General features: G+C 33.5%; 43 protein-coding genes and 1 pseudogene (1 of these 44 only partly in view). 29 read left to right on the forward strand and 15 right to left on the reverse strand.

Translation table 11 applies throughout. The features are described from left to right. Positions 1-159 precede the first annotated feature (159 nt). Positions 160-3,000, reverse strand: coding sequence for a T9SS type A sorting domain-containing protein (locus tag M9897_06860; GenBank protein ID MCO5268596.1), 2,841 nt, complete (start codon positions 2,998-3,000; stop codon positions 160-162). Positions 3,001-3,277: 277 nt separating this feature from the next. Here M9897_06860 and M9897_06865 point away from each other — a divergent pair, with 277 nt between their 5' ends. The 6 genes from M9897_06865 (at position 3,278) to M9897_06890 (ending at position 10,387) form a co-directional block, all read left to right on the forward strand. Next, entirely contained in the window at positions 3,278-5,077 is a 1,800-nt protein-coding gene (locus tag M9897_06865; GenBank protein ID MCO5268597.1) for a LuxR C-terminal-related transcriptional regulator, read from the forward strand. 110 nt (positions 5,078-5,187) lie between these two features. Further along, the gene (mnmE, locus tag M9897_06870; protein MCO5268598.1) at positions 5,188-6,546 is read left to right on the forward strand and encodes a tRNA uridine-5-carboxymethylaminomethyl(34) synthesis GTPase MnmE; all 1,359 of its coding nucleotides are present in this window, start codon (positions 5,188-5,190) and stop codon (positions 6,544-6,546) included. Between the two features lie 123 nt (positions 6,547-6,669). After that, on the forward strand, positions 6,670-7,074 hold the full coding sequence (locus M9897_06875; GenBank protein MCO5268599.1) for a hypothetical protein: 405 nt from the start codon (positions 6,670-6,672) through the stop codon (positions 7,072-7,074). A 118-nt stretch (positions 7,075-7,192) separates the two neighbouring features. Continuing rightward, positions 7,193-7,564 carry a response regulator gene (locus M9897_06880; protein MCO5268600.1) on the forward strand — a complete coding sequence of 124 codons (372 nt, stop codon included), beginning with the start codon at positions 7,193-7,195 and terminating at the stop codon, positions 7,562-7,564. 3 nt (positions 7,565-7,567) lie between these two features. After that, positions 7,568-8,947, forward strand: coding sequence for a sigma-54 dependent transcriptional regulator (locus M9897_06885; GenBank protein ID MCO5268601.1), 1,380 nt, complete (start codon positions 7,568-7,570; stop codon positions 8,945-8,947). A 9-nt stretch (positions 8,948-8,956) separates the two neighbouring features. Beyond that, positions 8,957-10,387: an ATP-binding protein gene (locus tag M9897_06890; GenBank protein MCO5268602.1), complete on the forward strand. Its 1,431-nt coding sequence runs from the start codon at positions 8,957-8,959 to the stop codon at positions 10,385-10,387. A 3-nt stretch (positions 10,388-10,390) separates the two neighbouring features. Here M9897_06890 and M9897_06895 read toward each other — a convergent pair whose 3' ends face one another. Next, positions 10,391-11,863, reverse strand: coding sequence for a hypothetical protein (locus M9897_06895; protein ID MCO5268603.1), 1,473 nt, complete (start codon positions 11,861-11,863; stop codon positions 10,391-10,393). Positions 11,864-12,051: 188 nt separating this feature from the next. Between M9897_06895 and M9897_06900 the strand changes: the two genes are divergently transcribed. Continuing rightward, positions 12,052-12,696 (forward strand): protein-L-isoaspartate(D-aspartate) O-methyltransferase, encoded by a 645-nt coding sequence (locus tag M9897_06900; protein ID MCO5268604.1) that lies wholly within the window; start codon positions 12,052-12,054, stop codon positions 12,694-12,696. Between the two features lie 245 nt (positions 12,697-12,941). On the opposite strand, the gene M9897_06905 is transcribed toward M9897_06900, so the two are convergent. The 3 genes from M9897_06905 to M9897_06915 all read right to left on the reverse strand — a co-directional run bounded on the left by M9897_06905 (position 12,942) and on the right by M9897_06915 (position 19,065). After that, the gene (locus M9897_06905; protein MCO5268605.1) at positions 12,942-15,125 is read right to left on the reverse strand and encodes an endonuclease; all 2,184 of its coding nucleotides are present in this window, start codon (positions 15,123-15,125) and stop codon (positions 12,942-12,944) included. A gap of 15 nt (positions 15,126-15,140) precedes the next feature. Continuing rightward, positions 15,141-17,891 (reverse strand): TonB-dependent receptor, encoded by a 2,751-nt coding sequence (locus M9897_06910; GenBank protein MCO5268606.1) that lies wholly within the window; start codon positions 17,889-17,891, stop codon positions 15,141-15,143. Between the two features lie 124 nt (positions 17,892-18,015). Beyond that, complete coding sequence (locus M9897_06915) at positions 18,016-19,065, reverse strand: T9SS type A sorting domain-containing protein (GenBank protein ID MCO5268607.1); 1,050 nt, start codon at positions 19,063-19,065, stop codon at positions 18,016-18,018. 173 nt (positions 19,066-19,238) lie between these two features. Between M9897_06915 and M9897_06920 the strand changes: the two genes are divergently transcribed. From M9897_06920 to M9897_06940, 5 genes are all read left to right on the forward strand, one after another. Beyond that, positions 19,239-21,437 (forward strand): S9 family peptidase, encoded by a 2,199-nt coding sequence (locus M9897_06920; protein MCO5268608.1) that lies wholly within the window; start codon positions 19,239-19,241, stop codon positions 21,435-21,437. Positions 21,438-21,615: 178 nt separating this feature from the next. Beyond that, a complete protein-coding gene (locus tag M9897_06925; protein ID MCO5268609.1) occupies positions 21,616-22,854 on the forward strand; it encodes an IS4 family transposase in 1,239 nt (412 codons plus the stop codon). 206 nt (positions 22,855-23,060) lie between these two features. Continuing rightward, on the forward strand, positions 23,061-24,347 hold the full coding sequence (locus M9897_06930; protein MCO5268610.1) for a citrate synthase: 1,287 nt from the start codon (positions 23,061-23,063) through the stop codon (positions 24,345-24,347). A gap of 65 nt (positions 24,348-24,412) precedes the next feature. Beyond that, positions 24,413-25,264: an MBL fold metallo-hydrolase gene (locus M9897_06935; protein ID MCO5268611.1), complete on the forward strand. Its 852-nt coding sequence runs from the start codon at positions 24,413-24,415 to the stop codon at positions 25,262-25,264. Positions 25,265-25,687: 423 nt separating this feature from the next. After that, entirely contained in the window at positions 25,688-25,873 is a 186-nt protein-coding gene (locus M9897_06940; protein ID MCO5268612.1) for a hypothetical protein, read from the forward strand. Positions 25,874-25,996: 123 nt separating this feature from the next. Here the strand turns inward: M9897_06940 and M9897_06945 are convergent, their stop codons facing one another. After that, a complete protein-coding gene (locus M9897_06945; GenBank protein MCO5268613.1) occupies positions 25,997-26,950 on the reverse strand; it encodes an acetyl-CoA carboxylase carboxyltransferase subunit alpha in 954 nt (317 codons plus the stop codon). Between the two features lie 254 nt (positions 26,951-27,204). Next, positions 27,205-29,457, reverse strand: a complete 2,253-nt coding sequence (locus M9897_06950) for a T9SS type A sorting domain-containing protein (GenBank protein MCO5268614.1) — start codon at positions 29,455-29,457, stop codon at positions 27,205-27,207. A gap of 406 nt (positions 29,458-29,863) precedes the next feature. Here M9897_06950 and M9897_06955 point away from each other — a divergent pair, with 406 nt between their 5' ends. From M9897_06955 to M9897_06980, 6 genes and pseudogenes are all read left to right on the forward strand, one after another. Next, complete coding sequence (locus tag M9897_06955; protein ID MCO5268615.1) at positions 29,864-30,100, forward strand: hypothetical protein; 237 nt, start codon at positions 29,864-29,866, stop codon at positions 30,098-30,100. Positions 30,101-30,135: 35 nt separating this feature from the next. After that, positions 30,136-30,474, forward strand: coding sequence for a hypothetical protein (locus M9897_06960; protein MCO5268616.1), 339 nt, complete (start codon positions 30,136-30,138; stop codon positions 30,472-30,474). 17 nt (positions 30,475-30,491) lie between these two features. Further along, positions 30,492-30,830: a hypothetical protein gene (locus M9897_06965; protein MCO5268617.1), complete on the forward strand. Its 339-nt coding sequence runs from the start codon at positions 30,492-30,494 to the stop codon at positions 30,828-30,830. A gap of 106 nt (positions 30,831-30,936) precedes the next feature. Further along, complete coding sequence (locus M9897_06970) at positions 30,937-31,563, forward strand: Bro-N domain-containing protein (GenBank protein ID MCO5268618.1); 627 nt, start codon at positions 30,937-30,939, stop codon at positions 31,561-31,563. Continuing rightward, positions 31,548-32,369, forward strand: coding sequence for a hypothetical protein (locus M9897_06975; GenBank protein MCO5268619.1), 822 nt, complete (start codon positions 31,548-31,550; stop codon positions 32,367-32,369). Before M9897_06970 ends, M9897_06975 begins: the two co-directional genes overlap by 16 nt. Positions 32,370-32,526: 157 nt before the next feature. Next, positions 32,527-32,784 (forward strand): annotated as a pseudogene (locus M9897_06980) (IS1 family transposase). 103 nt (positions 32,785-32,887) lie between these two features. Here the strand turns inward: M9897_06980 and M9897_06985 are convergent. Continuing rightward, positions 32,888-34,516 (reverse strand): amidohydrolase, encoded by a 1,629-nt coding sequence (locus tag M9897_06985; GenBank protein ID MCO5268620.1) that lies wholly within the window; start codon positions 34,514-34,516, stop codon positions 32,888-32,890. A gap of 152 nt (positions 34,517-34,668) precedes the next feature. Here M9897_06985 and M9897_06990 point away from each other — a divergent pair, with 152 nt between their 5' ends. Continuing rightward, entirely contained in the window at positions 34,669-35,655 is a 987-nt protein-coding gene (locus M9897_06990; GenBank protein ID MCO5268621.1) for a glycosyltransferase family 9 protein, read from the forward strand. Positions 35,656-35,826: 171 nt separating this feature from the next. Here M9897_06990 and M9897_06995 read toward each other — a convergent pair whose 3' ends face one another. Beyond that, entirely contained in the window at positions 35,827-36,876 is a 1,050-nt protein-coding gene (locus M9897_06995) for a DUF4421 domain-containing protein (GenBank protein ID MCO5268622.1), read from the reverse strand. A gap of 93 nt (positions 36,877-36,969) precedes the next feature. Between M9897_06995 and M9897_07000 the strand changes: the two genes are divergently transcribed. The 5 genes from M9897_07000 (at position 36,970) to M9897_07020 (ending at position 42,885) form a co-directional block, all read left to right on the forward strand. Beyond that, positions 36,970-37,740, forward strand: a complete 771-nt coding sequence (locus M9897_07000; GenBank protein MCO5268623.1) for a class I SAM-dependent methyltransferase — start codon at positions 36,970-36,972, stop codon at positions 37,738-37,740. Positions 37,741-37,902: 162 nt separating this feature from the next. Continuing rightward, positions 37,903-40,362 (forward strand): endopeptidase La, encoded by a 2,460-nt coding sequence (gene lon / locus M9897_07005; protein MCO5268624.1) that lies wholly within the window; start codon positions 37,903-37,905, stop codon positions 40,360-40,362. A 96-nt stretch (positions 40,363-40,458) separates the two neighbouring features. After that, positions 40,459-40,974: a DUF4494 domain-containing protein gene (locus M9897_07010; protein ID MCO5268625.1), complete on the forward strand. Its 516-nt coding sequence runs from the start codon at positions 40,459-40,461 to the stop codon at positions 40,972-40,974. Positions 40,975-40,976: 2 nt separating this feature from the next. Beyond that, complete coding sequence (gene pdxH, locus M9897_07015) at positions 40,977-41,636, forward strand: pyridoxamine 5'-phosphate oxidase (protein MCO5268626.1); 660 nt, start codon at positions 40,977-40,979, stop codon at positions 41,634-41,636. A 16-nt stretch (positions 41,637-41,652) separates the two neighbouring features. Then, positions 41,653-42,885 (forward strand): insulinase family protein, encoded by a 1,233-nt coding sequence (locus M9897_07020; GenBank protein MCO5268627.1) that lies wholly within the window; start codon positions 41,653-41,655, stop codon positions 42,883-42,885. Here the strand turns inward: M9897_07020 and M9897_07025 are convergent. Next, positions 42,882-44,360: a potassium/proton antiporter gene (locus tag M9897_07025; protein MCO5268628.1), complete on the reverse strand. Its 1,479-nt coding sequence runs from the start codon at positions 44,358-44,360 to the stop codon at positions 42,882-42,884. The genes M9897_07020 and M9897_07025 overlap by 4 nt on opposite strands. Positions 44,361-44,454: 94 nt before the next feature. Between M9897_07025 and M9897_07030 the strand changes: the two genes are divergently transcribed. Continuing rightward, positions 44,455-44,685, forward strand: a complete 231-nt coding sequence (locus tag M9897_07030) for a hypothetical protein (protein ID MCO5268629.1) — start codon at positions 44,455-44,457, stop codon at positions 44,683-44,685. A 22-nt stretch (positions 44,686-44,707) separates the two neighbouring features. Here M9897_07030 and M9897_07035 read toward each other — a convergent pair whose 3' ends face one another. The 4 genes from M9897_07035 to M9897_07050 form a co-directional block, all read right to left on the reverse strand. Beyond that, positions 44,708-45,940: a bifunctional 3,4-dihydroxy-2-butanone-4-phosphate synthase/GTP cyclohydrolase II gene (locus M9897_07035; protein ID MCO5268630.1), complete on the reverse strand. Its 1,233-nt coding sequence runs from the start codon at positions 45,938-45,940 to the stop codon at positions 44,708-44,710. A gap of 111 nt (positions 45,941-46,051) precedes the next feature. Next, on the reverse strand, positions 46,052-47,227 hold the full coding sequence (locus M9897_07040; protein ID MCO5268631.1) for a glycosyltransferase: 1,176 nt from the start codon (positions 47,225-47,227) through the stop codon (positions 46,052-46,054). After that, positions 47,205-48,377, reverse strand: coding sequence for a glycosyltransferase family 4 protein (locus M9897_07045; GenBank protein ID MCO5268632.1), 1,173 nt, complete (start codon positions 48,375-48,377; stop codon positions 47,205-47,207). The genes M9897_07040 and M9897_07045 overlap by 23 nt, the downstream gene beginning before the upstream one ends. Beyond that, positions 48,370-49,878: an LptF/LptG family permease gene (locus M9897_07050; protein ID MCO5268633.1), complete on the reverse strand. Its 1,509-nt coding sequence runs from the start codon at positions 49,876-49,878 to the stop codon at positions 48,370-48,372. The genes M9897_07045 and M9897_07050 overlap by 8 nt, the downstream gene beginning before the upstream one ends. 131 nt (positions 49,879-50,009) lie before the next feature. On the opposite strand from M9897_07050, the gene M9897_07055 reads away from it, so the two are divergent. After that, on the forward strand, positions 50,010-52,250 hold the full coding sequence (locus M9897_07055) for a hypothetical protein (protein MCO5268634.1): 2,241 nt from the start codon (positions 50,010-50,012) through the stop codon (positions 52,248-52,250). A 3-nt stretch (positions 52,251-52,253) separates the two neighbouring features. Here M9897_07055 and M9897_07060 read toward each other — a convergent pair whose 3' ends face one another. Continuing rightward, positions 52,254-53,675 (reverse strand): AAA family ATPase, encoded by a 1,422-nt coding sequence (locus tag M9897_07060; GenBank protein MCO5268635.1) that lies wholly within the window; start codon positions 53,673-53,675, stop codon positions 52,254-52,256. A gap of 74 nt (positions 53,676-53,749) precedes the next feature. On the opposite strand from M9897_07060, the gene M9897_07065 reads away from it, so the two are divergent. From M9897_07065 to M9897_07075, 3 genes are all read left to right on the forward strand, one after another. Continuing rightward, entirely contained in the window at positions 53,750-56,059 is a 2,310-nt protein-coding gene (locus tag M9897_07065; protein MCO5268636.1) for a discoidin domain-containing protein, read from the forward strand. Between the two features lie 117 nt (positions 56,060-56,176). Then, positions 56,177-57,073 (forward strand): hypothetical protein, encoded by an 897-nt coding sequence (locus tag M9897_07070; protein MCO5268637.1) that lies wholly within the window; start codon positions 56,177-56,179, stop codon positions 57,071-57,073. A 9-nt stretch (positions 57,074-57,082) separates the two neighbouring features. Beyond that, positions 57,083-57,671, forward strand: partial view of a DUF3822 family protein gene (locus M9897_07075; protein MCO5268638.1) — the 5' portion only. Its footprint extends 176 nt past the window's final position; only the first 589 of its 765 coding nucleotides appear in the window; it begins with the start codon at positions 57,083-57,085; the stop codon falls past the right edge of the window.

Genomic DNA, 57,671 nt, shown 5'->3' on the forward strand with positions numbered 1-57,671 from the left:
TTTTTCGCAGAAAAATTATATCGAGGACTGACACCATAATTTACATTTTATTCTTAATGCACAACGAGTTATATGTATTATTTATCTATCTATTCTACCATTAGTATAAACAAAAAAAAAAGAGCGTCTTTCAACGCTCCCATCACACTACTTACTATATTATAGTTTAATTAACTTAAGTGGTTTGAATTTGTGGTTTCCTTTTAAAAACACAGTGTAAACACTAGCATTTAATTTTTGAATGTCAATTTCATATTGATTATTCCCAGATATTATTTCTATTTCTTTTGAGAATACAATTCTTCCATTATCGTCCATTATAACTAACTGCGCGTTTTCATCTTCTAAAGCAAGTATATTAATGGTTGTTTTATCTGTAGCTGGAATAGGATAAACACTCCAAGAAGAAGTATTGTTACAAGTGGTAGAAATAGGTCCATATGTATCTCTAGAACCGTTAAAATCAACAGATTCTAATCGATAATAAGTTAGATTTCCTATTTTCTTATCTATATATTGGTAGGATTGTGTTTGGATAGAATTTCCTGCTGCATTTATTGAAGTAAGATAATCCCAAGTATATCCATCACGGGAAGAATATATTTCATAATGACTAACATTACTTTCTGTTTGTGTTATCCATGTTAGCGTAACATCTTCATCACAAGACGCTGAAAATGAAGTTAATTCTATGGGTAGGGGAGAACCTCCGTTTTTACCGTGGAAGGTCCATTCGGAGAAACTCGTAGTAGTAAAATATGCATAATTAAGGGTTGTTCCAATCCCTGCAGCATTCTTAATAATAGCTGGACTTAACGTGTATGCGCTTGATAAAAGACCACTACCAGATTGATTTACTACGATTTCTGATCCAGCGCTACAATTATCAAGAGGTGTGTTATTTTCGTTTGGCCCATCGTAACGAGTTGCTACAATGTCATTAAGATTTAATACATCATCTAAGCTGTTTTGAGGGGTTAAGTTTAAAGGCAATCCATTCCCTCCACTTCTGTTCTTTAAGTCGGTATATTCTTCTTGCGTAAAAGGGAAATGAATATCCATATTTCCCGATCCCGAGATGCCTGCTGTACCTGGAGTTACAGTAAAATTTCTACTCATATAAGCAGTTCGGTATCCTTCATAATTTGTGTTACACGCATACATAGTTCCATCTCCGTTTCCTGGTACGGAATTAAAAGTTGCTAGGTAAGAAGTCATTGTCACCCAACCTTGTCTGTTGTGAGGATTAATAGAACCAATATAATGTCCATTCACATCATCATAGAAGTGTATAGGGGTATTTCCTTTAATAAAACAAGTGGCAGATTCTCCATTTCCGGATACTCTATCTGTTTTTACGGGCATACTGACAGTAATAGTTGCTGTGTCAGCACACATTTCATATTTTCCTATCAATTGATATGTAGTTGGTCCATTAGGAGCAACAGTTGGAGTTAATGTGTTAGCCCCACTTACAATCCCGTTTCCTGTCCAGGTGTATGTCATAGCACCAGATCCTGAGCTGTTATTAGCACCATTTAATTGTAATTGGAGTCCATGACAAAGACTGGTGTTTGGACCTGCGTCAATGTCTAAAGTTATATTAACAGGTAAAATAGAAACAACTAATGAATTTGGATTTCCTGAGGCATGTAATCGTAGTTCAATAGTAGAATTTTGATCTAAATAAATACATTTAGTAATCCAATCTCCACCTGTACTATTCCATGAATTATTAGAACCATTGTATTCTAAAGGAAAAGTAACATGTTGATCGTTAATGAAAATATAAGAATCATCATCCCAACTATCAAAATAAATACTGTAATTACCTGGAGGGAATCCCTTACGTTTTTGGATTACTGTGTACTGTCCAGAACCATTAAAATTATTATCATTTTCAACCCATAGACTATTATCAATCCCAACATTGCTACATCCTCTCCAACTGGTGCTGTAGTAATCAAATCCGTTGTAAAATGGAGTTGTTTTTTCAGGTGAATACCATTCATCCCATGCTATTTTAGTGTTAATCCCGTAATTATTGATTGCATCTAATTTATGCGTGTAAAAACCTTTGTAATTTGCAAAAGTTGTGTTTAAATTCTTATACTGCGTATGTGTGTATTCAGATTGAAATGCATAAGCTATCCATTCATCTTGTCCAAACGGATAAGCGCTTGTTGAGCCTGTAACTTGAATTACATCTGAATAGGCAGTTTGTCCAGAATTTGAGCAATATACTTTTAATCGGAAGTATTTATCCAAAGTAACACTAGAAGAATATGTGTAAGGATTAGTTGTAGCGCCACTTACGTTTGTCCAACCACTGGTTCCATCATTTGAGACTTCCCATTGACAAGTCGTTCCTATAGCAAGAGGAGTATCAGTCTTTAAGATAAATCCCGAATTAGTATTACATAAAACAATAGGAGAGGCAACATTACCAGGATTAGGAGTTCCTGAGCATGGTGTTGGATTTATGATATTTACCGTATAATCTTCCGTCTGCCCCCATCCATCAATAGTACAAGGTTTGTCATCGTAATAGTCATCAGTACTAGCATTGTATTGCCAGAGTACACGCATACGGTGATTTCCTATAAATGATGGATTATTAGGAATGCTTATATTAAAAGTGAATGTTCCACTTGATGGTTGCGTTAATCTTCCAACTAACTCGCTATTATCAAAGATGTTATTATTGTTAAAATCTATCCAAATAGCAGCAGTATGTTTGCCACCTCCTTGTCCTTGTACAACAATGGTGTAATTCGTGTTTATGTTTAAATCAGGGACAGTATATCCCGTTGTATTATCATAATAGCTAACTGTATTTGATCTGGTGGATGTATTGTCTAGCGTTTCTAAATTCACACGCTCAATAAGGTCTACTTTAAGAACTGATCCACCATGAACAGGACGATTAGGCTGACAATATTGGCCAAATAAATCAGCACTTGTTAAAATAAGCACAAGTAGTATGAGTATGTATTTCATAACATAGTTATTTTGAAACAAAAGTATGGTGTTTTTTACTTGATTTTCTTATCTATGAATACGCTATATTTGTATGTAGTCCTTTTTTTTAATGTTAAAAAATAAATGTCTTATAAATATCTGATAATAAATTAATTATATGTTTTATTTTAATGTATAAATCATTATTGTAGTCCATGTAGTAGGCATTATGTAGTCCTATGCGTAATAATTTTTCAAATTCATATAGACTTAATTTTTAATTTGTTACATTTGATATTAAATTATAAGAAATACTATGAATTTTAAATACCTTTCTTTATTCTTTTTGCTACATCTTGTTTTTATTTTCCATCTATTTGGGCAAGAAGCCAAGTTGAATAGTTCAACTATAAATTGGCAGCAGATAGAAAAACTTATGATAGACCAAAAGGTGGATGAGGTAAAAGCTGAGTTTAGTATTCATGCGAACAATTTAAAAAGAAACCACCAAGATTCTTTGTTAATATCTCGGATTTTAGTGGTGACAAATTATCTTCAGGATCAAAATGAATATGCCGAACGTATTAGATGGTATCAATATGCAATTGATTCTTTAGATGAGAACAAGAATGTTCAATTGTTCTTAATACGTCGTAAATATGCAGATATTTATGCGACTATTGATGAGTATGAAAATGCTATTAAACTTTTCAAAAAGAATTTTCAATTGTTAACTAGAGTAGGATTTAAAGATGCTCAATCGTTAGAAGCTTCCTTTATTGCTAAAATGTATTTGAAGGCAAATGAACATGCAAAGGCAGAAGAGTATTATCTAAAATCATTAGATATAGCTGAAAAAAATAACATTGGATTTTATACCAATTTAGGTTATAATAACGCAGGGTATTTCTACACCCAAATTGATGATAAAGAAAAGGCTGAGTCCTATTATTTATTAGGATTAAAGCGTTTGCTCAATAAAGATACTCTAGATACTTCAGAGAAGAATCATTTGTATCTATTACTAGGGAATTTGGGTTCTTTGTATCTTCAAAATAATGTAAAACAAGATACGGCTATTCAGATGCTACAGGCTGATTTATGGTTTAATATCAATTATGGTAATGTTTTATTGGGAATTGGTGCCAGTGTGGAACTAGTTGATTATTATATTAAAAAGAATTGGTTTAAAGAAGCAGAAATTTTATTAAATAAAGTATTGAACCATGAGCGGATTATAGAATATAAAGAGATGGAAGAGCCTGAGATGGTGCGTTTCTACCGCCAATTGTTTGTGGTGTATCAAAATTTAGGTGATAAAGAAAAGGCATTTTTCTATTTTCAACACTATGAGAAATTAAGTGAAAATTATATAAAGAAGAAAGATGTTATCCGTTCCGGTATTGAGAAAAGTTTGTTGAGTAATGTGCTTTCAGGACAATTAGCTATGAGTAAACAGCAATTGGAAATTATGAATACCAAAAACAAGTATTTAACATTGCAAAAGAGGCATACAAATCAATTTTTTATTATGGTAATTATTACTATGCTTATAATTTCATTATTGATTGTTTTGAATAGCAGAAAAAGATTATTACTATCTAAAATTAAAAAAGAATTAGCTGAAAATAACTTGAGAATGGAGCGACTCAAAAATGAAACTAACCAAGTGGAAATTCAAAATAAAAATAAAAACTTGACTGATTTTGCGATTAACATTTCACATCAACAGGATGTGATTAGAGATGTCAAAACACAGCTTATAGATATCAAGGGGAATGAACAAACTACAGAAGAATTAAAACTTCAAATAAGAACGCTTATAAATTTCATTAACAGCAATTTACGTGTTGATAATCAACGTAAGGATATGCATAATAATATTGAAAATATAAATCATCAATTTCTTACAATTTTATCCGAAAAACACCCTGAATTAACAGAGTTAGATAAGTATATTTGTGGACTTATTCGTCTCGGATTATCCAATAAAGATATTGCCAATTTAAGAAATGTGACCTACAAAGCGGTTCGGATTTCTCGCTACAGAATTCGGAAAAAACTGAATATTGAAGAGGATGAAGATTTGACACAATTTCTAAAAAATATTGGATAATAATCTATTTTCCGTAGGACTACATGTGTGTTATTCAATAGGCCTACATTGTTCAATCAAAAATGATTCGTATTTTTGCAAACCAAATTGGATGAGAAGGAATGGAAATATTGAACGATAAAGATACAATCTGTGCTTTAGCAACTGCAAATGGAGTTGGCGCAATTGCAATGATACGTGTGTCAGGTGAAAAAGCTTTTGAAATTACTTCTCGTATCTTTTCTAAAGATCTGACAGACCAATCTTCACATTTAGCTCACTTTGGGACAATCAGAGATCAGTCAGGAGCAGTGGTGGATGAAGTATTAGTTACTGTATTTCATCAAGGTAAGAGTTTTACAGGTGAAGATACTACCGAAATAACTTGTCATGGTTCGAGTTATATTAAGCAACAAATTATCCGCTTATTGTTAGAAAACGGCTGTCGTATGGCAAACCCTGGGGAATATACCATGCGTGCCTATTTTAATGGTCGCCTAGATCTGTCTCAAGCAGAGGCTATTGCTGATTTAATTGCTTCAGATTCTAAAAAGAGCCACGAAATCGCTATGAATCAAATGCGTGGTGGATATTCGGATCATATTCAGCATTTACGTCAACGCTTATTGGATTTTGTTTCCTTGATTGAATTGGAATTAGATTTTGGAGAAGAAGATGTAGAGTTTGCCGATAGAAAGCAGTTGAAAGAACTTATTGATGAATTAAAAGGTCGCCTTCAGCAATTAGTAGATTCTTTTGCTTATGGGAATGCTATCAAGAATGGTGTGAATACGGTGATTGCAGGTCGCCCAAATGCTGGAAAATCCACCTTGTTAAATGCTTTACTTAATGAGGAACGCGCAATTGTTTCCAATATTCCAGGAACTACTCGAGATACAATTGAAGAGCGCTTAACCATAGATGGTGTAGTATTTAATTTTATTGATACGGCTGGAATTCGAGAAGCTACTGATGAAATAGAGAAAATAGGTGTAGAACGTGCTTTATCGGAAGTGAAAAAATCAAATATTTTACTCTATGTGTTTGATGCAAATGAACTAAGCAAGGAAGATGTAGAAGTTGATCTACAAAAATTGGAGAGAGAAGGCTTATTTATTATTTTATTAGCCAATAAGACAGAGAATTCTTCAAATAACTTTAATTTATATAGTACTAAATATCCCGTTTTATCCATTTCTGCTAAACAACATGTAGGTATAGAGTCATTAAAGACCGAACTCTCTAAATGTGTAGAATCTTTATCTTCTGAAAGTGACACCATTGTTGTGAATTCTCGACATTACCAAGCTTTTTATCATGCATTAAATGATTTGTCAAAGGTGGAAGAAGCAATGGATTTAAATGTAACTGGAGACTTTTTAGCCTTAGATATTAGAAGTGCGATTCGTCATTTATCATCTATTACTGGGGAAATTACTACAGACGATGTCTTGGGTAATATCTTTGCGAATTTTTGTATCGGAAAGTAGCTTTTATCCGTTGAATTAGTCTGCTTTATGCTGATGTATCTACGATGAATTTTCTAAAAACTGATTTTAATCATACCTATTTGTCAATGAATCAAGCCTTTTTGTTCTATTTTTAATCAATATATGGACTCAAAAGCATATTTGATATACATACAAGAAGATGAATTGACACCTGGATTTTTACAGGAGCAATTCTTTACTTTAGATGAGGACTATAAAATATTTGTAATCATTCAGTTAAAAGAGCAATCATTTAAATTTATTCCTCTCATTAAAGATCTAAAATCAATTCGAATAGAGAAGACACTTAAGCGAATTGATGAATGGAGAGATATGTGTCTTACACAAAATCATCAATTTATTTTAAAGATTATTGACAAGCCTAGCCAATTATCAGAATTTAAAAACGATTTTAAGGGGATTAACCAACTAATTATTCATAGGAGTAAAGAATTAAATGGAACTTTAGAGCCTATTATTGGAAGATTGTTTTCTGATGATCTAGTGACTTGGGAATATTTCCAATAAATGATGTGTGTAAAATATCTACATTTAGGTATATTAATTCACAATCTTTAAAAAAATACACTATTTTTGAACTAAGTATGTGTTGTTTTGTTTTTTAGTCAGAAGAACAAAGAATGATATGAAGGAACGCCCAATTTTATTGATAGTAGAGGATGAATTAGATATCAAAATCTTGTATAAATCAATTTTAAAGCAACATTTTGATTTTGAGATTATGGAGACTGATTCAGTTCGAGGGACAACAGATGTCTTAAAAAAATGCATTCCAGATTATGTTTTGTTAGATCTTTGTTTGCCTGATGGAGATGGTTACCAGATAATGCCATTATTGAGAGAAGTGAACCCGAATGTTCGTGTTTTAGTTATTTCAGCATTTAATTGTGGGCAAGAGCGTAAGAAAGTAGAAATCTCAGGGGCAATGGGATTATTGGCAAAACCTTTTGAAAAAGAACAATTTATTCAACACATACAACAATTGATAAATGTGTAAAGAATGGATAAATATACGCTTCTAATCATTGATGATGATGTAGATATCTGCATGCTTTTAAAACGTTTCTTTGAGCGGAAAGAATTTCGAGTACGTATTGCTTTTAGTGGAAATGAAGGATTGGAAATTCTTAAAAAGGAAAGAATTGATTTAGTTCTTTCTGATTTTCGCTTACCCGACAAGGATGGTTTTGAGATGCTAAAGATAATTAATGGGATTAGAAAAGATATTCCTGTTATAATAATTACGGGTTATTCGGATGTAAATCAGGCTGTAAAAGCGATTCGTCAAGGAGCCTATGAATATGTTACAAAACCTATTTATCCGGAAGAAATTCTATTCCTAGTTGAAGATGCGCTTAATAAAAGAGAAGCAAGTCGGTTGGAAAACAAAACAGTCAATCAAGATAAGGAGCAAAAAAATCTTGTGCATACCCGATACCTTATACCTGACAGTGAATATTCTGATGAATTACAAAAAAAGATTTCTCTGGTTGCTTCTACAAACATGACAGTTGTAATTATTGGAGAAAGTGGAACGGGTAAAGAAGTTGTGGCTCGTATGATACATGAGGCTTCACCCCGTAATGATCAAGCCTTTATACCTGTAGATTGTGGGGCATTGACACAAGAATTAGCAGCAAGCGAACTCTTTGGTCATGTAAAAGGGGCTTTTACAGGTGCGACTTCTGATAAGAAAGGGAGTTTTGAATTGGCCAATCATGGAACTTTGTTTCTAGATGAAGTTGGAAATCTTTCGTATGAAAATCAAGTGAAATTGTTAAGGGCTTTACAAGAACGAGTAATACAGCGTGTAGGTAGTGAAAAAACAACTCCTATTGATGTACGTATTATTGTGGCAACTAATGAAAATTTAGAATTGGCAATTCAACGTGGAACCTTTAGGATGGATATATTCTATCGTATCAATGAATTTCAAATTGAGTTAAAACCACTACGAGATAATAGAGAAGAATTGGAAGCTTTTTTTCAATTTTTCTTAAATCAATCGAATCAGGAGCTAACTAAAGAGGTTAAAGGAATTGATGCACAAGCATGGCAAGTATTAGCTAATTATCCGTGGCCAGGAAATACAAGAGAGCTTAAAAATGTAGTGAAATACGCTGTTTTAATGGCTAATTCAGAAAAGATTTATAAAGAGGATTTACCTAAAGAAGTAATTAATTATAAATCAGGTAATACTGTTCAAGTGGAAACGGATTCCTTATTATTAAAAGATGCTACCGAAAAGGCAGAGATAAAAGCTATTGTTAGAGCTTTAGAGTTGGCTAAAAATAATAAATCGAAAACAGCTGAACTACTTGGGGTAGATAGAAAAACATTGTATAATAAGTTGAATACTTATGGATTATTAAACGATTAATAAAACCAAATGATAAAAATATTAATCATAGAAGATAAGAAAGATGATTTTTATAGCATTACTCGTTTCTTAAAAGAAGAAAATGAGGCGGATTATGAGATAAATTGGTGCTGCGATTTTAAATTAGCTGAAGAAGAAATCTTGATGGAGACACATGATGTTTATTTGATAGATTATTTTTTTGGAAAGAAAGAAGGGTTGGCCATTGTGGAACGATTACGTGAGAGAAATTTTCGAAAACCTATTATTTTACTAACTGGAAATTGCAGTAAAGATATCGAAGCAAAAGCTATAGCATTAGGAGCTTCTGATTTTTTAATTAAGGAAGAAATTAAACCTGAAATGCTAGAGCGTTCCATCCGTTATGCTTTAGATCGTTATAAACAACAACAGTTTATACGTGAGCAAGAACAGAAATATAGAAATCTTTTTGAGCTGAGTGTAGAGCCTTTCTTAATTCTGAATGAGAATTTTCAAATTATAGAATTTAATTCCTCATTTTTAGATGTTTTTGATCAGTTAAAACCTAGTAATGAACAGGTTAATAATCTTCAGTTTAGCGAGCTTTTTAAATCTCAAGAGGAATATAATAGTTTGAAACAACATCTAGAGGTAGAGCTAGCAGTTAAGGGATTTAAAACAATATTATTGAATTATGATAGAGATGTTGTTGCTAGCATTTCTATTGCAGCATTACCTAAATCACAGCTTTCTGATAAGGATTTCTACCATGTTGCTATTAGTGATTTAACAAAAATTATGGAGCAAGAGCAAGAGCTAAAACGAACAGAAAAACATAGCATGTCGGGGAGAATGGCACGTATGATAGCACATGAAATACGAAACCCTTTAACCAACATTAGATTAGCTTTAGGAGAATTAGAAAGTATCACCTCCAATGATGATGCAGTTATGCTCAATCAGATGATAGAAAGAAATACTTCTCGAATTTCAACCTTAATTGATGATTTGATTAAATCGGCTCGCCCTCAAGAGTTGACAAAAGAGTCTGTCGATTTACGTATGGTGGTTGCAGAGTCTCTTATGCTATGTCAGGATAGAATAGAACTCTTAAATATTCATCTCAAAAAAAATATATGTGATTCGCCCATAATAGGAGAATGGGATAAAGAAAAGCTAAAGATAGCATTCACAAATATTATCACGAATGCTATTGAAGCTATGGAGGAGGTATCAACACCCGTACTAACTATAATTGTAAACTGTTTTGACGATATCCCAACAGTGTATATCCGAGATAATGGAAAGGGGATGGATGAAGAAACGTTAGCTAATTTATTTGATCCTTTCTTTTCGAATAGAAAAAATGGATTAGGATTAGGAATGACAGCTACCTTAAATATCATTAATATGCATGAAGGGAAGATATATGTTCGTTCAGAACTTGGAAAGGGAACCGAATTTAGAGTAGAGATATAGTGATTAAGTAAAAAATCGTTTTTTGAATTTTATATAATCAAATTTCAAAATAAATATAACTAAGAGTGCAACTTGTGCAGGTATGAAATATCTCACAATGGCGCCAGAAACAGGGGTTGTCCACCCAATTATGAGTCCAATTAATAAAACATATACCCATAAACTACTAATGATTCGTTTATCTTTATCTTCTAGCTGTTTTGGAAAGAAGAAGAAAGCTAAAATTAGAGAGATAATGTATATGATATTTTCTAATAATGCTGGATACTGTAACCAAGTACTGCTTTTATTAGGGATGGGTTGACAAAATGCATTGAAGAGCGCTTCAGGAGCGATCATCCACATTTTCCAATAATTATCTTCAATTGGAGTGATATATACTCTACTCCCTGCCATGTCCCAATTTAAATGAACTTTGTATGCATTCCCAATGCTGTCTAGTTGAAAAGGAAAACGCTTATAGTTTTCATTTCTCTTCATTTTAAAAGCTGTTACAGTGTCAGTGAGTGTAGCATACTCATTACTAAAATTAAAATGATCTCGGTTTCTATATTCTATGTAATAATAATGTTCTTTATCTCCCTCTAAATACAGTCCTCCATTTGTTACATTATAAAAATCTTCTTGTTGATTCGAGATGATATAGGCAACTTTGTTAGATAGTTTAATAGCAACAATTCCAAAAATTCCTATAGCTAAAAATAGGGAAAAAGCAAGCCATTGCTTCTTGAAGAAATAACTCCATCCGAGATAAATTATAACAGGAAGTATGAAAATACCTACATAAGTTTTAAAACCAATCATGAGTAGAATTCCTAATAGAATACGCCAGCTCTTACTTTGTATGGATAAATTATCAAATAGCCCTCGAAGTAATAAGCATAATCCTAAAATCATGAGGGGCTCTTTAATGATGCTTGAACTCCAAAATGCTACGGAAGGAGCTAGGGTTAATATGATTAAAAGAAAAACGTGTGGTATCTGAGTTTTCTTCTTAAGCCATTGGAAAAGATCAAAGCCTCCTAAAAAGGAGAAAAAACTAAAAATGATAAAATGTACAAAAACGTATCCTCCAGATAAAAATAAAATCAGCGAATTTGCACGAATTACATTGCGGGAGTCATTAAGTAAAAAGCGCAACCCTGAATTCCAATGTGAGGTGGCTTCTAAATATTTATCAATAAATGCTGGGTCATCATTTAATCCAAATAAGAATTGAAAATAATCTGTTGGAGATTGATTGAATACATGATACAAAATTTGACTTTCTTTAAAGAACATCCCCGCATCCATAGTGAGTTCTCCTCCTCCGTAATGAAAAGTATAAATATATAGAAAGAATGCAGCATATCCTGTCTTTAAAGTAAAAAGGATAGGAAGAGTATAAGTAGGGATATTAGATATATATTTCTTATTTATCCAATAGGTAATGGAAACAAAGAAAAGGAAATATAGTAAGGTAATTAAGAATCCCAATTTTTATAATTTTTGCTAAAATTAATAAACTATTCAAGAATTAATTGAAAGTTGAGTACCGATATTTTTCTGTTTGAAAATTTATATTTTGATAAGTTTAGTATAATGTGTTGAAAGCTTTTATAAGGGAAAGAGAATATTGGTAAAGTTTGAAGAGCATTGATTATGATTTTTTCTATTTTTGTTGCATGATTGATGGGTACAGACAAAAAGGTTTAAGAAGGCAACTTATAGAAGAACTTCGAAATAAAGGAATTACTAATGAAACAATTCTAGAAGCTTTTGATAAAGTACCACGTCATTTTTTCCTGGACACCTCGTTTATGAATCAGGCGTATTCTGATATGGCTTTTCAGATTGGAGCAGGGCAAACAATTAGTCAACCTTTTACAGTAGCCTTCCAAACACAACTATTGGAAGTGCAGAAAGGGCATAGAATTCTTGAAATTGGCACGGGGAGCGGTTTCCAAACGTCTATTTTATGTGCTATGGGAGCTAAAGTTATCTCTATAGAAAGACAGAAAGAATTATTTATTAAAGCTAAAACAGTTATAGCTCATTTGGGGTACACACCTAATTTATTTTATGGTGATGGATATAAGGGAAAAGAAACGTATGCACCTTTTGATGGGGTGTTAGTAACCTGTGGAGCTCCTTTCATACCAGAGGCATTGAAAGATCAGCTGAAAGTAGGAGGGAAGTTGGTGATTCCTGTAGGTGAAGGTAAAGTACAAGTGATGATGCGTTTAACTAAATTGGGAAATGATGAATGGAAAGAAGAAACTTTTGGAAATTTCAGTTTTGTTCCCATGCTAACTAAGACTGTTAAATAAACGATAACCCGTTGTGTATTCAGAATAAAATATAAATTATGGTATCGAGGACTGACAGGATCAGACGGTCGGCTTTGCCGACCGATACTCTCCCCTCACAATTGTCACCCCGAGAACCTTGGTTGCTCGGGGTCTATCTTTTTAAATAATTCTATTACTATTTTTGCAAATTCACAATGGGTAACGATATAAAAAAAAAATGGCTACTTTCTACAAAGCAGCCATTCTCTGTGGTTTGAAATCTATTATTCTATAACTATTTTTTTAGAAACTTCTCCATATTCAGTTGTTGCTTGAATAAAATACATGCCTTTATTCAAATCTGAAATAGATATTTCTTTTGCAATAACATGATTAGTAGCTTCTTCTTTCACTATTCTTCCTTCCATATCTACTATTCTGTAACTAACTAGTTGTGCGCCATCTACAGCAATATATATAGTTTCTGAAGCAGGATTCGGATATACGATAAAAGCTTGCTCCAATTGTTCTTTTGTTATTGAAAGTGAGCCACATCCATCAATAAAATGATTCATATCTGAAAAATCTATGAAACAAGCATATTCTGGATGATCGATAAATGGATTTCTATTGTTTTGAAGAGAGTCGATATAATCATTTCGTGCAATTTCAAAATTAGATGGTGGGAAATTAATGTTCCATTGTTTTAAAATAGTTTGCTCTTGACCATAAGCAATTGATGCTGAAATATAGTTAGGTAACTTCCAGTTTTGTCCATTTTCTGTATAACGAACGGCCATATAGAAGATGGCTCTAGCAACAGCTCCTTTGGCATTATCTCTAGGTTCATACACCCAATTTCCATTTGCATCTTTTCCAAATTTTGATCCCCCAACAGATTGGATAACATCACTTACTGCTTCTCCAAATGGATAGTTAGAACGGATAGCATTTGCATCATTTTGGTTTACCAATAGTAGGTTGTGGTAATCACTGTAATAGTTTGCATTATTATCAGTCACAGGAAACCATGAATTTGCATAGGTGTGTTCACGTGACATTCCAGAGTTAGCAAAATTAAATGGATAATCATACTGGTAGTTATTTCCAGTATAAGTACAAGTAACTACTCTCTTTCCATTAATTGTATCTCTTCCATAGAATTTCTCTGCCATTTTTGCTGCATAATCACTATAATAGTTTTGAAAATGAGGGGCAATAATGTCGTGTAAATCTGAAACAAGAGTGGAAGAGGATGTATTAATTCCTGAATAATCAGAAGCAGGAATAATATCTGTAAGTGTGGTGATATTTCCTGTTAAAGGAGAAGTAGTTAAATAATTTCTTCCACTACCAAGTCCATTATAAGAAAATACAGCAAAATAGTAATCAGTACCAGCTATGATATCATTGGGATAGAATGTTGTATTATTCGTAGATTTCAGCACTTTTGCTCCTCCAATAACATCTCCAGCATTATATGTTGTACCATCCACAGGAACTTCTGTAATAGGACTTCCTTTTTTTCTTAGAATAAGGTATCCATCTGTATTAGGAGAAGCGATAAAGTTTCCTTTAAAACGGTAAGTTTTAATATCAGAAAAAGAGAGAGATGTTGCTTGTTCTGTTGGTTCTGTTGCCAAGTTATCTCCGTATCCAATTAGATTAAATGTAAATACTGGAAAATCTATGTCGTCTGAAGTGATTGTTACAACTGCATTTTTAGTTCCAGCAGAAGTAGGAGTGAAGTCAATCCCAATATTTTCTGTGCTTGATGCATTGATGGTAAGCGGAAAACTTAGAATATTATTTAATGAAAACTCACTAGCATCTGCTCCAGAAATGGCGATACTATTAATAGTTAAAGCATTTACAGATCCATCATTTTTCACGTCAAATGGGAGGATATTATTGGAACCAACGTTTGCTCCAATGATATAAGAAGCATTATTTGTAGATTGAGCGCCATCTACCATAACAGCCATTTGCTGCTGTGTTACAGTAACTTTATTGATTACAACATTATCTAAACCGACATTTCCACCTGCTTTATTTATGTAGATAAAACGTATCCATCTAGAGTTTTGATCCAATGCTTTATTATTTGAAAAATAACTTCCTCCGGCAAGTTCAGCATTTCCATAAGTAGCTACAGTTGTAAATGTTGTTCCATCTACAGACTCCTGAAGTTCAAAAGAACCTGTTCCAAAACTGTTTCCGGTTAAATCAAAAGTAACATTGCCAGGTGCACTAGCTACGTTTATTAGAAGATATCTTCCTGTAACACCAAACTTAAAAGCAGGTGCAGGGTTTCCAGATCCTGTATAGTATTCGGCTAAATTACTAGACCATCCAACAGCTGGAAGTGCAGATCCTGTGAAATCACAAGATGTTGGTAAAGTTGCTTGTGAGAATGCAAAGAATGCAGTAGAAAACGCAACAAATAAAGAAAGGATTTTCTTGTTCATATATATACTATTTAATTAAAAATCAAAACTTAAACCTACGTTAAACTTGAGTCCGGGGCCATACATCACACCAACGGAGTTGATGTCAAATCCAGGACCATACGTATTCGATAAAACGGCATCCGAAATATAACGGGTACCAATTGTATTAATTACACTTGCGTTAAGTGTTAATGCATATTTGGTCTTTTGACCGAAAATAAATTTATATCCACCATATATATTGAGAAGTCCATAGCTTGGAGCCTTCCACGATTCATGACGTGCATATTGCCCTTTTAAAATAAATGGATTAAAGTCAGAGTAGAATCTATCAAAATATTGGTATTGTATTTTAAAATATAAATGTTTAATAGGATCTATACGTATACCAGCCATATACATGGATTGTGGCGCATCTCCAACGTGGACTCCTTTAGCGTCGAAAGATATTTCTTTATTATAGGCAGGAAGAACTATAGTTTTGGATGAATTCCAAGTCCAATCTCCGTAAGAAATTGAAGCTTCGAGACTCAATTGTTTAATAATTTTCCAAACACCGTCAAATTCAATTCCCATGTGAATAGCATCCATACCTTGAATGTTTACACGGATTGTCTCCATCGGATCATCTGGATTTGGAACAGCTAATCCATTAGGGAAAGGTTTGTTTTTCCAATTAGTAAAGTATCCATTTACAGAAAATGCTACTTTCTTAAGTCTAAAATTATATCCCACTTCTACAGCCTGAATGATTTCATTTTTGATTTCATTAAAGAAATGGTTGTATGTATTGTCAATTACATTTGAATACATAGGGTTTCTTGAAAGATACCCTAGGTTTAAAAATACGTTAGAATGTTCTGCAATGATGTAATTAGCACCTATTTTTACAGTTCCACCAGGAATCCATTTATATCCTGTTTTGTCATAATCCACTCCTTTAGAATCGGTGGTGTAATCTTCTCCATTATATGTAATTGTATCAAAAGCCCCAATATAAAGTGTGGTATCGTCTATTTGGATAGAACGCGCTCTAAAAAAATCAACTCCTGAATAGCCATTTACATTTCCTGTAACATTAATAAAGGCGGACCACCTTGCATTGGAAAATTCAGCTTGGGCAAACATCCCTGCCCATTGTACATATCCATAACGGTGTGCTTCATAAGGTTGCTCAGCAATTTTGTCTCCAACCTTTTTCATAGGATCTTTACTATTTTTATCTGCATTATTGATGAAATAATCTCCTCCTAACAAGTCAGTAATTTCTCGATAATGTTCTCCGCGATAAAAACGATAATCTAAACCAGCAGCAAAATTCCAATTTTTAGTAATCTCATAATCAAATTGCCCTAAATATCCCACCCAATAGTGATTGTTTACGGAGGAGGTCATGACATTAGATGCCTTTAAAAGGGTAGGAGAATAGTTTGGATCAACGGTAGGTTGAACTTGGCCAAAGAAATCAATTTCTTGGTTGTTCTTTATAACCGCGTTCCAATCAACTTGTCCATTCTCATCTTTTGCGGCTGAACTGAATTTCAATAATTTTGTTCCACCTCCTTTCCCTATAGAAGCATATACGATATTGGACATGCTTAGTTTTTCATTAATTACCCAGAAATCTTTTAAGGTTAATTGGTTCTTTAAGAAATAGTTTAAACGTTCGGCATAAATAGATTTACCACCTACTTGAAAGACGTTTTTACTTTTATAATCCTTATTAATATAACCCCAATGTTCATTAAAATCATAGCCATTATCATACGATGAAGCAGAAGTGATAGTGGCCCCCATATTAATAGCTGCTGTTGAGTCCCAATACTGTATCTTTTGATTATATGCTCGTTGTGCGTGCTTTTGAGGAGCCCCAAAAACTGAAAAAGAAAGTAAGTGGTTTCCTAATCTCTTTTGTATCTTAGCATAGTAAAATCCACCTAATGAAGGAGTTCCTAGTATTGTTCCATCAGATTTCTTAAACGATGCAGCCAAGGTGATTCCCCATCCACCTTTTAATAAGCCAGAGTTATAACCTACACTAGTTCTTAGCAAATTACCAGAGCCATATTCTTGTTTGGCAAAAACCTTCATCTTGGAAGTAATTCCTTGGGTTAAGATATTAATTGTTCCTCCTACAGATGGCATGGATATTTTAGTAGCTCCTAATCCTCTCTGCACTTGAATTCCACCGGTAATAACGTCTAAACCGAACCAATTTGACCAATAGACAGCTCCATTCTCCATATCGTTTACAGGAACACCATCTATTAGCACACCTACATTCCTTTGAGAAAATCCCCTCACAGAAACACGAGCATCACCCTCACCGCCTCCTTGTTGTGTTGCATATACCCCAGGAGTAGCGTTTAACAACATTGGTATATCACGGGATGCTAATTCTTCTTGAATTTTCTGAGGTTCAATTTTAGTTACAGAAATAGGGGTTTTGCGTTCATCTCGAATAAAAGAACCAGTTACCTTAACCTCTTCCAATTCGATGGGAGATTTTATTCGTGTTTCTATTTGTAAAATGGGTTGCTTTACATCTATTTGGATAGAAACTGAATCAAGCATTGTAGCTATCAGTGTGTACTTTCCATAGGGAACGTCAGAGAAACTAATCTTTCCAAAATCATCGGTTAGTCCCCTAAAATCCCCCATTCTGACGCTAGCAAAAGGAATGGTTTCTGTACTATTTCCATCGTAAACAGTAATATTTACTTGTCCAACTTGTGAAAATACAAGAAGAGGAATAAAAAATAAGACAGATAAAAGGTGTTTCATTTGCAAAGTAAAAAGGCTTTGTAACTATGATAAAATTGAATTTAATATATATATCAAAATGAATGAAATTTAGATATTGAGAATCAGTAAAAGATGAGAATGTTTAAGTTAATTATAAATCCAATTATTTTACAATAAATCTCTTAGTATATTGTTGATTTTCACCTCCTTTAGCAGAAATAAAATACAATCCTGAATTTACATTCAAATCAATTGTCATGACTGATTTAGCATTCGGAATATATTTTACCAATTTCCCAAGTGCATCTGTAATGATGATTTCTTTAACTTTATTTGTTGAAAGAAGATTAATTTGTTGAGAAGTTACAGGATTAGGATATATTTCAAAACTAAAATCAGTGATTGTTTCAGTAGAAACTGAAGTAGGACCTCCACAATCGCATGTGTGCAATCCTAAATTATCCACATTGATTCTTCTGGCAGGATTTCCTTGACTATTCGTTACAGTATCTCCAAATTCATCTATAACATATACAAAGTATGAAAGTGAATCCCATTCTTCATTTGGTTTAAAAGTACTTGGGTTCAATGTAACACCTTTCTTAACACTTGGTTTTCTAACTAAAAAATGATTTGCTGAAACAACTACTCCACCTGAAGCAACAGGAGTTCCATCGTAGGTCCATCCACCTCCTTGAGCAGGTTCTCCAGGATTTTCTCCAATTTTTCCAAAAATATCAATAGGTTGTATATTAGTTAAAGATGTAATAGGCATGGCTAAAGGAGTTCCAGGAGGAATAATACCTTTGAATAGTACAACAGCATCATTACCATTCCAATAAAAAGCCTTACTTTGATTATAATCAGGACAATAGAAAGCATCTGCTTTAGCTTCTAAATCTTCCCAAATTGGAGCTTCTTGGTCAACACCGTTTGGATCTCTTTTATCTATAACGCCTACGTGAACATCCTTTGGAGCAATAGTTCCTGTTAATTGAACTGCATTTAATACTGTTGGGGTAGAGGAACCGTTGTCATAACGAACTACAAAGTAATTAGATAAGTCAATCGTGTTATCTGTTGGATTATAAATTTCTAAGGCTTTGTTGTTTCCTAGGCCTTCTAAGTATTCTGAAATAAATAATTCTGAACAATCCTGCGCGTTTGTAATTGCAGAAATAAATAGACTAATTGTAAGTAAGATTCTTTTCATAAAATTTTATTATTATTCGATATTTTATTGGTCAATAAGCACCAACATATTTTTTTGGCAAAAATAAGGCATTTCTTTTATTTAACCTTATTACGTTATGAACAATTCTGTAAACTTTCGAAAATTTAACTTACTTTTTCTAGTATATTCGCAGTGTTAGAAAATTGAAAAGTATGAAAAAAATTATAGTATCTCTTGGATTTGTGCTAATTGTATTAGGAAATTTATTTTCTCAGAATGCCGCAAAGATTTCTTCACTAACTGTTGAAAAAATTTGGCGTGAATACCAATTTTTCGCTGATGGTGTGGATGGATTCAAGTCAATGAAAGACGGAGAGTCTTTTACACGCATTGTGAATGATAAGGAAAAACAGTTTATTGTACGTTATTCATTTAAAGATGTGGATAAGAAAGGTGATACAATAATTCGGGTGAATGACTTGAAATATAAAGGAATACAGTTGAGACTTGACGATTATGAATGGAATGAAGATGAAACTAAGTTGTTGTTGACTGTTGAGCAAACCAAACGCTACAGAAGAAGTTTTTATGCTGTTTATTTTTTATATGACCTAAAGACTAAACAGTTATCTATGTTGGATGAAGAGCGATTTCCACAAACTCTAGCTTCTTATTCTCCAAATGGTGAAAAGGTGGCATATATCTATAAGAATAATCTATATGTAAAAGATATTAAGAATAACAAGATAAGCCAAATTACTACAGATGGAGAAGAGAATAAAGTAATTAATGGAACAACCGATTGGGTGTATGAAGAAGAATTTGCTTATACAAAAGCCTATGAATGGTCGCCAAATAGTGAATATATCTCTTTTCTCCGCTTTGATGAAGGTAGCGTACATGAGTTTACTATGACCTATTATTGGGATACAGAATTATATCCGCAACCCTATACTTTCAAATACCCGAAAGCTGGAGAAGATAATTCCAAAGTTACGCTGCATGTATCCAATATTAACACCTTAAAAACAACACAAATCCAAGTGGGAGAGTACGAATATATACCACGAATTAAATTTTCTACGAAAGAAAACAAATTCATGGCCTTGACTTTAAATCGCCATCAGAATCATATACAATATTTCTGGATAGATGTTTTAAAAGAAGGAATGCCAACACAAATGGTTTATGAAGAAAGAGACGATGCTTATCTAGAAATCGATGATAATTTATTTTTCTTAAAAGATGGAAAGCATTTTATTCGTACGAGTGAAAAGGATGGATTTAATCATATATATTTAATAGGAATAGATGGAAGCAGTGTTCAGATAACCAAAGGAAATTGGGATGTAATTGCTTTTGAGGGAATTAATGAAGATAAAGGATTGGTTTATTATACTTCAGCTGAAGAAGGAGCGCCATACAGTGCTGTTTATTCAATTGATTTAAAAGGAAAAAATAAAAAGAAAGTGTCTGCATGCAAAGGAAGTAACCACGCAACTTTTTCCAATGGAATGAAATACTTTATCAATAGCTGGTCAACTATAAATACACCTCCGATTTATTCACTTTATAAGGCAGATGGTACATTAATTAAAGAGCTAGAAAATAATAAAGAATTAGCAAGCAGAATAGAGGAATATGGCTTTCAACCAAAGAAATTTATTCAAATTCAAGGGAAAGACCAGTTGTTAAATGCATGGATTCTATATCCAAAGGATTTTGATAGTACTAAAAAATACCCTGTTTACTTTAATATATATGGAGGTCCTGGCAGCAATACCGTGGAGGATGCTTATGATGGAGGGAATGGTGCATTTCATCAGTTACTAGCACAGAAAGGATATATTGTTATGAGCGTAGATCCAAGAGGAACCTTGTATAGAGGTGCTAAATTCAAAAAATCTACCTATTTACAGTTAGGGAAATTGGAAACAGAAGATTTTGTTGCGGTGGCGCAAAATGTTGGAAAATGGAATTTCGTGGATAAGGATAGAATCGGTATTATGGGTTGGAGTTATGGAGGGTATATGACTTCGCTTGCTATGACAAAAGGAGCGCCATATTTTAAGATGGGAATCGCCGTGGCACCTGTAACTAATTGGAGGTATTATGATAATATATATACAGAGCGGTTTATGCGTACTCCACAAGAAAATCCTGATGGATATGATGATAATTCTCCTATAAATTATACCGATTTGTTAGAGGGAGATTATTTATTAATTCACGGTTCAGGAGATGATAACGTTCATGTTCAAAATTCTATGGAAATGATTAATTCTCTTGTCAAAGCAAATAAACAGTTTGATATGTTTATCTATCCAAACAAAAATCATGGAATTTATGGAGGTAATACGCGCAATCATTTATATAATATGATGCTAGCATTTATTTTGAATCATTTGTAGTGATTATCAGTGTTGTAAGTGTGTTTGTGAGTTCTAAAATTAAAAGATAGTGAACTATTCAAGATAATGTTTGTTTTATTTTCATAACTATCCGAAACTTTTTCAGAAAATCATATTAAAAATTAAAAAACCGAAACAGTCTTCTTAAATTTGAAAATCACGACAAAATTCAAATGAAATGGGACTGTTTCGTAGGAACAAAAATAACAATAAGCCTGTAATTCGTCAAATTATTGACTTAATTCCTCAACATTTATTAGCAAGAGTTATTCAACAGCATAATTCTGACAAGGGATGCCATAAATACAAGACTTATGACCAACTTGTTGCAAATTTGTTCGGACAGCTGTCTCGATGTAGTACTTTAGAGGATATTTCTGTTGGTATTGGTGTGTCGAAAACCTTTATTCGGGACTTAGACTTAAAACAAAGTCCTGCAAAATCAACGATGAGTGATGGGAATAAAAAACGTAGCCACAAAGTCTTTGAGAGTCTGTATATGAGTTTGTTAAGCTACTACGGTAATTTATTGAAAAGACATACTCATCGAAAAGTAGTAGAAGAAGTTAAAAATCAAACTATTCTTCTTCGTGATAGCAGTACAGTTAGCGTGTGTCTAGGGCTTTTTGATTGGGCAAAGTTTCGGACAGCAAAAGGAGGAATTAAAATCCATACGCAATGGGATGAGGCGATGATGATGCCTAACCTTGTGAATATCACTAATGCATCTATTCATGACAGAAAAGGATTTGAAGAAATTGTTTTCCCAAAGGATACGATTATTGTTGAAGATAAAGGATATTGGGATTTTAACATCATTAAAGCTAGGGTGTTGTCCCAAAATGTTTTTGTTACAAGAATAAAAGAAAACACTGTTTATGAAGTAGCTGAAGAATTAGATCTTCCAGAAAATGAGGATCAACATATTTTAATAGACGAGATTATTTATTTGACAGGACAAAAAGCAAAAGAAGTTGGGATAAATCAAATGAAATTCAGAAAGGTTGTAGCCTACCATGAAGAGAAAAATACAACGATAGAAATTATAACTAATAATCTTTCTTGGAAAGCTTCAACAATTGCAGAACTATACAGAAGGCGTTGGGATATAGAAACTTTCTTCAAGCTTTTAAAACAAAATCTCAATGTCAAAACTTTTATAGGAACTTCTGAAAATGCAGTAAAATCACAAATATTTATTGCATTAATTACCTATTTACTACTTGAACTTTTACGAAGAGTTGGGGTGTCAGGGAAAACGGCTTTTTCAAACTTTGTAGAAAAAATAAGAATTTGTCTGCCATTCTATCTTTCCTTAGATTATGTTATAAATACTATCCGACCGATTGTCCAAAAAGCAGAGAAACCTCCTCCAGAAGATGATTTGTGGACAACGGTACAACTCCAAATGTTTTAACTGTTTGACTTTTTTTCTCACATTATGATTATTGACTATTACAAATAGGACGATACAGGATGTTTTGTATCAAATTTTAAAAAACTTTCGGATGAATGTGTTTTATTTTTTAAAAAGAACTGCTTAAAGTGATACAATATCTAAAGTTTTGTTTAAATTAGGCAGCCGAAAATAAGGTAACAAAAAAAAATTAAATTGTAGATAAAATGAGCGAAACTGCAAAAATTGAATTTGGAGGTAAAACTGTAGAACTTCCAGTGATAACCGGAACAGAAAATGAAAAGGCTATCGAAATTAAAGATTTAAGAAGTCAAACTGGATTAGTAACCATGGATCCGGGATATAAGAATACGGGTAGTACCATTAGTGGAATTACTTATTTAGATGGAGAAAATGGGATTCTTCATTACAGAGGATATCCAATCGAACAATTAGCGGAAAAAGCTTCTTTCATTGAAGTTACCTATTTATTAATTTATGGAGAACTTCCGACTAAGACACAATTAGAAGCATTTAAGAAAAGTATTACGCTGCATACGCTTGTTCATGAAGATATGAAGCAGTTTTTTGAAGCATATCCTTCTAAAGCTCACCCAATGGGTGTATTAGCTTCTATGGTAATGAGTTTATCTACTTTCTATCCAGAATCTCAAACTCCAAATAGACCTGAAGAAGAAGTGAATTTAACAATTCATAGACTATTGGCTAAGTTACCTACATTGGCGGCGATGTCATACAAAAATGCGATGAGACATCCGTTCATTTATCCACAAAATTCATTGAATTATGTAGAGAACTTCTTACACATGATGTTTGCTATGCCAACTGAAGACTATGTTATTAATAAGACAGTAGTTAGTGCGTTGAATAAACTATTAATTCTTCACGCAGACCATGAACAAAACTGTTCAACATCTACTGTTAGAATGGTAGGTTCTGCTCATACTAATTTATATGCTTCTGTGGCTGCAGGAATTTCTGCATTATGGGGTCCACTGCATGGTGGAGCTAACCAAGCTGTAATTGAAATGTTAAACAATATTCAGAAAGATGGAGGAGATGTAGAGAAGTGGATGAATAAAGCTAAAGATAAAGATGATCCATTCCGTTTGATGGGATTTGGACACCGTGTATATAAGAACTTTGACCCTCGTGCTAAAATTATTAAGAAAGCAGCTGACGAAGTATTACAACAATTAGGGGTAAATGACCCAGCTCTTGAATTAGCTAAGAAGATGGAGAAAATCGCATTGGAAGATCCATATTTCGTAGAAAGAAAATTATATCCGAATGTTGACTTCTACTCAGGAATTATCTATAAAGCCTTAAACATACCAACAGAGATGTTTACTGTTATGTTTGCCATAGGTAGATTGCCGGGATGGATTGCTCAATGGAAAGAAATGATTGAGAATAAAGAACCAATCGGTCGTCCTCGTCAAATCTATATCGGAAAAACAAAAAGAGATTACGTTCCTCTAGAGAATAGATAGTCTAAACAAAACATTAAAAGGTTGTCTAAGGGCAACCTTTTTTAATAATCATTAAGAAGCAAAAAATGAAAATTTATCCATTAAATACTGGTAATTTTAAATTAGATGGAGGCGCTATGTTTGGGGTGGTTCCCAAATCAATTTGGTCTAAAACAAATGTGCCAGATGAAAATAATATGTGTAGTTGGGCAATGCGAGCCATGCTGATTGAAGATGGAAATAGATTGATGATAATTGATACTGGGATAGGAGATAAACAAAGTGAAAAATTCTTCTCTTTCTACTATTTGTTTGGGAATGATTCTCTTATTGGCAATCTTAAAAAATATGGATTTTCTCCAGATGATGTGACGGATGTGTTTTTAACTCATTTGCATTTTGACCATTGTGGTGGTGCAATCCAGAGAATAGGAGAGGATAGGTTTGAACCTGTTTTTAAAAATGCTACTTATTGGAGTAATTCAAACCATTGGAAATGGGCTACACAACCTAATGCGCGAGAAAAGGCTTCTTTTTTGGCTGAAAATATTCTTCCCATCCAAGAATCTGGACAATTACGTTTTATACCTAGAAATGGAGATTTTATGGAAAATGCCATGCCTAATATAGATGTACTTTTTGTAGATGGACATACGGAAAGTCAAATGCTCCCACATATACATTATAAGGATAAAACGATAGTGTTTATGGCAGATTTATTGCCTTCTATTGGACATATCCCTTTGCCTTATGTAATGGGATATGATACTAGACCTTTATTAACGTTAGGAGAAAAAGAAAAATTCTTACGCAAGGCTGTAGATGAGAATTATATCTTGTTTTTGGAGCATGATGCAGAGAATGAATGTTGCGTGTTGAAAGAAACCGAAAAAGGCATACGTTTAGATTACACTGCTAAATTAGATGAATTGATTTAATTCCCTACGGGTATTTACCAAACGATATTTATCGAACAAACACCCATTTATATCTCACGTCACGTTGGATTGAAGGTTTTATTTGATTGTATTTCGGCTGGTTAGTGAGATTCGTTTTGGTATGATTGTATCGGAAGTAACGTCTATAGTTATCGATTGGGAAATGTTGGGTTTCACACTCCCCCTCTGGAGGGGGCTGGAGGGAGGACTACGCTACTCAAACAAATGACGACTTTCCTATTCAATCAAGGAGAAGAATCCTAAAATATCCTACCTCTAATATTTTATTTATCCTTTTTTATAAAATAAATCAATTGACAATCAGTTAGTTATAAAATATTTTATTTTTTTTATTAAAAAAGTATGGAATTTTTATGCTATCATTCCCTATATATATAGAACAAATAACTAAAACTAAAAAACATGAAAAATTCAATTAAAGCAATCACCCTATTAGTCGGCCTTGGAATAATATTAGTAAGCTGTAATAAAAGAGCAACTTGCGATGCATACGGATACATGGAATACAATCAAGAAAAGCAATTGATTCAACAACAAGAATCTCTCGATATAATCTCTACAGAAATCATTGAAAACGAAATGATGTAGAAAGAGTTGGTGGTTAGAGGGCATGCTAACCTTCATAACATAGGTTTTACCTAAACAAACAACAACAGAAAACCTCGCTGAGTAACGAGGTTTTCTTTTTTATAGTGTCATTTTGAGTGTGATTTATTTATAAACACCCATTCCAATAAATTTCTCCATACGTTTTTCAGCCCTATCAGTAGGATTCAATTTTTCGAGTGCTGTAATATGTTTTTTGATTTCTTTTTTAACAATGGAAAACATTTCTTCATGGTTTCTGTGAGCACCATTTACAGGTTCTTTAATAATTCCATCTATTAATTTTAAATCTTTCATGTCTTTAGATGTCAGATTTAAAGCTTCGGCAGCTCTTTCTTTATAATCCCAAGATCTCCATAAGATAGAAGAGCATGATTCAGGGGAAATTACCGAATACCATGTGTTCTCTAGCATTAATACTTTATCGCCTACTCCGATTCCTAATGCTCCACCTGAAGCTCCTTCACCAATAATGATACAGATAATAGGAACTTTAATGTTCATCATTTCATAAATGTTTCGAGCAATTGCTTCACCTTGTCCTCTTTCTTCTGCTTCAAGACCAGGGAAAGCTCCCGGAGTGTCAATAAAAGTAACAATAGGCTTATTGAATTTTTCGGCTAATTTCATTAATCGAAGTGCTTTTCTATATCCTTCAGGGTTTGGCATACCAAAGTTTCGATATTGGCGCATTTTGGTATTCATTCCTTTTTGTTGCCCGATAAACATAACTGTTTTTCCATCAATTGAACCAAAACCTCCCACCATTGCCTTATCATCAGCAATATTTCTATCTCCATGATACTCTTGAAAGTCTCCTTTTGTAATAGCATCAATATATGCCAAACTATAAGGTCTGTCTGGATGTCTAGATAATTGTACGCGCTGCCAATCAGTTAAATTAGAAAAAATATCCTCCGTTTTCTCAATCAATTTTTTCTCTAATGTTTTGATTTTATCAGTCATGTCCAATTCAGCATCTTGGCCGATTTCTTTTGCCTTGGTGATTTGTTCTTCCAAAGCTCTTAATGGTTCTTCAAAATCTAAATATGTAGCCATTCTTTTCAGTTTTTTGAGTGTGCAAAGTTATAAAAATAATCTAAAAGATTCATTCAAATTAGATGTCTTTCATTATGTTTTTATCCCGTTGTTCATTTACAAAAATAAGTAAAATCAATAATTCCTACTGTTTATAGATTGTATTTAATTCATAAAGATGTAAGAAATAGGAATTATTAAAAAAAAAATGGACCCCGAGCAACCAAGGCTCTCGGGGTCTATTTTTTTCTAAATGCACAACAGGTTTATATTTCCTATCTGCTTATTAATTTACGTGTTGCTATAACGGTATTATTTTGTTTAAATAAAATATAATAAAGCCCCTTTTCTTCATTCTCAATATTCAATGTGATTGTTCCATAGCATTGAGTGAGTTGCTTGACTTCTTTACCTATTGTATTGTAAACTACTATATCTAAAGGATAGTCCATATTTTCCATGTCAATAATAAATTGACCGTTGGAACTAGGGTTAGGATATATTAAGAGATTATTATCAATTGTTTGTTGAGAGGGTATCTGTGCTGTAGAAGTATTAAGGTTATCTGCAGTATAACACCATAATCCTCCTAAATCAGTTCCAACCATGAGCGTTAATTTGTCGGAATTATTCAATTTTCCAATAAATGGAGCAGAAAATGAGCCTACATTGATATCAGCATAATGATTGGTAACAATAGAAAAAGGATTGCCATTTTCTAAATTTCCATCAATGTCTTTATATAAATAAATTGATCCAACACGATTTCCAGCAAGTAAGAAAGTAGTGTCGTTTTGTCTATAAAAATGAGGAATAGCATAATGATGAGGTAAAAAAGCAGTTCCCATATCAACATTACCTAAATTAGGGGTAACTAATTGAAACGAGTATGCGCTGCTAGTTCCTATATTTTTGTAATATACGAGTCCGGGTGTTCTTTTTCCAATTACTAAATCCAGTAGTCCGTCTTTATCCATATCAAATAGTTGTGGAGCAGCGGAAGCATCAACCACAATATCGTTGCCTAGATTGTCTTTTAGAAGAGTAGAGAAGGCATATCCATTCGGGTCAAAATTGGAACGTGTAAGTAAGCGTAGTTTGCCATCTTCACCGCCTAATATCATTTCGTTGTTGCCATCACCATTTAAATCCCCAAATGTAGGAATGAGTCTTAATCCATAGCCACTTGTAGAAAAATCAAGCCAATCTTCATTTAGTAATGTATATTCTGGTGTAGTGCTTGTTCCTGTGTTTTTGTAATACTGTATTTTGGTAGTTCTATCTCCCAGATCAATATATTCATAATTATTAGAAACCAATAAATCTAATAAACCATCATTATCTAAGTCAACTAAAATGGGAATGGAGCCTTTTCCGTTTTCAATCATCTCATCTTGTAAAAAATCAATTTGTTGAAAAGAAAAGTCAGGCACTTGGTTGCTTCCTATATTTTTATAAAACCAAACACTCTTCTTATTTTCTGAATTTCCATTTTGATTTGTGCTGACTAATAAATCTTTTTTCCCATCAAAATCTACATCCACATAGAAAAGAGAGGGGAAGGTAGAAATATTTACCGGAGTGTCATAATTTGGATAATTAGCATCCTTACTAGTCATTTTGGTAAATACATGAGTGGGGTCCGTATTTCCATTAAATAGAGCAGTTACATTATAGCTCTCTACGTTTCCTATAATTAAATCTGTTGCATTGTCATTATTTAAGTTTAAAGCTAAAATTGAAACTCCCGAATGTCTAGTAGGAGCATTTATCTCTGGTGCATTAAAGTCACCGCAAGGACCTTGATTTGAATTTAATTCAATAGCGTTGTCACTATCACTTTCATAGAATTTTCCCCAACAAGCATTTACCATTTCAAATTCCAATGAATCAGGAATTCCATATTTTTCAACGGAAACATTCTTGTGGTACTCTAGATGTTGTCCGCCAATATGATACGTAAGCACATCCATATCGCCATCTCCATCTACATCATAATAGGCGGGAATGTCCACAATACTCACATACAAATTGGTGATATTCCCATTATCGTATTTAGATTGAACTATGTTTTTGACTAACTCCCATTGAAGACCGTCCACACTATTCCCGATATTTTTATACACTTTAATTCCACCTGTTCCATAAGTGAATAAATCGTTTTTTCCATCGTTGTCATAATCGTAAAAAGCAGCTCTATATTTGACATCATTGGGGAAGAGGGAAGCAGCATTGTGAAGATATTTATAGGATTTAACTCCATTATTATCTTCTGTTAAAAATACGAGAATTTGATTTGTGCTTCGGTCAAAAATGAATAAGTCCTGTAATCCATCAAAATTCACATCTAAAGTTGAAAATTGTGGGTGATTTAATCCACCAGCCCATGGGTGTTTTAATGTATTGCCATTCACTTTTACGTTAATATCCTTATTATATTCAAAACTATTTTGCGAGAAGCTAAAAAAACTAAACCCCAAAGCCATCACGGAGAGGCAGAAATATCGTAAATTAAACATGACCTTCATAAGTAAAATTGTGAATAAACTAAGATAGTAAGATTAAAACACCTGTAGTGCATATACAAAAATAAATAAAATCAATAACATCTGCTGTCTATGGATTGAATTTAATTTGTAAAGATCTTATGAAGTAGGAATTATTAAAAAATAGACCCCGAATGTATAGGTTTTTTTAGGCATTAAGACCTCTAAAGTATTAAAGAAAGAGCTGAAAATCTAGTCCCTTAACAAAGTTTAATGCTCCGTTGGTCATCGATTTATCCCTAATAAGTTACTCCTCAGCAGAGCTTGTTTCCATTTCAATCGATAATGCAAAAATAAATAAATTGTAAATGAGTTTTAGGATTAAAATAAATTGTAAATTTATAACAGGATTAAAGAGAAAAAGTGTAAACTTTTTTTAGGACGAGACATGGTAAATACTGCTGACAATTCTCAGCCGATGAGCGGAACAACGATGAATGGTACATTCAATGCTACCACTTTGACCAATGTGTTGAGTACACAAAGTCCTGCTACACCGTTTGTGAAGCTGCTTCTGGCGTTTGAAAACACATCACTGAACCGTGAATTGTTCAGCAAGGAAAATGTAACGGATATTTTATTATTGGTGAATTGCAGAGCGGATTTGCCAGTTTATCCGTTATAAGATTTAACCGTTGAATAGAAACTAAAATAAGAATTATGAAAAATGTAAAATTGATACTGTTGGCTGTTATAGCTACGCTGTTTTTGGAAGTAGGGAATGCAAGTGCACAAGAGAATCCTTCAAAGACTGTAATTATTCGAGTTACTGAAAGAAGAGTTGGAGGAAATCCTGCAATTGTTACAACAAATCCAGAAGGAAAAACAAATATCATACAATTAGAAAAAGGGTTTGATGAGTCTGGTGCTAATGCTCTTATTATTCAAAAAGAAATTGAAAAATGGAAAAAAGAAGGATATGAAATCGATGGAATATCTAGTTCTGTAATGGGGGATGTAGCTTTGATTACAATTATTATTCTATCCAAAAAAGAATAACCAATCTTAGAAAAGATATGAAAAACGTAAAATTGATACTGTTAGCTGTTATAGCTATGCTGTTTTTAGGAACGGGGAATATGAGTGCACAGGAAAAATCTACAGTAATTATTAGGGTGTATGAAGAATATAAAACAAATTCACATCTGGCTATAATTTCCCCTGATGGCACGTTAAAATCTATTGATTTAAAAAATATGAAACCAGGAAATTTTTATGAAAGTGATAATAACTTAATTGTTATTCAATCCGAAATTGATAATTGGAAAAAACAAGGTTTTAAAGTTGACGGTATCTCTAATACTACAGCTGTGACTGCCTTAATTACAACCATCATTCTTTCTAAAGAAGAATAATGGAAGAAAAATATTTCTTAAACAGCAATAAGCGAGTAAGTTATAGAAATGAAAAGTAAAAAACGTATGTCAAACACCAAAGGAACCTCAGCAGTATAAGTAAAAAATGAAAAAAGAAAACAGTATAAAGTTATTTGAACAAAAGCAAGTCCGTACCCATTGGGACGAGAAAGAAGAAAAATGGTATTTTTCTGTTGTGGACGTGGTTGGGGCTTTAACCGACAGTTCCAACCCGAGAGATTATTGGTTTAAGATGAAAATCCGTGTCAAAACAGAAGATGGACTTGAACTGTCGACAATTTGTCGACAGTTCAAAATGAAAGCTACAGACGGTAAAATGCGGGAAACAGATGTGGCTGACACAGAAGCCTTGTTACGGATTATCCAATCAATACCGTCTCCGAAGGCAGAGCCATTTAAGCAATGGTTAGCAAAAGTGGGCTACGAACGTATGCAGGAAATAGCCGACCCTGAACAAAGTTTGGACAGGGCAAGAGAGAATTGGCAAAAACTTGGTAGAAGTGAAAAGTGGATACAACAGCGAATGTCGGGACAAGAAACCCGAAACAAACTTACTGACTATTGGAAAGAAAGCGGAGTTGAAAAATCGGAGGAATTTGCTTTTCTCACAAATATTATTCATCAAGAGTGGACAGGTTTAACGGTAAAAAAACACAAAGATTTAAAACAAGGAAAGTACGATAAAAACATGACACCATGGGCAAAGCGATAACAATCATTAAAATGGGGCTATGGATAATAATTTTTTCCATGGCCTACGCCGTGACCTACGGCCAAATGACTGATCAGGAATTATTTGAATATACAGTAGATGAACTCAAAAGATTTAAACCTAAATTCGACTCCATTATTTCAAACTATGATGCCCCGGCAACGATGCGTTCGTCGTTGCAAAATACCGATACACTTTACTTTTATGACACGCAGGGTACAATAGATGATTTCATCAAATACAGTGGTGTGACGGATAAAATCATAGTGAAAATTGAAGATTTGGATAAATGGATAGATAGTACGGGCATCAATTTTTTTGGGTATGTTAAGTTTTCCCGCAGAGATAAAGAATTTTCAGGAACAATTGTATATCGAACCAAATGGTATGATGATTACAGCTGGGTGTCTATTGGTGAGTTGGATGGATATTTCTATTATGGCGTGATAAGTATTTTCACAAAACTGAAAAAATACCATTTTCCTAAGCTCTATAGAATCAGGACAGATGAGGAAGTTTATTTTATTACATACCTAAGGGGTAGCTCTTATAGCATTAACTATACAAATTTTTTAACAAATAAAACAGACACTTTTCCAAAATTTGAGAGTTTTAGCGTGGAATTGAAAAAAAGATTTTCCTTAAGAAAGCAACTTAGTTCTTTTGATTTCCATAATATTGATCGTTATACTGTCATAACCCATAGAGGAAAACGGATTTTATATTACCAGGTGGTTCCGTCTGGCAAGAGATTTTTAGGGATAAAAAAAATAAAGCCAGAGAAAGAATATAAATACTTATGGTAATATTGGAATTAGGTAATGTATTCAATTAGTTGGTGTGTTTGTTTGTTTCAGCTTCACAGGTAATGTATTCAATTAGTTGGCGTGTTTATTTTAATCATATAATTATCTGATAATAACGGGCTATGTTTTGGATATTTCTGTTGGAACCTGTTGTAAACGAACACTTCTAAAAGTTACAGAAACATTAATATTGTCAGAAGCGAAAATCATTTATACAGATGGTTTGGACTTGTATAAGCAACTCATCCCTAAAACCATTCATGAAAAACATAAGCGTTGTACGAACCATATCGAACGCCAGAATTTGACATTGAGAACCCATTTAAAACGTCTAAATAGAAGAACCATTTGTTATTCGAAATCTTTGGTTATGCTATTGGCTATGGTCAAGATTTATTTTTGGTATTCAATCTAAAAATGCCTTTTGTCTTTGTATTGTGCCCCCGACGGACGAAGGAGTGTCGGGGTATAAGATTATATCTGTATTTTATTCTAAATGCAAAACGGGTTACAAAATATTAATCTATTTCAAAAATAATTTTTCCATCTACTATAGTTTTCCATGCATAATTTGGCATGAATCGATTGGTGTTTTTGAGTGGATTATCTAAGATAACTAGATTGGCTATTTTACCAGCCTCTAATGTTCCCACTGTATTTTCTTCAAAGCAACCGATAGCTGCCCAAGAAGTCATGGCTTTTAACGCTACGTCAAAGGAAACAGCTTCATTTGGTAGAAAACCATTTAATGGCTCTCCTGATAAATCTTTACGTTGCGTAGCTGCATAAATAGTAGCAAAGGGATCGTAATCTTCGATTGGGAAATCTGTACCAAAAATAACCAATCCAAAAGTTTCTTGTAATGTTTTATATGCGTATGCACCTCCTTCTAAACGTTCCTTGCCAATATGATGTTCAGCCCATCGTTGATCTGAAGTAGCATGTGTTGGTTGTACAGAAGGAATCACGCCAGCAGCAGGAAATAATTGAAAATCATTTGGATGTATCACTTGTGCATGCTCAATGCGCCAGCGATGATCTTTCTGATCGCGCATGAGTGTATCAATCATATTCAATACAATTCTATTGGCAGAATCACCAATACAATGTGTATTAACTTGATATCTTAGTTCTTTTGCCATCTTAAAGATATTTGCTAATTCTGTTGGCGTATTCAGCAGGATGCCATGTTCATAGGGAGCATCAGTATATGGTTGGAGCATACAAGCACCATGCGAACCCAAAGCTCCATCTTCTACAACTTTAAAACTCCGAATGGAAAGATGTTTATTTCTATAAAAGCCTTCTCTTTCTGCAAATGCTATATTATCCTCAGTAGGAAAGAGCATAGCATATATATTGATTTTGAGTTTATTTTCGTTGGCTAATTCTATGAGGATGTCACGCTCTCTCTCTGTTATTCCCGCTTCATGGATGTGGGTAAGTCCAAGTGATAGGAAATCTTCTTGTATTTCTATGATTTTCTCCTTTATGATTTCCTTACTCGGTTCGGGGAGGTTGTTATTTACCAAATACAAAGCATTATCGAGCAAAATACCTGTGAGTCCGGCAGTATCTGCCATAATAACCCCTCCATCAATTGTAGTTTCTTCTGTAATTCCTACTAAATCCATCATTGCTTGATTGATAAGCATAGCATGACCATCCACACGGGTTAGCGCAACCGGGATATCAGGAAATGCTTCATTGAGTAATTTGTTGTTAGGTAACTTAGTTTCTCCCCATAAACTGTGATCCCAACCTCTTCCAATAATAATTTTTTGTTTGAGTTTGGCGTGATGTTTTTCCAAGATAGAAATCATTTGATAGTAGGAAGCTGCTTTTCGTAAATCCGCATTGAGGCGTTGGTTAACTAAGCTGAAAATATGACCGTGTGCGTCGTGAAAACCAGGGTATATGTCTTTCCATTTTGCATCGATTACCTTATCTGCTCTATATTTGTTTAAGATTTGGCGTTCGGGACCAACCTCTATAATCTTTCCATCTTTTATAGCCATTGCTTCCACAACGGTTAACGCATCATTCATAATATGGATTCTGCCTTTGTGGATAATAAGGTCCACCTTTTCTCCTTGAAAACAAGCACTAAATAAGAATAAGACAAGAACAAAATAAAAGTACTTCATATTTATTAGTTTAAAAGGTAAAAGTAATGAATCTTTGGAAGGAAAGGTATGACCTTGTAGCTTTATTCTTCCAAAACACATGAAAATAATTGATTGTCGTATTGTAAATTATTTTATGGTTTCTGTGTTCTCAATTTCACTATCTTTGTTCTATGCAAAAATTCCTTATTATACAAAGCGCTTTTTTGGGAGATGTGATACTTATGACGCCTATTGTTTCAGAGTTACACCGTCTTTATCCAGAAGCTCAAATTGATGTAGTAGTTCGTAAAGGGAATGAATCTTTGTTGCAAAATAACCCCAAAATCCACCGACTGATAGTTTGGAATAAGAAAGAACATAAATATGCTAATTTATGGAAGACACTTCGAGCCATCCGTCAAACGCGTTATGATGAGGTGATTACCTTACAACGTTTTACAAGTGCGGGAGTCTTAACTCTCTTTTCTAAAGCAAAAAGGAGAATAGGGTTTGATAAAAATGCATTTTCGTGGATGTATGGAATAACAAAACCACATTCTTTGTATTCCGGTTTGCATGAAGTGGAACGTAATTTAAGTTTGATTGCTCATCATGGAGCAGCTGCTCTGGTGAGACCCGAATTATTCCCTTCCCAAGAGGATGAAAAGGCGGTAAAATCCTATAAAGAAATAAACCCTGTGTATTATTGCTTAGCTCCAGCTTCAGTGTGGGAAACAAAGATGCTTCCTGCATATAAGTGGATAGAAATAATTAAATATTTAGTTACGAAGGGGGATGTTTTTTTACTAGGCGCTCCTTCCGATATTGAATTATGTAAGGAAATTCAATCCAATTTTGATGCACAAGTGTATAATTTAGCTGGAAAATTGAGTTTATTGCAAAGTGCAGCTTTGATGAAGGATGCTGCTATGAATTTTGTGAATGATTCAGGCCCTCTACACATTGCTTCTGCTATGAATGCACCTACTAGAGCTTTCTTTTGTTCCACTGTTCCTTCTTTTGGCTTTGGTCCTTTGGCAGATAATTCAAAAGTGATTGAAACGAAGCTGAATTTAGATTGTCGTCCTTGTGGTGAGCATGGGTTTCATGCGTGTCCGTTGGGACATTTTAAATGTGGGCATTCAATTGATGTTTCTCCAGAAAATTTAGATATTTAAATCCGTTGTGCATTTAGAAAAAAATAGACCCCGAGAGCCTTGGTTGCTCGGGGTCTATCTTTTTAAATAATTCTTATTTCTTATATTCTCGCAGATTAAACACAATCCATACATATTGTATAAATTATTGGTTTTATTTATCTTTTGTAAATGCACAACGGGTTATTTAAGTTATTTCTTGCCTTTTTTCTTCTTCTCTTTTTCTTTCACAGTGAAACGATACCCGTAGCGTAAACCAATATTGTAATAGGTCTGATTGTACTTAAAATCATTGAAATCAATATTATTTTGATTAAAATTGGCTGTCAACATTAAAAACCATTTTTCCACATTATATCCTCCTTGAATCATAAGGTCGATACGTGGGGCAAGCCCCATAAATCCACGATTAACATCTTCACCAGTTTCAGGATCTTTGAAAATATAATATTTCCCTTGTATCATTCCACCTAAACCACCGAAAATACTGAATTGCCAACCGTTGATATTGTTGAGGTAAGCATATCCGGGAACAGCTCCAGTTTCTATTACACCAATTGTATGTGCGGTTTGTACAGCAGTAGGCTCCTTGATATAACGATAAGGAACAATACCAGCCATGCTACTAACGGAGTAGAAATTAAGGCATGAGCGTAGATAAAATCCATAAGCCTTACGGGTGTATCTACCTACAACACCGGTAGCGGCTTTTATATTCAACGTTTTATCAAAGAAATAGAAAGCATTAAATCCAACGGATGCAGTAGTTAAACCATCATTCACAAAAACATTTTTCGGAGTTAACGGAATAGAATCTGATATTACTGTTGCATTTCGAATTCCGAATCCTTTGTAATTATGCATATCAATGCGGAAATACCATTTTTTTAATGAGAATTGGAGTCTTGTATCAAAATATTTTGTTTTCCCATAATATGAAGGTTTTTCAAGCGAGGAAGGAAGTTTATAGTTTATATTAAGCGAAAACCATTTATATGCAATACCAACTCCATGAATCAAGTTCATGTTTGGTTGATAGTTTAATTGTTTGAAAGTACCAAATTTATCTTGTAAGTAAAAGGGGGCATTTTTATACGAAATAGCTGTATGTAGAACTAATTTATTTCTGTACAAAACAAAAGGAAGAGTATCAGTAGTATCTTTTTCCTTTCTTTTCTCTTTCTTTTGAGAAAAACCTGTGCCAACAAAAGCAATGATTATAATAAATAGTATATATTTCACAATCCAAATATAACTTAATCAAACAAAATAACAGATATATTGTGTAACTTTACATTTTTATACCGATTTTAGGCAAGATTTTTTAAAAGCACAATGAAAAAACTGTACAAATTTCTACTGAACACCTTACCCAGACCACTTTTAATTAGATTAAGTTATGTATTTAAATTTTTTGCGCCCTACATCTATCAAGGGAATAAAGTGGCATGCCCGGTTTGTGAACATACTTTTCGAAAGTTTTTATCGTATGGGTCGAATGTAGCTCACAGAGAAAATGTGTTATGTCCTTACGACTTAACCTTAGAAAGACATCGTTTGATGTGGTTGTATTTAAATCAAGAAACTGATTTTTTTGAAGCACCAATTGAATTATTACATATTGCTCCGGAACAATGTTTTCATGGACTTTTTAAAAAACAAAAAAATCTAACCTATTTAACAGGTGATATTGAATCTCCCATTGCTGATTTACACTTCGACTTACACAATATTCCATTGGAGGATAATCGTTTTGATGTAATATTCTGTAATCACGTGCTCGAGCATGTGGAGGATGCGAATCAATGTATGCGTGAATTGTATCGTGTTATGAAGCCCGGAGGTTGGGGTATTTTTCAAGTGCCACAAGATTTAACGAGAGATAAGACCTATGAAGATCCAAGCATTACTTCTCCTGAAGAAAGAGAAAAGCATTTTTGGCAGAAAGATCATGTCCGACTTTTTGGATTGGATTATCCTGATTGGTTGCGGAGAGCAGGCTTTGAAGTAGAGGAGTTTGTTACAAGCAAGGAGTTTAGTAAAGAATTGATTGATCGCTATCGTTTGATCGAGAAGGAAATATTATATATTGCCCGAAAGAAATAAATTGCATACAACTCAATAAACAGCCATTTTTTCAGATATCTCATATTGGCATAAGTATTGACAATATGCATGTCGCTTTAATATATGCACTTTTGGAGCTGTTTCAAGAGTCTATATGTAGGTGTGCTGACATAATGACATATAAGAAAGAAGAAAAATAATATGGACGATATTTTTAACAAAAAAAGCATTGGTTTTGGAATTCCAGAAGACGCTGACATTTCAGATGCTGAATTTATTCCATTAATCACAGAAGAGGAAGAAGATAATATGCAAAAGGCAATATTTCCTTCTGATATCCCTATTTTACCATTGCGAAATAATGTATTATTTCCGGGAGTGGTAATCCCTATTACAGTGGGAAGGGATAAATCCATTGATCTCATCAAATTTGCTAATAAAACAGATAAAGTAATAGGTGTAGTTTCTCAAAAGAGTACTGATGTAGAAGATCCTGGAATGGAACATTTGCATAAAATTGGAACTGTAGCAACGATTATACGTTTGTTAAAAATGCCAGATGGAACATCAACCGCTATTATTCAAGGAAAAAGAAGATTTGAGTTAAAAGAAATTACCCAAAATACGCCTTTTTTACGTGGGAGAATAGAGTTGTGTAATGAGCAAATAGTGCCAAAGAGCGATAAGGAATTCACAGCTATGATTCAGTCTATGAAGAAATTATCCATGAAAATCATTCAAGAATCGCCTGAAATTCCTTCGGAAGCTCAATTTGCAATTAAGAATATTGATAGCCCTAGTTTCTTAATCAATTTTATTTCATCTAATATGAATGCCGATGTTTCAACGAAACAACAGCTTTTGGATGAACTAGATTGGAGAAAAAGAGCCATGTTTATTTTACAACATTTGACTGAAGAAGCGCAACAACTAAAAATGCGAAATGAAATTCAGTCACGTGTAAAGGTTGATTTAGATAAGAAGCAAAGAGAATATTTTCTACAACAACAAATCAAAACCATTCAAGAAGAATTAGGAGATGATCCTATTAGTCAGGATATTGAAGGGTTGAGACAACGTGCCCAAAAGATGCTGTGGACAGAGAAAGTAGAAAAAATGTTCTATAAAGAATTGAATCGCTTGGAACGTATGAATCCGCAAGGAGCTGAGTTTACTGTTCAGTTAAATTATTTGGATTTGTTATTAGATTTACCTTGGAGTAAATTCTCTAAGGATAAATTAGATTTAAAGAAAGCAGAAAAAATTCTTAATCAAGATCATTATGGGTTAGAAAAGGTGAAGAAACGTATCCTAGAATATCTAGCCGTCCTAAAACTGAAAAATGATATGAAATCTCCTATTTTATGCTTTTATGGACCTCCTGGAGTAGGTAAAACTTCTCTTGGAAAATCTATTGCAAAAGCATTGGGGAGAGAATATGTACGAATGTCTTTAGGTGGTATTCATGATGAGAGTGAAATCCGTGGACATAGAAAAACTTACATTGGAGCCATGCCGGGGCGTGTTATTCAGAATATTAAAAAAGCAGGAACCTCCAACCCAGTGTTTGTTTTAGATGAGATTGATAAAATTTCACATTCCAATCATGGAGATCCCTCCAGTGCAATGTTAGAGGTATTAGATCCAGAACAAAACAATGAGTTTTACGATAATTATGTAGAAACTGAATATGATTTATCACGTGTAATGTTTATTGCTACAGCCAATGATTTATCAACTATTCAAGGACCTCTACGTGATAGAATGGAATTAATTGAGGTTTCAGGATATACTGTTGAAGAAAAGATTGAAATTGCTAAACGTCATTTAATTCCTAATCAACTAAAAGCACATGGAATTGTAAAATCAGATTTTTCTATTAGTAGTTCCGTGCTTGAAAAACTGATAGAAGAATACACACATGAGTCGGGTGTAAGAGGCTTGGATAAAATGATAGCTAAGTTAGTACGTAATAGAGCGCGTCAGATTGCTATGGAGGAAAAATTTGAAAAAACGATTTCAGCAGATGATTTGAAAATAATTATTGGCCCAGGTCATGCCAAAACTAAGTATGACACGAATGAAACTGCTGGAATTGTAACTGGATTGGCTTGGACAAGTATGGGAGGAGATATTCTTTTTATAGAATCGTCTATTGCACCAGGAAAAGGTAAGTTAACGTTGACTGGGAATCTAGGTGATGTTATGAAAGAATCTGCTACCATTGCTATGCAATTCCTAAAATCTCATGCAGATTGGTTTAATATTAAACAAGATGTATTTACGAATTATGATGTACATATTCATGTTCCAGAAGGAGCGACACCAAAAGATGGTCCTTCTGCAGGAATTACCATGTTGACTTCTTTAGCTTCTTTGTTTACACAGCGTAAAGTAAAAAAATACGTAGCTATGACGGGGGAAATTACACTTCGAGGAGATGTATTACCTGTTGGGGGAATCAAAGAAAAAATTCTGGCTGCTAAACGGGCTTCTATTAAAGAAATCATTTTGTGCGAGAAGAATAGACAAGATATTGAAGAAATTAAAGCAGATTATTTAAAAGGACTAAAATTCCATTATGTGAATACAATGAAAGAAGTGTTGAATATCGCATTGACCAATCAAAAGGTGAAAGATGCTATTTCTTTCCATGAATGAGAATAATAGACTGTGGATAACTATCCATTATTATCTGATGAACTATCCATTAAAAATGGCTATTTTTGTTGTCCAAAATTTTAGAAAATTAAATGTATGAATTGGTTTACAGTTAAAGTAAAATATACGAAACAAACGGAAGACGGAAGATTCCAAAGAGTTACAGAGCCATACTTGATTGATGCAGCATCTTTTACTGATGCAGAAGCACGTATTTACAAAGAAGTAGGAGAATATATCCGAGGAGAATTTTTAATTACAGGCATTTCAAAAACAGAATTTGCTGATATATTCTATTATGAAGATTCTGAAGATTGGTATAAATGTAAAGTAAGTTATGTTTCGTATGATCCGGACAGTGAAAAAGAAAAGAAAATAACCAATAATTTCTTGGTGACTGCCAAAAATGTGAAAGAAGCTTTTGACCGAATTAAAGAAAGTTTAAGTGATATGACTGTTTCTTTTGAAATTCCATCGATTATGTTGACCTCTATCGTTGAAGTTATTCCCTACGATGGTGAATCAGAAACATCTATGGAAAAAGAACAGGTTGTTCATGAGCTCGATACTGAAGCGGCAGTTTCTTTTAAAGATGAATCAGAGGAAGAATAGACATGGAAGAATTTTTAGAGTCTTTACGTAACGATCATTCTGATTTTGACAAGGGTTCGCTAGAGGATCAAGTCAAAAAGGTGAATCCTATTGTTTTATTTAAACGTTGGTTGAATGAGGCAGTAGAAAATAAATGTGAAGAACCTAATGCGATGGCTATTAGTACTGTTGATATGAATGGTATGCCATCTTCTCGATATGTTTATTTAAAAGAAATGGATGACAATGGATTGGTTTTCTATACCAATTATGATAGTCATAAAGGTCATGACTTAACTAAAAACCCACATATTTCTGTACTTTTCTTTTGGAGGGAAATGAGTCGTCAGATTCGTGTGCAAGGAATTGTAGAGAAAGTACCTACTGAATTATCTGATGAATATTTTAATTCACGTCCGAGAGAGAGTCAAATTGGTGCTTGGGCTTCTCAACAAAGTGAGATTATTTTGGATAGAAAGACACTGGAAGATAAAGTAATTCAACTTACAAAAGAATTTGAGGGGAAAGAAGTTCCGCGACCTGAATATTGGGGTGGATATTATATAAAACCAATTTATTTTGAATTCTGGCAGGGTAGAGAAAGTCGTTTACACGATAGAATTTGCTTTGAAAAGAAGCATATAGAAGATATACAATGGAATGTTTACAGAAGAAATCCATAGTTCTTCGAAGAAAATAATGACGGAATCAGAAATATATCAATTGGATAATGGCATGAGGGTCGTGTATAAACATGACTCTTCCATAGTAGCTCATTTAGGAGTGATGATGAAAGCTGGTTCCAAATATGAAAGGGAGAACGAATACGGATTAGCTCATTTTCTAGAACATAGTTTCTTTAAAGGAACTACGCATCGCAAAACTTTCCATGTGTTGTCGCGATTAGACTCAGTAGGTGGGGAATTGAACGCTTATACAACCAAAGAAGAAATTTGTGTTTATGGTTCTTTTACGGACAATCATTTTGTACGTGCGGTTGAGCTATTATCTGATATATTATTTAATTCCGTTTTCCCTATTAAGGAAATTGAAAAAGAGAAAGCAGTTATTATAGATGAAATCAATTCTTATTTAGATTCCCCTTCGGAGAAAATATTTGATGATTTTGAAATGTATCTCTATCCCAACCATCCGTTAGGTCATAATATTTTAGGTTCGGTGGAATCGGTAGAATCTTTTACAAAAGACGATTTACATAACTATTTAGAAAGATTCCTTTTTCCTGATAATATGGTTATTTCTTTTGTGGGAAATTTAAAATTAGATTTTGTTCTTAAACAATTGAATCATTTTTTTGGTGCTTTTAAGAAGAAATCTTCACTCCCCAAAATTGGCTTACCTAACGATAGCAAACCTTTTCATATTGAATTAGCCGAGAGTAATTATCAATCACATATCATGTTGGGAGGAAAAGCTCCAAGTTATTTTGATCCCGATAGAACTGCTTTTGCATTGATAACAAATGTGTTGGGAGGACCAGCTTTAAATTCTAGATTAGTACTGGGAATTCGAGAGAAATATGGATACACATACAATATAGAATCTAGCTACAATGCCTTTGAAGAAACTGGATATTGGAATGTTTACGCTGGAACAGATCCTAAATATCAAAAGAAAACTATACAATTAATAGAGAAGGAAATAGCTCTCTTCATGAATGAAGTTTTTTCAGACACACAATTAAAGAAGGTAAAAGAGCAAATTAAAGGGCAACTGGCTTTGAGTATGGATAATAATGTCAATGTGATGCTCAATTTAGCTAAAAATCTATTAGTGTATAACCAGTTAGATACTTTGTCCGATACTTACCAAAAAATAGATAGTATATCAGGGAAGGATATCCAACGTGTTTCACAAATTTACTTTCCCAAAGAAAAACAATCGGATTTGATCTTTACTGTAGAAGATTAGTAGTTAATAACGTTAGATTTCATACGTTCTTTGACTTCATCAAATCCTTCTAGATTATCTGATAGCACAACAATAACATCGTAGGGCTCTATTATCGTGTGAATATCCGGATTTATATAGGAATCCTTGCGTTTAATCATTGTAATAATAGCATCTTCTGGAAATCCAATTTCTACGGCTTTTTTACCAATACATTCTCGGTGATTTTCTACAAAAAATTCTTGCATAATTGATTTTGGAGAATTTGCCATTAAACGATCAAGTTCATTAATTTCTTTTACACCATCTTCTTTTACTACACGTAACCATTTAGCAAAAACTCCAATGGTTGTTCCCTGAAATAATACAGAAGTTACCGAAATAAAAAATACAATATTGAAAATAATTGGAGCCTTTTCTACCCCAGCAATGAGAGGATAAGTAGCAAATACAATAGGAACAGCTCCTCTTAATCCGACCCAAGAGATATAAAACCTTCGTTGTATTCTCATTTTAAAGGGAATCAAACTGAGGAAAACAGAAAGGGGACGGGCAACTAAGATTAAGAATACAGAAATAATCAATCCAACGCCGAGATAAGGAATTAAATTGGATGGGGTAACTAGTAATCCTAACGTTAAAAAGAGCACTATCTGCATTAACCATGCAATTCCATCAAAAACTTGAAGGATGGTCTTTTTGTACACAAGATTTGAATTTCCAAGAAAAATACCACAAATGTATATAGCAAGGAATCCATTACCTCCTATAAAATCAGTAGCTGAAAAAGTAATAAACATGAGAGCAATAACCAAAACAGGATACAATCCTTCTAAGCCTATTTCTATACGATTAATAATTAATTTACTAAGTTTTCCAAAAGCAAATCCAGCAATACCACCAATAACCATTTGAGTTAGAAATAATGGTATAATTGATAAGATACCTTGGTCTGGATGAGTAACAAGCGTTAGAAAGGAAATGGTTAAGACATAAGCCATAGGGTCGTTACTTCCACTTTCAAACTCAAGAGTGGGTCTGAGATTTTCTCGAAGTGCAATACTCTTAGAACGTAGAATAGAAAAGACTGCGGCAGCATCGGTAGAAGAAACAATGGAACCTAATAATAAACTCTCATAAAGTGTAAAATCTTCAATTAAGAAGTTAATGAAAAGTCCTAGAGTTATTGCAGTAAGTAAAACGCCTAAAGTAGATAGCACTACACCTTGTTTCCAAATGGGTTTTACGGAAGGCCAATTGGTATCTAGTCCCCCAGAGAATAGGATGAAATTTAAAGAGATTACTCCTATAAATTGTGCAATATTGGGGTCATTGAATTGAATCTTCAATAAGCCATCCTGACCCGCTAACATACCGATTGATAAGAACAAGATTAAAACTGGAACGCCATATTGATAAGCTCGCTTGCCTAGCATAATACTTGCAAAAAGCAAAATAGAACCAATTAATAAGATATTTTCACTTGTTAAAATCATATATTTAAATAGCGGGTACAAATATACTATTTTAACGATTTTAAACTTTACATTTGTTTAATTGTTTTAATAATGAATTAAATCGTATAGAAATATGAAAAATAAATTAGCTTTAACAGTAACTTTCCTTATGAGTTTCTTTGTATTGTTAGCACAAACTCCTCGAGAGATTAAGCAAGTAGATAAGAAACAAGTAAACTTTTGGGAATCTATGGATATTATCATTATTACTGTTATTTTAGTAATAGTACTTATAATCGCCAGGAAATGGTCCAGCAAAATTCTTAAAAAACGAGATGAAGTTATTGAAAAAGAAGAGAAATAATCTCTTCTTTTTTTGATAGATCTTATTTTTTGTCGTGATGATGTTCGACTCTTATAGTATGTCCCATTTTATCACGTTTAGTTTCTAAATAGAACTGATTGTATTCATTACTCTCAATTTCAATAGGAACATTTTCTACTACTTCTAATCCATAACCAACTAAACCTGTCCTTTTCTTGGGATTATTAGACATTAATCTCATTTTGGTAACGCCTAGATCTCTAAGGATTTGAGCTCCGATACCATAGTCTCGTTGATCTGGTTTAAACCCTAACTTTTCATTTGCCTCAACAGTATCATAGCCCTCTTCTTGTAATTTATAGGCCTTTAACTTATTCATCATACCAATTCCACGACCTTCTTGATTCATATAGATAATAACTCCTTTTCCAGCTTCTTGTACCATTTGCATTGATTTGTGGAGTTGAGGTCCACAATCACAACGACATGAGCCAAAGATATCTCCAGTTATGCAGGAACTATGAACGCGTACTAGAATTGGTTCGTCTTTTTCCCATTCACCTTTGATAAGAGCCAGGTGTTCTTCTCCCGTATTTTTATCTGTATAAGCAATCATATCGAAGTCTCCCCATTCGGTAGGAAGATGCACTTTTACCTGGCGCTCTACTAAAGTTTCTTTTGTTAATCTATATTTGATTAAATCTTCAATACTGATGATTTTTAAATCAAACTTATCAGCAATTTTAAATAACTGGGGTAAACGTGCCATACTTCCGTCTTCATTAAGTATTTCTACTAATATTCCTGCGGGTTTCATTCCTGAAAGACGGGCTAAATCAATAGAAGCTTCTGTATGTCCAGCTCTTCTCAACACGCCACCTTTTTTAGCTGCTAAAGGGAAAATGTGTCCTGGCCTTCCTAATTCATGGGCAGAGGTGTTTTCATTTACTAAAGCTGCAATTGTTTTAGCTCTATCATGTGCAGATATACCAGTAGTACAGCCATTTCCTATTAAATCAACTGAAACGGTGAAAGCAGTATGGTGCAAAACAGTATTGTTTTTGACCATTGGCTGTAAGTCTAATTCATCACAACGCTCTTGTGTTAGTGGTGCACAAATAAGACCTCTCCCGTGCGTTGCCATGAAATTAATGATTTCAGGTGTCACATTTTCGGCAGCAGTTACAAAGTCTCCTTCATTTTCTCTCCCTTCGTCATCCACAACTATAATAACTTTTCCGGCTTTTATATCGGCGATGGCTTCTTCGATTGTATTGAGTTTACGATCTTCCATTATGATATCTAAATTTTGTGCAAAGATACGATATTTTTAGTTGAATCTGAATACTTAAAGTAGAAAGTTATCTTGTAGTAAAAATTGAAGTAGAAGTTTTGCGTGACTGGTCTATAAACGAATTAAATCAATAAGTTTTTGGGTAGTTGTTTCCCATGTGAAATGTTGACTTATATAGTCTTGTGCAGATTGAGATATTGATTTATACAAATCCGAATCGGAAAGGAGTCTTTGTATCTGTTGGGCAAATTCTTCGGGTGTATTGGCTATTAAGATCATTTTTTCTGGTATAGCTCCTAAGGCATTATTGGCAAGGGAAGTTGTAATACATGGAATTCCTAATGCCATTGCTTCTAGCAATTTATTTTGTAAGCCTGTACCTAGAAACATTGGAGCTACAAATAAGCGGGCACTTCGATAGGCATCTCTAATATCGTCTATATACCCTGTGATTTCTACTTTATCAGAAGCGAGCTTATACACTTCTGAAGTAGGAGAGGAGCCAGCTATCTTTACAGTTGTTTTAGTAGGTAATAGGGGAAGTATATTGTTTACAAGAAATTGTACAGCTGTTATGTTTGGTGGATAACCCATATTTCCAATAAATACGATATCGGTATCTTTTTGTTTATTTTCTTTTTCAAAAAATAATTCATCCACACCATTTGGTACAATCTGAATTGTATCTTTCTTTTTGTGAAATATATAGTTTTTATCTTGTTCTGAAATAATAGTGCGGTGTTCAAAGTATTCAAAGATAGAATTTTCGTATGACGACAAACGTTTCCATTCTGATTGGAAGATCATTCGTTTTAAGAGAGAAGCTGATTTAGCTCGTCTTTCCATACCTTTTGAAAAAGCATCCATGTAGTCGATAGTCTTTGGACAATTATGGTAGTTTTTTACATATTCTGCTGAACGAATAAGCTGGCAATAGATACGATCAGGCTGAATAGTTTTTAATAATTTGTCAATCTTTCTTTGAATGGTGTAATGATAGAAATAGCCAACTTGAAAAGGCTTTTCATCAAAAAATCGCCAAAATATACCAACTGCTTTTTGCCAAGGAGAGATAGGGAAGATGTGAATACTCTTACAGAATGAATTTAATTCATCTTTCTGGGCCTGAGATACGATATGTTCATTTGTAGAAATAAGATGAATTTCAAAATGTTTAGATAACTGCTTAATTTGCTGGTAAATACGTAACTTATCTCCTTTCTCTAATGGATAGGGAAAGCGAGAAGTTATAACAACCAATTTCTTATATGTCTCGGATGAATTCAATGAGTCGTTTAGTTAATCGTGTTTCGTCAAAATTGGTTTGTACGTATTTCTTAGCATTTGTTCCTAAATACCTGCGTAAATCCTTGTCTTGGTGTAAAATGTTCATCCATTTTGTAAACGCTATAGGGTCGTCGGCAATTAATACTTCTTTTTCATGTGTTAAATCTATGCCTCTTACTCCTTCAGTAGTAGTAATAATAGGTTTTCCCATTGCCATGTTCTCTAACAATTTTATCTTGATTCCGCCACCTGAATGCAAGGGGATAAGGCAAATTCCATGATTGTTGATAAATTCAAGGGCACTTTTTACTTCTCCATAGGTTTGCACAGAAGGGTGCTTGTATTGATTGTTTTTCAATCCTTTCCCCGCTAAATGAAAGCTAGAATCTTTTATTCCATTCGGAATGACTTCTTCGAGTAGCCATTTGATTCCTTCCTGATTTGGCTTCCAATCCATGGCACCTAAAAAATAGAAATCATCTTTTGAATAATCTGGAATTGGGTAGTTGCTTTTAACTGCTGTAGGGATTGTTTTTAGCTTTAACGTAGGAAAATTTGCTTGAAAAAAATGAGCGTCTTCTTCAGAAATCGCAATGATTCCATCTGCTTGAGCTAGCGTATTTAATTCATATATCTTTAGCTGCTCTGCTAATTTACCATAGTATTTCTTTTTCCAAAATGACTTGGAGTTTTTAGACATCCCTTCCCATATTTGATGTTCTACATTATGGGTTCGCACAATTACCTTCATCCCCTTTTCTTTGAATAAATGCAGATATGGCAGCATATAAATACTTTCGAGTATGGCTATGTCAAAGTCAACTCCGTCTAGGAAGCCTTTAATTGATTCTTCAACCTCTTTACTTTCAAAACGGCTGATATTATATGATTTATTTTTGATAAGCTGAATGAGGGCGCCAAATATATTTGTTTTTGTTTTGATATATTCAGCATGTATAGTCATCTTGGCTCTCCATTCGGCGGGGTATTCTTCTAGTCTAAAAGGGTGTTTTTGGGTAGTAATTGTAAAATGAAAAACCTCTGTTTGAGGAGCTAATAATAATGACTTTAAGATACTTGAAATAGCAATGCATCCACCATCTTTGAGTGGGAAAGGGGGTTTATTAGATAAATGAAAAATCTTAAGCACCGCTCTTTGTTTTACGTTTAAAAAATTTAAATGATACAGAAATACTACGATCATTAGCTGCACTTCGTAGCAATAAAATTGCAAATGGAGCTAGAAACAAATTGGGTCCCCACATACCTAATGCAGGAGAAATCACATCATTACTTGCCATACTTTCTCCCATGGTGATTAACACAAAATAAAGCATGAAGAGTAGGGCGGCAATAACTACAGGTGCACCAAAACCACCTTTACGTACAATTGCTCCTAAAGGCGCACCAATAAAGAACAAAATAATTATAGAAAATGAAAGAGCAAACTTGCGGTGAAACTCAATTTCATATCGTCTGAAATTTCGACGTCGCAATTCGACAATTCCATTTTGCCCTTCCAAGGATTCGATGTTTACTCTTAACTGACTTTTCATAGATTCAATGGCAGATGAGCGTATGTTGTTAGGCATTTTAGAAAATGAATATATAGGTGCCGAAAGTTTAACTAATGTGGTGTCACTCGCTACGACAGTGTCTTGATTTCCTTTAGCCTTTTCTTGATTTTTATTAAAAATATATGCTGCAATTGGAGAGTTTTCATCTCCTGTGGTATATTTCTTTGATGCTCTGAAATAAGAATGCTTAATTTTTGTATTATACGAAAGATTTTGCATCATATCAGCATATTCCTTTCGTAATGAATCAACAATTTTGTTGATTTGAAAGACATTAAGCATTTCATAATCATTCTTAAATAGGTCGTCTTTGGTTCGTTGAAGCTTAAACCCACTCATATCCATTTTGTAGGTAGCTGCCTTAAAATCAGATTTTCTACTTGGAAATGTATTTTTGTTTCCTTCTTTTATGAAGTCAGGAGAACTATTTAATTCTTCAATAACCTTCCCATCGTATAATTTAAAGAATAGGAATTCTCCATTTTCCGATTGAAAAAATTCTCCCGAATCTGCTACAATTGTTTTAATTTCGTTCGTCATCCTACGGTCGTGAATAATCATCCGTTTAAAACTATTGTTTTTTCCTTCATTAATTTTAATACTAAAACCCTGTATATCCTGCGTGTATCTACCTGGTCGCAAGAAAGAAGCCATCTTCTTTTCTTGAATATCCCAAATGATGGAATGCCATTTATAATTTGCAACCGGAATGACATAATTTGCAAAATAAAAAGTTCCTAATGCTATAAAAATGGTAACAATAGTTAAAGGTCGTAGGATTTTATAAATAGAAAGTCCACTTGATTTTAAGGCTGTTAATTCATTGGTTTCTCCCAAATTCCCCATTACCATCAAGGAAGAAAGTAGTATAGCTAATGGTAAGGCTAATGGAAGTAAACTAGCAGACACATAGAATAATAACTCCATAATGATGCTGACTTCTAGTCCTTTACCCATTAAATCATCTATGTATTTCCATAGAAATTGCATAACGAGCATGAACATAGAAATAAAAAAGGTCGCTAAAAACGGCCCAATATAGGATTTAACAAAAAAGACACTTAATTTTTTCATTCCTTTCTTACCAGTGCGAATGTACTGATTTTTTAAAACCTAGCCGATATATTGGAAACGAATCCATATAAAATTTATTCAATCCTATGGATAAATCTTTTCATTCTAAGGGAACTTTTTATATTTGTTCCATGAAGAATTGGTTAATTTATTTTGTTTTATTTTTTCAATTTATTTCTTGGACCGTTGCGCAAGAAAGAGGTGAATTGAGTGGAGTCGAAAAGGCTTATATTTATCACTCGGTTGTTAAAACCCCTTTATTTTCTAAAGAATTAGGAAGATATATTGATTATGTTGGAAAGAAAATTTTATTTCCTAGTGGTAAGTTAAACCTAGATTCCATGGAACAATTAACCATGCATAACCCAGATAGCTTGGTAATATATACCCATGCGATACGTACTGCATCTAAAGGAATTGTGAATGAATTAGCTAATAAAGTAGCACTTTGGAAATTAAACAGAATGCTCCAGTTTAAACCTGCTGATTCTGGATTTTTAAAGATAGATCCAGTTGAAATAGAAAGGTTTAATAAGTTAGTTTACACCAAGCTTCCTCTGGAAGCAAAGCGTTTCAAAGATAATAATATGCCTTCGTTTGGAATTATAGAAAAAATAGCCAATCCAGCGTTGACGCTAAATGATAAGGTAGCAATGCTTAATGCATTTTCTACTTGGTCTGAAAAGGATAAGATGGAGGTCATTGAAGCCTATAATTACGCTATCAATGAATGGGTAAAAGAAAAAACTTATACAATTTATCTCGCATTAGGTGGAGAAGCTGATTTGTTTGAAAATAAATTGATGGCTGCTGGGAAAGGTCAGGGCACTAATTCTGAAAATTTTGTAGCTAGAGAACAAGATGAAAGAGGGCGTTTAATCAATGGTTTACCTAATGCTTCTGGTTTTTTTCCTTATGAGCCAATTTTGAAAGAAGATAAAAAACTAGAAAAGAAAAATGAAGAGATAGTTGCAAAAGATCATCTTGTTGAAAACTATGAAAGTTTTGGAAAGGGAAGACAAACTATCGTACATTTTGATGTGTGGGGATATAGTAAGGAAAAACAAACTACTGTTGTAGTGCAGCAAGGAAGAAGTTTTTACCCTCTTTTTGGTATAAAAGATTCACGTTTCTTATCACCTGACTCAAGTATGGCAGGTGGTAAATCCTATATGGGAATCATTCATAAAATGAAAAAAGATATACTCTTTATGAATGATCAGATTTATGGTAAAAAAGGAATCGAATATTGGATTAAATATTATGAAAAGCAGCGAGATGGAATCAAATTAAATATAGATAAAACAGAAAAAGATATAGGAACAATTCGTCAAGAACCAATTACTACAAAGACTCCAAAACCAAGAAAAAAACCAAGTGTTGAGGAGCAATATAGCACACGTCCTCCTGATTTGAAAACGGATAAAAATAGAGGTGTTCGCGTTCCGAGACAAGAAGGAGTGGTAAGTATGTATGGTGCTTTAGCAGCAGTTGAAAAAGCAATTAAAGAATTAAAGAAACAAAAAGAGGAGCTATTAGACAAAATTCAAGCACTTACAATCAAAATGCATGATATGTATGCACTAATAGGAGAAACTTGGATGAAATTTACTGAGAAGGATGGTTTATATGTATTTGAAGATGGAACTACATTTGATATTCAGACACAAGATTTGGTGTTTCCCGCTGCTAGAGATAATAAAGACTTCCAAGTGAAATTATTGACTATTCCTGATACTTATGCGGATGTGAATTTTAATGAAGTAATGCTTCATGTAGGGATTGTGGATGCGCCAGTTTTCTATAACTCTGTCTTAAGCTTAGAAAAAGAAGATGAGCTTTTCAAGAAAGATAGTTATGAATTAACAGGAGGCACTTTTTTTAATGCTAATGACTCGATTGGTTTTGTAGAATTATATAATTCATTGAAGGAAAAAAAGAAGCCGCTTGTGATACAATTGCATGCCAATGGTATTGGGAAAGACTATGAAGGAAATACTGTACGGGATGATGAACAAAAAATTCTCGGAAAAGATATCTTGTTTAAAAACAATTTTATACATGTAATAACTGCAAGAAAAACGCTAATAGATATTTCAAGTTTTACTTTGCCGGTGAAAACTGAATTTAACCCAAGCAATCCAAAAGTGATTGCTCTAAAAGGTAAATATCAATTAAGTAATAATGAAGTGCTTACAGCTTATCGTGCAAAAAGAATACTAGATAAATTTGTATTGGAAGCACAAGATAATCTTGCAAAATATAATAAAAATGCAGATGTTAATAGCGCTCTAAAGAATTTGCAGAAAGGAATAAAGAAAGCAGTATTACAAGTAGGAGATAGGGTAATTCCACTCAAGGAGTTTAACTAAATGTTATTTGAAGAATTCATCGCTAAAATTCACCAAATATAGTTTTTCTGTTGCTCGAGTTAGTGCAGTGTATAACCAGCGGAAAAAGGATTTATCTAACATATCTTCAGTCAAAAAGCCCTGATCTACAAATACACAGCCCCATTGTCCTCCTTGTGATTTATGACAGGTAACAGCATAGGCGTATTTCACTTGCAACGCATTCATATATGGGTCGTTCATGATTAATTCATACCGTTTCTTTTTGTTTTTCTCATAAGCATATTCTTTTTCAACCTCAAAGAATAATTCCTTCATTTGATCTCGAGAAAGATTTGGGGTTTCTGTTTCTAATGTGTTTAGTAATAATTTAACCTCTATGATTCCATATTCCTCATAGTCTGGCATGCGTATAGAAACATTCATGAAATCAAATCCATATACATTTTCTGAGTTTCTAACGCGAGTAACTTCAATAATTTCTCCATTAGCAATAAACCCATGTTCTGCCTTATCACCTAACCAGAAATAGTTGTTTTTTACAACCATGAGTAAATCACTACTCACTATCTTTTCTTCATACCAAAAGATGCGATTACGAATTTGTTGATTGAAAAGATTTGCTCGTTTATTACTTCGGGTAATAACGATAGTTTCTTCACGCCCGTAATGAGAAAAAGCATTTTCTAGTTCTTCTTGTAAATCCCCTCCATTTAAACGAATCAGGTCGTTATGCATACGCAATGTAAAATGAGGATATCTATTCTCCGTACTGGAGCGGAGTAGGGTAGCATTCATCAATATATCTGAATCATTTGCTTGACGCAAAACTTCTGTTAGTTGGTGCTCTTCTATGCTTAGTGTCGGAAAATGATTATCTAAGTACTCTGCATTTAATGCGGGACTGTAATCACTACCAACAGGAGGTAACTGCCCTTCATCCCCAATCAAAATAAGTTTACAATTTTTACCTTGATACACATAATTAATCAAATCTTCTAAGAGATTTCTAGGGCTAATAGAGCCATCATTTTGCATTGTATAATCACCAATCATGGAGGCTTCATCCACCAAGAATAAAGTATTTGTATGAAGGTTAGGAGCAATCCCTAATTGGATCATCCCTCCATCGAGTTTTGTTTTTCGGTAAATCTTTTTGTGAATGGTGAAAGCACTTTTTCCAGAGTAGTGTGAGAAAACTTTAGCTGCTCGTCCAGTTGGGGCTAATAATACTGACTTCTTTTTGAGTTGAACTAAAGCTTTTACAAAGGCACTTAATAAACTTGTTTTACCCGTTCCAGCATATCCTTTCAAGATAAATAAAGGAAAGTTTCGTTCAGAAACATAAAAAGCACAGAGATTGTGTAATAATATATGTTGAGATTCGACGATTTCGTGCGGAAATTGACGAATGGTTTCCCTATATAATTCCTGCTGAAACTCCATTATTCAAAGATAATAAAAAGAGTGTTGAGTATATTACAAATTCTCTCTATATTTGTAATCTATAAATTTAAATCATGAAAAAAGTAATAACCTTTATTTTAACCACACTAATCACTACCTACACTTACGCTCAATGTGATAATTTGCCTATTCCAAAAACAGCTTGGACTATTCATTATGTAGATAGTGAAGAAACTACGGGTGAAGGTGCTAATAATGGAAAAGCCATCTATGCAATTGATGGAGATACCACCAAATTCTGGCATACCCAATGGCAAAATGCTCAACCAGGATATCCTCATGAAATCCAAATTAACCTAGGAAATTCTTACGATGTAAGTGGCTTCTCTCTTCTTAGTAGATTTGATAATCCTTATGGAAAACCAAAAGATTATGAAGTTTATTTAAGTATGGATGGTAGTGATTGGCAAACGGCACAGTCTGTAGGGGAACTAACGTATCCAAATATTAATGCAGCAGCTCAACGTACCTATGTTTATTTTGGAGCGGTAACTGCACAGTATATTCGTTTTAATTTTTTGACTCCTTACGATAATAACTATTATACAATACTTTCAGAAATTGATGTGTATGAAAGTACAACTTGTCCAGCAACAGGTCAGGTTAATCAATTAGCTAGTTTTCAAACTATATCTAAGAAGTATACTACAGATGCTCCATTCCAAGTTGTAGCAACAACAAATTCAAGTTTACCAATCACATTCCAGATTCTAAGTGGTCCAGCTACTATTACTGGAAATGAAGTGACTTTAACTGGAACAGGAGGTCAAGTAACTATAAAAGCTTCTCAGGCTGGAGATGCCACTTATTACCCATGGGAAGCTGTCCAAACTTTTGATGTTGTTGATTTAACTACTATTTCTCCTGTAATAACAACACGTTTTATAGAGAATGAAGATGTGAAAATGCCTACTTTAAGTGCTTATTTATTACATGCTTACGCTAGTATTGATGAGCCAGATGCTTTGGAAATAAGTAAAGTTGAGTATGAAATAGAAGGAACCAAATATTTGGCAACTTTAGTTGATAATTCTTATCAGTATTGGTGGACTCCAAGTGCGTTTGGACCAAATGAAATTAAAGTAATAGCCACAGCAAGTAATGGCACAGTAACTACAGAAACATATACATTAAATGTATCAAATGATATCCAAGATCGTTCTGTTATGACTTTTACAAATGGTGTGATAGATATGGGTACTATTGGATCACAATGGTATTTTGGAACTTATGATATGCCGCAATTCACAGGTGCTTATGATGAAATTATTGCTGATTTTTCTATCTCGTGTCCTGGTGTACCTGGAGGATGTGATGACTGGGATAGATTGGGTTGGGTGGAAGTAAAAGCACCTAATGGAGATTGGATGGAAATATTCCGTTATATCACACCTTATGGAAAGGCTTGTAGTGACTTTGCTGATGTAACTGATTTAGCTTCTATTTTACAAGGAAAAGTAGAATTTAGAATGTATATAGAAACATGGGGAACAGGTGGTTGGAAGCTTAATTTGTCCTTAGATTACCGAGCAGGAACTCCAAAATATAAATATTCAAGTGTAGAAGAATTGTGGCATGGAGATTTTTCATTTGGAAATCCAGCAGATTTACAACCAGTTCCTGTTATCTCATCCTCTATTCAACATGAGGTGGACTCTGCTTTGATTCGTTTGATTTCTACAGGACATGGTTGGGGACAAAATAACTCCTTAAATGCAGCAGAATTTTACCATGCGATTCATCATATTGATGTGAATGGAGTGAATACATTTGATCAGGATTTATGGCAAAAATGCAATCCAAACCCTGCTAGTTGCTCACCTCAAAGTGGAACTTGGCAATACGATAGAGCGGGATGGTGTCCAGGTAGTATGGGAATGATATTTAATTATAATTTAAAACCTTATTTGAATAATAATACAATTAGTTTGGGTTATGTATTCCAAGAAGATTACAAAGATTTTTGCCATCCAAATAATCCTAATTGTATCTCAGGCGCAACCTGCCCCGATTGTAATGATGGATACAATCCATATTATCATGTTGGAGGATATTTAATAAAATACAGTAATGATCCATTTGTATTAAATGTGCCATCTTTTAAGGAGTCTAAGGAATTAAGTGCAGTACTTTATCCAAATCCAACGCAACATACTTTTAAGTTGAATATACAGGATCAGTGGAAAAATCTAGTGGTTAGTGTATATGATATTACTGGGCAAATTATCCAAGTAAAATATTTTAACACAGAAATGGATGTAAATCAATATGAGTTTGATTTATCCATTTTGCCTAATGGAATGTATTTCGTTAAGATTCAAAGTGAAGGAAGTTTTGCTAATGTAAAAGTGTTAAAGCAATAATTACCTAAAAAATGATTGTGGAAAAGCTATTCAAAAAAATATAATCGAATAATCACCCACATTTCAAAATTATTGTAGTTTTGTGAAGATAAGAATTAGAATTTAATTACGTAGAAGATGAATAATAAACTATCTGTATTGGTAAAACGCTATTTAGTAGCGTCTTTTATTGCAATAATTGGTCTTGGAATGATTTTTTTTGGTTTAAGAACACATCAAGATGCTCTTTTTATGGTAGCCGCGGTGAATTTATTTATTGGTGGTATTTTAGCTATCTTATTCAGTGGTGGAATTCTGAAAAAAAATATTGTATTAGCAATTGGTTCTCTATGTATCGTTATAACAGCTATTACAGGTTATATGTCTGTTAAATCTGTTGAGGATACAATACAGCACGAGGAAGATTATAAGGTGTCTTCAGCATTAAATATCTATGTTCTAGGTGAAATTAGAGATATTCAGAGAGCTTATAAAGCTACCAATAAAGTGTATGCTTCTAATTTTGATGAATTAAAACGTTTTTTTGAGAATGATAAAATTACAAAAATTGATGCTTCAGGAACTGTTCCATCACGTAAAATGACTATTCCAGAAAGAGATGCTCTATACAAAGATAAAAGAGCATTGGATAAGAACATGACAGAAAGAGAAGCAGCTTTACTTGTAGCAAATGGTAACCCTGGAAATAGCGCTGACTTAATTAATTTTAAACGTGACACAATTCAAGTATATTACAAAGATGAGTTTTTAGCTTCTACTACCAGACAAGCAGCTAGAAAGAGTTTAGGATTAGGTGAGTTTAATTTTGATGAATTAAGATATGTGCCGATGACTAATCCAAAAGAAGAATGGATTATAGAAACAGTAGATAAACTCCCTTATTTGAATGGTGATACGATTGCTACTATCCACGTTTATGGTCATGAGGCAGTTCCAAAGTTTGAGGGTGGAAAGAGAAATATAATAGGCTTTGGTAATTTGAAAACTAGTTCTGATAAAGGAACATGGGAATAATTTTGAACTTTGAGTAACATTCAGTTAGCCATATTTATTTCAAAAACCTCAGTAAGTATTGCTGAGGTTTTTCGTTCTAATCAAACTATCCATTGGCAGAAGGATTTTGAGCTATTGGAGAGTAATGCAGAAGGTTATAGAACCCAGCTAACAAAAATATTTAGTGAATTAGATCTTTCTTCAGAATATTCTGATTATTCATTAGCTTGGTCTTCCCCAAAACAAGCATTAATACCACTAACACTCTTTAATGAATCAACATCTGTTGATTTATATCATTTATTATTTGGAGATACTGTAGATGCAAATATGATTGATTTTAGTCGTTTGATGGAGTTGAGTATGGTGAGTATTTATGAGATTCCTGATTGGGTTAAATCATTCTTTGTGATTAAATTTCCAACTATTGTGTTTAAGCATGAACATGCTATTACATTACGAGCATTATTTCAGAAAAATACATTTAATCGAAAGGTAATCATTAGTGTTTGTGATGATTATATCAATTTAGCTGTGATTCAGCACAATGAATTAAAATTCTCTAATACATTTGAATGTCAAACTGCTGATGATATCGTCTATCATGTATTGTATGTAA

This window comes from Brumimicrobium sp., from assembly GCA_023957385.1.
Taxonomy (GTDB): Bacteria; Bacteroidota; Bacteroidia; order Flavobacteriales_D; family Crocinitomicaceae; genus Brumimicrobium.

Excerpts from the sequence above, each read along its gene's own strand:
- M9897_06860 (MCO5268596.1), bottom strand. The coding sequence starts at position 3,000 with ATGAAATACATACTCATACTACTTGTGCTTATTTTAACAAGTGCTGAT.
- M9897_06865 (MCO5268597.1), top strand. The coding sequence starts at position 3,278 with ATGAATTTTAAATACCTTTCTTTATTCTTTTTGCTACATCTTGTTTTT.
- M9897_06875 (MCO5268599.1), top strand. The coding sequence starts at position 6,670 with ATGGACTCAAAAGCATATTTGATATACATACAAGAAGATGAATTGACA.
- M9897_06880 (MCO5268600.1), top strand. The coding sequence starts at position 7,193 with ATGAAGGAACGCCCAATTTTATTGATAGTAGAGGATGAATTAGATATC.
- M9897_06885 (MCO5268601.1), top strand. The coding sequence starts at position 7,568 with ATGGATAAATATACGCTTCTAATCATTGATGATGATGTAGATATCTGC.
- M9897_06890 (MCO5268602.1), top strand. The coding sequence starts at position 8,957 with ATGATAAAAATATTAATCATAGAAGATAAGAAAGATGATTTTTATAGC.
- M9897_06900 (MCO5268604.1), top strand. The coding sequence starts at position 12,052 with ATGATTGATGGGTACAGACAAAAAGGTTTAAGAAGGCAACTTATAGAA.
- M9897_06905 (MCO5268605.1), bottom strand. The coding sequence starts at position 15,125 with ATGAACAAGAAAATCCTTTCTTTATTTGTTGCGTTTTCTACTGCATTC.
- M9897_06910 (MCO5268606.1), bottom strand. The coding sequence starts at position 17,891 with ATGAAACACCTTTTATCTGTCTTATTTTTTATTCCTCTTCTTGTATTT.
- M9897_06915 (MCO5268607.1), bottom strand. The coding sequence starts at position 19,065 with ATGAAAAGAATCTTACTTACAATTAGTCTATTTATTTCTGCAATTACA.
- M9897_06920 (MCO5268608.1), top strand. The coding sequence starts at position 19,239 with ATGAAAAAAATTATAGTATCTCTTGGATTTGTGCTAATTGTATTAGGA.
- M9897_06925 (MCO5268609.1), top strand. The coding sequence starts at position 21,616 with ATGGGACTGTTTCGTAGGAACAAAAATAACAATAAGCCTGTAATTCGT.
- M9897_06930 (MCO5268610.1), top strand. The coding sequence starts at position 23,061 with ATGAGCGAAACTGCAAAAATTGAATTTGGAGGTAAAACTGTAGAACTT.
- M9897_06935 (MCO5268611.1), top strand. The coding sequence starts at position 24,413 with ATGAAAATTTATCCATTAAATACTGGTAATTTTAAATTAGATGGAGGC.
- M9897_06940 (MCO5268612.1), top strand. The coding sequence starts at position 25,688 with ATGAAAAATTCAATTAAAGCAATCACCCTATTAGTCGGCCTTGGAATA.
- M9897_06945 (MCO5268613.1), bottom strand. The coding sequence starts at position 26,950 with ATGGCTACATATTTAGATTTTGAAGAACCATTAAGAGCTTTGGAAGAA.
- M9897_06950 (MCO5268614.1), bottom strand. The coding sequence starts at position 29,457 with ATGAAGGTCATGTTTAATTTACGATATTTCTGCCTCTCCGTGATGGCT.
- M9897_06955 (MCO5268615.1), top strand. The coding sequence starts at position 29,864 with ATGGTAAATACTGCTGACAATTCTCAGCCGATGAGCGGAACAACGATG.
- M9897_06960 (MCO5268616.1), top strand. The coding sequence starts at position 30,136 with ATGAAAAATGTAAAATTGATACTGTTGGCTGTTATAGCTACGCTGTTT.
- M9897_06965 (MCO5268617.1), top strand. The coding sequence starts at position 30,492 with ATGAAAAACGTAAAATTGATACTGTTAGCTGTTATAGCTATGCTGTTT.
- M9897_06970 (MCO5268618.1), top strand. The coding sequence starts at position 30,937 with ATGAAAAAAGAAAACAGTATAAAGTTATTTGAACAAAAGCAAGTCCGT.
- M9897_06975 (MCO5268619.1), top strand. The coding sequence starts at position 31,548 with ATGGGCAAAGCGATAACAATCATTAAAATGGGGCTATGGATAATAATT.
- M9897_06985 (MCO5268620.1), bottom strand. The coding sequence starts at position 34,516 with ATGAAGTACTTTTATTTTGTTCTTGTCTTATTCTTATTTAGTGCTTGT.
- M9897_06990 (MCO5268621.1), top strand. The coding sequence starts at position 34,669 with ATGCAAAAATTCCTTATTATACAAAGCGCTTTTTTGGGAGATGTGATA.
- M9897_07000 (MCO5268623.1), top strand. The coding sequence starts at position 36,970 with ATGAAAAAACTGTACAAATTTCTACTGAACACCTTACCCAGACCACTT.
- lon (MCO5268624.1), top strand. The coding sequence starts at position 37,903 with ATGGACGATATTTTTAACAAAAAAAGCATTGGTTTTGGAATTCCAGAA.
- M9897_07010 (MCO5268625.1), top strand. The coding sequence starts at position 40,459 with ATGAATTGGTTTACAGTTAAAGTAAAATATACGAAACAAACGGAAGAC.
- pdxH (MCO5268626.1), top strand. The coding sequence starts at position 40,977 with ATGGAAGAATTTTTAGAGTCTTTACGTAACGATCATTCTGATTTTGAC.
- M9897_07020 (MCO5268627.1), top strand. The coding sequence starts at position 41,653 with ATGACGGAATCAGAAATATATCAATTGGATAATGGCATGAGGGTCGTG.
- M9897_07025 (MCO5268628.1), bottom strand. The coding sequence starts at position 44,360 with ATGATTTTAACAAGTGAAAATATCTTATTAATTGGTTCTATTTTGCTT.
- M9897_07030 (MCO5268629.1), top strand. The coding sequence starts at position 44,455 with ATGAAAAATAAATTAGCTTTAACAGTAACTTTCCTTATGAGTTTCTTT.
- M9897_07035 (MCO5268630.1), bottom strand. The coding sequence starts at position 45,940 with ATGGAAGATCGTAAACTCAATACAATCGAAGAAGCCATCGCCGATATA.
- M9897_07050 (MCO5268633.1), bottom strand. The coding sequence starts at position 49,878 with ATGAAAAAATTAAGTGTCTTTTTTGTTAAATCCTATATTGGGCCGTTT.
- M9897_07055 (MCO5268634.1), top strand. The coding sequence starts at position 50,010 with ATGAAGAATTGGTTAATTTATTTTGTTTTATTTTTTCAATTTATTTCT.
- M9897_07060 (MCO5268635.1), bottom strand. The coding sequence starts at position 53,675 with ATGGAGTTTCAGCAGGAATTATATAGGGAAACCATTCGTCAATTTCCG.
- M9897_07065 (MCO5268636.1), top strand. The coding sequence starts at position 53,750 with ATGAAAAAAGTAATAACCTTTATTTTAACCACACTAATCACTACCTAC.
- M9897_07070 (MCO5268637.1), top strand. The coding sequence starts at position 56,177 with ATGAATAATAAACTATCTGTATTGGTAAAACGCTATTTAGTAGCGTCT.